The sequence below is a fragment of the Aeromonas sp. OTU364 genome, assembly GCF_038440395.1.
Lineage (GTDB): Bacteria > Pseudomonadota > Gammaproteobacteria > Enterobacterales > Aeromonadaceae > Aeromonas.
The window spans coordinates 57,672-113,412 of sequence record NZ_JASATR010000004.1 but is presented as its reverse complement, the minus strand read 5'-3'; the positions used below and the strand labels follow the sequence as shown (position 1 = coordinate 113,412).

General features: G+C 63.6%; 52 protein-coding genes and 5 tRNA genes (2 of these 57 only partly in view). 23 read left to right on the top strand and 34 right to left on the bottom strand.

Translation table 11 applies throughout. The features are described from left to right. A protein-coding gene (locus AAHB08_RS06520) for an ImpA family metalloprotease (protein WP_342058460.1) crosses the window boundary here: on the top strand, positions 1-2,454 show its 3' portion. It extends 840 nt beyond the left edge of the window; only the last 2,454 of its 3,294 coding nucleotides appear in the window; the start codon falls outside the window, past its left edge; the stop codon is at positions 2,452-2,454. Between the two features lie 107 nt (positions 2,455-2,561). On the opposite strand, the gene AAHB08_RS06515 is transcribed toward AAHB08_RS06520, so the two are convergent. Then, positions 2,562-3,434 carry a LysR family transcriptional regulator gene (locus AAHB08_RS06515; protein WP_342058459.1) on the bottom strand — a complete coding sequence of 291 codons (873 nt, stop codon included), beginning with the start codon at positions 3,432-3,434 and terminating at the stop codon, positions 2,562-2,564. A 161-nt stretch (positions 3,435-3,595) separates the two neighbouring features. Between AAHB08_RS06515 and fdhD the strand changes: the two genes are divergently transcribed. From fdhD to AAHB08_RS06500, 3 genes are all read left to right on the top strand, one after another. After that, positions 3,596-4,381 (top strand): formate dehydrogenase accessory sulfurtransferase FdhD, encoded by a 786-nt coding sequence (fdhD, locus tag AAHB08_RS06510; protein ID WP_342058458.1) that lies wholly within the window; start codon positions 3,596-3,598, stop codon positions 4,379-4,381. Further along, a complete protein-coding gene (locus tag AAHB08_RS06505; RefSeq protein ID WP_342058457.1) occupies positions 4,365-6,662 on the top strand; it encodes an FdhF/YdeP family oxidoreductase in 2,298 nt (765 codons plus the stop codon). The genes fdhD and AAHB08_RS06505 overlap by 17 nt, the downstream gene beginning before the upstream one ends. Positions 6,663-6,921: 259 nt before the next feature. Further along, the gene (locus AAHB08_RS06500) at positions 6,922-8,049 is read left to right on the top strand and encodes a hypothetical protein (protein WP_342058456.1); all 1,128 of its coding nucleotides are present in this window, start codon (positions 6,922-6,924) and stop codon (positions 8,047-8,049) included. Between the two features lie 12 nt (positions 8,050-8,061). Here AAHB08_RS06500 and AAHB08_RS06495 read toward each other — a convergent pair whose 3' ends face one another. Then, a complete protein-coding gene (locus AAHB08_RS06495; RefSeq protein ID WP_342058455.1) occupies positions 8,062-9,636 on the bottom strand; it encodes a sensor domain-containing diguanylate cyclase in 1,575 nt (524 codons plus the stop codon). 135 nt (positions 9,637-9,771) lie between these two features. Continuing rightward, positions 9,772-10,674, bottom strand: a complete 903-nt coding sequence (locus AAHB08_RS06490; RefSeq protein ID WP_139438436.1) for a LysR family transcriptional regulator — start codon at positions 10,672-10,674, stop codon at positions 9,772-9,774. Positions 10,675-10,832: 158 nt separating this feature from the next. Between AAHB08_RS06490 and AAHB08_RS06485 the strand changes: the two genes are divergently transcribed. Further along, positions 10,833-12,266: a glycoside hydrolase family 1 protein gene (locus tag AAHB08_RS06485; RefSeq protein WP_342058454.1), complete on the top strand. Its 1,434-nt coding sequence runs from the start codon at positions 10,833-10,835 to the stop codon at positions 12,264-12,266. A gap of 86 nt (positions 12,267-12,352) precedes the next feature. Here the strand turns inward: AAHB08_RS06485 and AAHB08_RS06480 are convergent, their stop codons facing one another. Further along, positions 12,353-13,111 carry an SDR family NAD(P)-dependent oxidoreductase gene (locus AAHB08_RS06480; protein ID WP_319913657.1) on the bottom strand — a complete coding sequence of 253 codons (759 nt, stop codon included), beginning with the start codon at positions 13,109-13,111 and terminating at the stop codon, positions 12,353-12,355. Between the two features lie 124 nt (positions 13,112-13,235). On the opposite strand from AAHB08_RS06480, the gene AAHB08_RS06475 reads away from it, so the two are divergent. Then, complete coding sequence (locus AAHB08_RS06475; RefSeq protein WP_342058453.1) at positions 13,236-14,159, top strand: LysR family transcriptional regulator; 924 nt, start codon at positions 13,236-13,238, stop codon at positions 14,157-14,159. On the opposite strand, the gene AAHB08_RS06470 is transcribed toward AAHB08_RS06475, so the two are convergent. After that, complete coding sequence (locus AAHB08_RS06470) at positions 14,139-15,149, bottom strand: helix-turn-helix transcriptional regulator (protein ID WP_342058452.1); 1,011 nt, start codon at positions 15,147-15,149, stop codon at positions 14,139-14,141. The genes AAHB08_RS06475 and AAHB08_RS06470 overlap by 21 nt on opposite strands. Positions 15,150-15,380: 231 nt before the next feature. On the opposite strand from AAHB08_RS06470, the gene AAHB08_RS06465 reads away from it, so the two are divergent. From AAHB08_RS06465 to AAHB08_RS06450, 4 genes are all read left to right on the top strand, one after another. Further along, positions 15,381-17,417: a glycoside hydrolase family 3 protein gene (locus tag AAHB08_RS06465; protein ID WP_342058451.1), complete on the top strand. Its 2,037-nt coding sequence runs from the start codon at positions 15,381-15,383 to the stop codon at positions 17,415-17,417. A 374-nt stretch (positions 17,418-17,791) separates the two neighbouring features. After that, positions 17,792-18,841 (top strand): sensor domain-containing diguanylate cyclase, encoded by a 1,050-nt coding sequence (locus tag AAHB08_RS06460; RefSeq protein ID WP_342058450.1) that lies wholly within the window; start codon positions 17,792-17,794, stop codon positions 18,839-18,841. Between the two features lie 178 nt (positions 18,842-19,019). Continuing rightward, complete coding sequence (gene nfo, locus AAHB08_RS06455) at positions 19,020-19,865, top strand: deoxyribonuclease IV (protein ID WP_342058449.1); 846 nt, start codon at positions 19,020-19,022, stop codon at positions 19,863-19,865. An 82-nt stretch (positions 19,866-19,947) separates the two neighbouring features. Continuing rightward, positions 19,948-20,934, top strand: coding sequence for a Gfo/Idh/MocA family protein (locus AAHB08_RS06450; protein WP_342058448.1), 987 nt, complete (start codon positions 19,948-19,950; stop codon positions 20,932-20,934). A gap of 97 nt (positions 20,935-21,031) precedes the next feature. Here the strand turns inward: AAHB08_RS06450 and AAHB08_RS06445 are convergent, their stop codons facing one another. After that, entirely contained in the window at positions 21,032-21,922 is an 891-nt protein-coding gene (locus AAHB08_RS06445) for a LysR substrate-binding domain-containing protein (RefSeq protein ID WP_342058447.1), read from the bottom strand. A gap of 103 nt (positions 21,923-22,025) precedes the next feature. Here AAHB08_RS06445 and AAHB08_RS06440 point away from each other — a divergent pair, with 103 nt between their 5' ends. The 4 genes from AAHB08_RS06440 to AAHB08_RS06425 all read left to right on the top strand — a co-directional run bounded on the left by AAHB08_RS06440 (position 22,026) and on the right by AAHB08_RS06425 (position 26,413). After that, the gene (locus tag AAHB08_RS06440; protein ID WP_342058446.1) at positions 22,026-23,015 is read left to right on the top strand and encodes a TDT family transporter; all 990 of its coding nucleotides are present in this window, start codon (positions 22,026-22,028) and stop codon (positions 23,013-23,015) included. Positions 23,016-23,240: 225 nt separating this feature from the next. Continuing rightward, positions 23,241-24,230 (top strand): lauroyl-Kdo(2)-lipid IV(A) myristoyltransferase, encoded by a 990-nt coding sequence (gene lpxM / locus AAHB08_RS06435; RefSeq protein ID WP_342058445.1) that lies wholly within the window; start codon positions 23,241-23,243, stop codon positions 24,228-24,230. A gap of 152 nt (positions 24,231-24,382) precedes the next feature. Then, the gene (locus tag AAHB08_RS06430) at positions 24,383-25,378 is read left to right on the top strand and encodes an LpxL/LpxP family acyltransferase (RefSeq protein ID WP_342058555.1); all 996 of its coding nucleotides are present in this window, start codon (positions 24,383-24,385) and stop codon (positions 25,376-25,378) included. A 174-nt stretch (positions 25,379-25,552) separates the two neighbouring features. After that, the gene (locus AAHB08_RS06425) at positions 25,553-26,413 is read left to right on the top strand and encodes a PA4780 family RIO1-like protein kinase (protein WP_342058444.1); all 861 of its coding nucleotides are present in this window, start codon (positions 25,553-25,555) and stop codon (positions 26,411-26,413) included. 602 nt (positions 26,414-27,015) lie between these two features. Here AAHB08_RS06425 and AAHB08_RS06420 read toward each other — a convergent pair. From AAHB08_RS06420 to AAHB08_RS06410, 3 genes are all read right to left on the bottom strand, one after another. Then, positions 27,016-27,894 carry a pirin family protein gene (locus AAHB08_RS06420; protein ID WP_342058443.1) on the bottom strand — a complete coding sequence of 293 codons (879 nt, stop codon included), beginning with the start codon at positions 27,892-27,894 and terminating at the stop codon, positions 27,016-27,018. Positions 27,895-27,937: 43 nt separating this feature from the next. Then, positions 27,938-28,576, bottom strand: coding sequence for a hypothetical protein (locus tag AAHB08_RS06415; RefSeq protein WP_342058442.1), 639 nt, complete (start codon positions 28,574-28,576; stop codon positions 27,938-27,940). A 272-nt stretch (positions 28,577-28,848) separates the two neighbouring features. Next, complete coding sequence (locus AAHB08_RS06410) at positions 28,849-29,343, bottom strand: prolyl-tRNA synthetase associated domain-containing protein (protein WP_342058441.1); 495 nt, start codon at positions 29,341-29,343, stop codon at positions 28,849-28,851. Between the two features lie 190 nt (positions 29,344-29,533). Here AAHB08_RS06410 and AAHB08_RS06405 point away from each other — a divergent pair, with 190 nt between their 5' ends. Next, positions 29,534-31,963 (top strand): DNA polymerase II, encoded by a 2,430-nt coding sequence (locus AAHB08_RS06405; protein WP_342058440.1) that lies wholly within the window; start codon positions 29,534-29,536, stop codon positions 31,961-31,963. Between the two features lie 104 nt (positions 31,964-32,067). Here the strand turns inward: AAHB08_RS06405 and AAHB08_RS06400 are convergent. The 7 genes from AAHB08_RS06400 to AAHB08_RS06370 form a co-directional block, all read right to left on the bottom strand. Continuing rightward, positions 32,068-32,144: transfer RNA gene (locus AAHB08_RS06400), tRNA-Val, on the bottom strand. Between the two features lie 36 nt (positions 32,145-32,180). After that, a tRNA-Val gene (locus AAHB08_RS06395) sits at positions 32,181-32,257 on the bottom strand. Between the two features lie 37 nt (positions 32,258-32,294). Beyond that, positions 32,295-32,371 (bottom strand) — tRNA-Val (locus AAHB08_RS06390). Between the two features lie 15 nt (positions 32,372-32,386). Next, positions 32,387-32,463, bottom strand: a tRNA-Val gene (locus AAHB08_RS06385). Positions 32,464-32,474: 11 nt separating this feature from the next. Then, positions 32,475-32,551 (bottom strand) — tRNA-Val (locus tag AAHB08_RS06380). A gap of 170 nt (positions 32,552-32,721) precedes the next feature. Further along, on the bottom strand, positions 32,722-34,101 hold the full coding sequence (locus AAHB08_RS06375; RefSeq protein ID WP_342058439.1) for an MATE family efflux transporter: 1,380 nt from the start codon (positions 34,099-34,101) through the stop codon (positions 32,722-32,724). A 151-nt stretch (positions 34,102-34,252) separates the two neighbouring features. Next, positions 34,253-34,459 carry a YaeP family protein gene (locus AAHB08_RS06370; protein WP_005324956.1) on the bottom strand — a complete coding sequence of 69 codons (207 nt, stop codon included), beginning with the start codon at positions 34,457-34,459 and terminating at the stop codon, positions 34,253-34,255. Between the two features lie 136 nt (positions 34,460-34,595). Here AAHB08_RS06370 and AAHB08_RS06365 point away from each other — a divergent pair, with 136 nt between their 5' ends. Further along, positions 34,596-35,213, top strand: a complete 618-nt coding sequence (locus AAHB08_RS06365; protein WP_342058438.1) for a riboflavin synthase subunit alpha — start codon at positions 34,596-34,598, stop codon at positions 35,211-35,213. Positions 35,214-35,704: 491 nt separating this feature from the next. On the opposite strand, the gene AAHB08_RS06360 is transcribed toward AAHB08_RS06365, so the two are convergent. From AAHB08_RS06360 to AAHB08_RS06340, 4 genes are all read right to left on the bottom strand, one after another. Continuing rightward, entirely contained in the window at positions 35,705-35,908 is a 204-nt protein-coding gene (locus AAHB08_RS06360; RefSeq protein WP_342058437.1) for a CPXCG motif-containing cysteine-rich protein, read from the bottom strand. Between the two features lie 282 nt (positions 35,909-36,190). Continuing rightward, the gene (hxpB, locus tag AAHB08_RS06350; protein WP_342058436.1) at positions 36,191-36,850 is read right to left on the bottom strand and encodes a hexitol phosphatase HxpB; all 660 of its coding nucleotides are present in this window, start codon (positions 36,848-36,850) and stop codon (positions 36,191-36,193) included. Positions 36,851-36,978: 128 nt separating this feature from the next. Continuing rightward, complete coding sequence (gene purT / locus AAHB08_RS06345) at positions 36,979-38,157, bottom strand: formate-dependent phosphoribosylglycinamide formyltransferase (protein ID WP_342058435.1); 1,179 nt, start codon at positions 38,155-38,157, stop codon at positions 36,979-36,981. 73 nt (positions 38,158-38,230) lie between these two features. Then, positions 38,231-39,121, bottom strand: coding sequence for a DMT family transporter (locus tag AAHB08_RS06340; protein ID WP_342058434.1), 891 nt, complete (start codon positions 39,119-39,121; stop codon positions 38,231-38,233). A gap of 226 nt (positions 39,122-39,347) precedes the next feature. Here AAHB08_RS06340 and AAHB08_RS06335 point away from each other — a divergent pair, with 226 nt between their 5' ends. Continuing rightward, positions 39,348-39,935, top strand: coding sequence for an FMN-dependent NADH-azoreductase (locus AAHB08_RS06335; RefSeq protein WP_342058433.1), 588 nt, complete (start codon positions 39,348-39,350; stop codon positions 39,933-39,935). A gap of 89 nt (positions 39,936-40,024) precedes the next feature. On the opposite strand, the gene AAHB08_RS06330 is transcribed toward AAHB08_RS06335, so the two are convergent. The 4 genes from AAHB08_RS06330 to AAHB08_RS06315 form a co-directional block, all read right to left on the bottom strand. Next, the gene (locus AAHB08_RS06330) at positions 40,025-40,201 is read right to left on the bottom strand and encodes a hypothetical protein (RefSeq protein ID WP_005331648.1); all 177 of its coding nucleotides are present in this window, start codon (positions 40,199-40,201) and stop codon (positions 40,025-40,027) included. Positions 40,202-40,362: 161 nt separating this feature from the next. Next, the gene (locus AAHB08_RS06325) at positions 40,363-40,551 is read right to left on the bottom strand and encodes a DUF4250 domain-containing protein (RefSeq protein ID WP_139438371.1); all 189 of its coding nucleotides are present in this window, start codon (positions 40,549-40,551) and stop codon (positions 40,363-40,365) included. Continuing rightward, positions 40,548-41,018, bottom strand: coding sequence for a MarR family winged helix-turn-helix transcriptional regulator (locus tag AAHB08_RS06320; RefSeq protein ID WP_005331665.1), 471 nt, complete (start codon positions 41,016-41,018; stop codon positions 40,548-40,550). Before AAHB08_RS06320 ends, AAHB08_RS06325 begins: the two co-directional genes overlap by 4 nt. A 150-nt stretch (positions 41,019-41,168) precedes the next feature. After that, complete coding sequence (locus tag AAHB08_RS06315; RefSeq protein ID WP_342058432.1) at positions 41,169-42,401, bottom strand: UPF0149 family protein; 1,233 nt, start codon at positions 42,399-42,401, stop codon at positions 41,169-41,171. Between the two features lie 270 nt (positions 42,402-42,671). Between AAHB08_RS06315 and AAHB08_RS06310 the strand changes: the two genes are divergently transcribed. Together AAHB08_RS06310 and AAHB08_RS06305 are read left to right on the top strand one after the other, a co-directional pair. Continuing rightward, a complete protein-coding gene (locus tag AAHB08_RS06310) occupies positions 42,672-43,547 on the top strand; it encodes a CvfB family protein (protein WP_218409845.1) in 876 nt (291 codons plus the stop codon). Between the two features lies 1 nt (position 43,548). Beyond that, complete coding sequence (locus tag AAHB08_RS06305; protein WP_202045517.1) at positions 43,549-43,860, top strand: DUF1289 domain-containing protein; 312 nt, start codon at positions 43,549-43,551, stop codon at positions 43,858-43,860. A gap of 45 nt (positions 43,861-43,905) precedes the next feature. On the opposite strand, the gene AAHB08_RS06300 is transcribed toward AAHB08_RS06305, so the two are convergent. The 6 genes from AAHB08_RS06300 to minC form a co-directional block, all read right to left on the bottom strand. After that, positions 43,906-44,229 carry an HI1450 family dsDNA-mimic protein gene (locus tag AAHB08_RS06300; protein ID WP_342058431.1) on the bottom strand — a complete coding sequence of 108 codons (324 nt, stop codon included), beginning with the start codon at positions 44,227-44,229 and terminating at the stop codon, positions 43,906-43,908. Between the two features lie 287 nt (positions 44,230-44,516). After that, entirely contained in the window at positions 44,517-45,224 is a 708-nt protein-coding gene (gene mtgA, locus AAHB08_RS06295; protein WP_265436934.1) for a monofunctional biosynthetic peptidoglycan transglycosylase, read from the bottom strand. Between the two features lie 53 nt (positions 45,225-45,277). After that, positions 45,278-45,604, bottom strand: coding sequence for an HI1450 family dsDNA-mimic protein (locus AAHB08_RS06290; RefSeq protein ID WP_202045519.1), 327 nt, complete (start codon positions 45,602-45,604; stop codon positions 45,278-45,280). 178 nt (positions 45,605-45,782) lie between these two features. Further along, positions 45,783-46,052: a cell division topological specificity factor MinE gene (gene minE / locus AAHB08_RS06285; RefSeq protein ID WP_010674646.1), complete on the bottom strand. Its 270-nt coding sequence runs from the start codon at positions 46,050-46,052 to the stop codon at positions 45,783-45,785. Between the two features lie 2 nt (positions 46,053-46,054). Further along, positions 46,055-46,867 carry a septum site-determining protein MinD gene (minD, locus tag AAHB08_RS06280; protein ID WP_005331693.1) on the bottom strand — a complete coding sequence of 271 codons (813 nt, stop codon included), beginning with the start codon at positions 46,865-46,867 and terminating at the stop codon, positions 46,055-46,057. An 18-nt stretch (positions 46,868-46,885) separates the two neighbouring features. Further along, complete coding sequence (minC, locus tag AAHB08_RS06275) at positions 46,886-47,605, bottom strand: septum site-determining protein MinC (RefSeq protein WP_139438360.1); 720 nt, start codon at positions 47,603-47,605, stop codon at positions 46,886-46,888. Positions 47,606-47,711: 106 nt separating this feature from the next. Between minC and AAHB08_RS06270 the strand changes: the two genes are divergently transcribed. Together AAHB08_RS06270 and AAHB08_RS06265 are read left to right on the top strand one after the other, a co-directional pair. Next, on the top strand, positions 47,712-47,990 hold the full coding sequence (locus AAHB08_RS06270) for a YcgL domain-containing protein (RefSeq protein ID WP_342058430.1): 279 nt from the start codon (positions 47,712-47,714) through the stop codon (positions 47,988-47,990). After that, positions 47,990-48,949, top strand: a complete 960-nt coding sequence (locus tag AAHB08_RS06265) for a lytic murein transglycosylase (RefSeq protein ID WP_342058429.1) — start codon at positions 47,990-47,992, stop codon at positions 48,947-48,949. The genes AAHB08_RS06270 and AAHB08_RS06265 overlap by 1 nt, the downstream gene beginning before the upstream one ends. A 233-nt stretch (positions 48,950-49,182) precedes the next feature. On the opposite strand, the gene AAHB08_RS06260 is transcribed toward AAHB08_RS06265, so the two are convergent. The 3 genes from AAHB08_RS06260 to ppnP all read right to left on the bottom strand — a co-directional run bounded on the left by AAHB08_RS06260 (position 49,183) and on the right by ppnP (position 52,673). Further along, positions 49,183-50,553: an L-serine ammonia-lyase gene (locus AAHB08_RS06260; protein ID WP_025326890.1), complete on the bottom strand. Its 1,371-nt coding sequence runs from the start codon at positions 50,551-50,553 to the stop codon at positions 49,183-49,185. Positions 50,554-50,839: 286 nt separating this feature from the next. Beyond that, complete coding sequence (locus AAHB08_RS06255; RefSeq protein WP_319917539.1) at positions 50,840-52,222, bottom strand: L-serine ammonia-lyase; 1,383 nt, start codon at positions 52,220-52,222, stop codon at positions 50,840-50,842. 166 nt (positions 52,223-52,388) lie between these two features. Next, complete coding sequence (gene ppnP / locus AAHB08_RS06250) at positions 52,389-52,673, bottom strand: pyrimidine/purine nucleoside phosphorylase (RefSeq protein ID WP_162519273.1); 285 nt, start codon at positions 52,671-52,673, stop codon at positions 52,389-52,391. Between the two features lie 269 nt (positions 52,674-52,942). Here ppnP and AAHB08_RS06245 point away from each other — a divergent pair, with 269 nt between their 5' ends. Beyond that, on the top strand, positions 52,943-54,187 hold the full coding sequence (locus AAHB08_RS06245; protein ID WP_202045526.1) for a dicarboxylate/amino acid:cation symporter: 1,245 nt from the start codon (positions 52,943-52,945) through the stop codon (positions 54,185-54,187). Positions 54,188-54,281: 94 nt separating this feature from the next. On the opposite strand, the gene AAHB08_RS06240 is transcribed toward AAHB08_RS06245, so the two are convergent. Then, the gene (locus AAHB08_RS06240; protein ID WP_005325128.1) at positions 54,282-54,680 is read right to left on the bottom strand and encodes a MerR family transcriptional regulator; all 399 of its coding nucleotides are present in this window, start codon (positions 54,678-54,680) and stop codon (positions 54,282-54,284) included. Positions 54,681-54,812: 132 nt separating this feature from the next. Here AAHB08_RS06240 and AAHB08_RS06235 point away from each other — a divergent pair, with 132 nt between their 5' ends. Beyond that, positions 54,813-55,741, top strand: partial view of a thiolase family protein gene (locus AAHB08_RS06235; protein WP_342058428.1) — the 5' portion only. The gene runs 235 nt beyond the window's last position; the window shows 929 of its 1,164 coding nt (coding positions 1-929); the start codon lies at positions 54,813-54,815; its stop codon lies off the right edge, out of view.

Below are 55,741 nucleotides of genomic sequence, written 5' to 3'. Positions count from 1 at the left end.
GACAGCTGGTATTTCCCCCATAACGAGGGGATCCGGGACTGGCTCAAGGCCATGTATCCGGACGCGCACAGCATCAACCAGGCCGATGAGTGCGATTATCAGGCCCTCGGCGCCTGCATCGACCGCATGGCGCCGGATCTCATCGTGATAAGCGACCTCGATCGCCTAGGGCTGGGGTACCAGGGCATAGCCCAGGTCATCGCCAAGGCGAAGGCCGCCGGGATCCCGCTGCTGCTCTCCAACTACCGGCGAGAGGCGAGCCCCCTGCTGGCGCCCCTCTATCTGGAGATGGGGCTGGTGCCCTGGGGCAACTACTGGTCCAAGCTCAAGGTCAGCAATCTGGCGGTGAGCACCATCATGGCGCCAGATCCCCAGCTGATGGCGGTCGATACGCTGCTGAGCAACCTTAAGGAGGGGACATTCAGCACCCAATGGCTGGATGCCTGCAGCGGCAACTTCCTCAACTGCGGGGGGGTCGATGAGTTCAATGTGCAGTTCAAGAATGGCGCCGACTGGCTCAGGAATGCCGCCATCACCCTGGACAAGGCGGGGATCAGCCCCTTCGCCCGCGACGGCTTGGCACTGTTGCCAGCCAGCCTGCTGCTGGCCGACAAATACCGTGCCGCCATCGATTACCCCATCGCCTGGGACGAGCATCAGGCCTGGCAGCGGGCGATGTTTGCCGACTGGCTGGTGAGCTATGCCCGTGTTCGCAATCCGGCCCAGCCCGATCTGGGGGAGTACGTCGTCGATCGCAGCCAGGTGTTCAAGGGAGATCAGGCCCATTACGCCTATCCCGCCGTCATCAGCGACAGCCGCCGCATCTCGGTGCCCTATTCCGGGCAGTGGACCTCGACGGGCTGGTATGCCCTGCCGGGGCAACGTATCACCCTGAGTCGCACGGATACTGCGGATGTTTCCGCTACCATTCGGCTCAATTACCACAGACCCAACACCAACAGGGCCTATGAGCAGAAGGTCTATCGGGCGCCGCTGGAGTTGGCCAGCGGGCGGCTTCCTCTTAACAAGGGCGGCAGCGTCAGCTTCACCTCGCCCTATGGGGGCCCTGTCTATCTCTATCTGGAGGGGGGAGACGGGACGCTGCAAGTGGAGGTGGCCGCCACCGGCGTGACCCGCCATCCAGCCATTCTGGACTTCAGTGATGAGCAGCAGATCCGGGACTTCAACGAGCGGCTGGATCAGACCGAGCTGCCCCATGTCGATCTCAGGGCCGATGGCGCCGAGCAGCATCTGCGCCGGGATCGCTTCACCGGGGCCATCGGGGGGGCCATTGCCGACACCGATGCCCTGCTGGACAGCATCTCCCGGGATCATATCAACAGCGTCTATACCCTGGCGGGCTTCAAGATCCAGGGCAAGCGCCTGGAGGAGTCGCTGCCCGACGAGGTCAGGCGCGCCTGTGTCGCGCTGCTGGGGGATCAGTGTCTCGACGAGTCACTGCATACCCGTACCATCATCCAGCATGCCAACTACGACCAGAATGCCCATTGCGGGGTCGGCTGCAGCGGCAACCCCTGGGACTCTTCCGGCAGCATCAGCCCGACCGGTTGGCTGGACAATCACGAGCTGGGCCACAATCTGCAAACCCAGCGCCTGAATGTGCATTACGCCGCCGCCAGCGATGCTGACAACTGGCGCGGCTATGGCAGCCGGGCCGGGGAGAACTCCAACAACATCTTCCCCTATGTGGTGAAGTGGCAGGCCCACTATCTGCGCGACGGCAACACGGCGCCCATCAAAGATGGTCACATGAATCACAAGGATCTGTTCTACGCCTTCATGTCCGACGCGGCCGGGGTGAAGGATAAGAGCGGCAACCGGGTGGTGCTGGGGGCCAACTGCAAGGTGCTGGATGCGGGGGAGAGTCGCTACGAGGCGCCCTGGCAGAGCAATGCCTATGCGGTCCACAACGGCTATCGCATGGCGTTTTATATCCAGATGGCACTGCGCGCCCACGGCATGAGGCTGGCGGACGGCACCCGCCTGAACAACGGCTTCAATATCTTCACCCTGCTCTACCAGCATTCACGGATCTTCGGCGCCGTTGCCGACAACGAGAGCGACTGGAATGCCAACAGGGACAGGCTCGGCTTTGGCCTCTTCCCCTTCCAGGGGCATGGGGTCTATGGCGGCAAGCAGGTGCGAGACATACCGGGCAACGACTTCATGCTGGTCGCCCTCGGCAGGCTAACCGGCCTGGACTGGCGCAGCCACTTCGATCTGCTGGGTCTGCGCTACTCGCGCCTCGCCGCCGATCAGGTGGAGGCGAACCAGCCCTCGGGCGTCCTGCCCATGGGGATGTACGTGCTGGAGGACGATCTCCCGCCCGTCAACTTGAGCGAGGGGCTGACATTCCTGCCCCTCTCCAGGACGGATGGCAGCACCCTCTGGCCTCGCGACCATGGATCGCCGGCCAGCTGTCCTATTCCCTAATAATGAAAAAACGCCCTCAGGGGCGTTTTTTCTTGGTCAGCGCAGGCTTGCTGGAGAAGGCGGGTGGTACTCGCATTGAGACTCGTAGCCCTGCACCAAGGGAGGGCTCAGGCCTGCAGCAGGGCGAGAAACGCCTTCATGGCGGGGGTGACGCTGTGTTTGCGGGTGATGAAGGCGATGGTGCCTGCGCTCGCATCGACCAGGGGGTGGCAGGGCAGCTTGAAGAGCTGCTGGGCGGTGGCGGCGATGCCGGCGCTGACCACGGCGCAGCCGAGCCCGTGGCTCACTCCGTTGGCCAGGTGGAACAGGGAGTCTGTCTCCAGCACCACCCGCAGGCTGAGCTGCTGGCGGGCGGCGGCCTCGTCGAGGTAGCGGCGAAACTGCATGGTGGCGCTCGGCAGGATCAGGGGGAGATCCTGCAAGTCCGCCAGCCTCAGAGGCTGGCTCGGGGCGAGGTGCGGGGGCCCCAGCAGGGCCATGGGGTTGGGGTGGCGAAGCTGGACGTCGAGGGCGCGGCGCTGATGCTCGGTGAGCAGCTCGTCAAAGCCAAGGCCGATGTCGGTCTGGTGCAGATCCAGCTGCTCGAGCAGGGTGCCGTGGGTCATCACCGACAGGCGCAGGCTGACCTTGGGGAAGGCGTCGTTGAAGCGCTTGAGCAGCGGCATGATGTCGATGCTCGACTGGGGCACCATGCCGATGCGCAGGACCCCCGACAGCGCACCGCCAAACAGGCTCAGCTCCTGGCGCATGGCGTCCTGCTCCAGCAGCATGCGCTCGGCGTGGCGCAGCACCACTTCCCCCGCCTGGGTCAGGGCCACGAACTGGCTGTTGCGCACCACCAGCTCGGTGCCGAGGGATTTTTCCAGGGCGGTGATGCTGGCGGACAGGGTCGGCTGGGTGATGAAGCAGGCCTTGGCCGCCTTGGCGAAGTGGCGGTGCTGGGCCAGCTCGTAGAAATAGTGCAACTGCTTGATGTTCATCGAAGAGGAAGCGCCTGGCGTGGAGGATGACTGACAAAGTTAATCAATCGACATCGTCATGGCAATAGAGGTTGTCTATCAGTGAATAGATTTGTTTCATTGGTTTTGGGGGAGCGACTTATCTAAACTTGAGGCCCGAATACACGTTATAAGCGTCTCGCATGATCCCATTCAATTCACGGTTGCCCAGGCTGGATGAGCTGGTGGAAGAGGTGGCCGTGTCCGTCAACATCAACGGCATCAACCACGCCGTCATGATGGCCACCCCGGATGATCTCGACGACTTCGCCATCGGCTTCCTGTTTGGCGAGGGGATCATCGGGGGCAACCACGATGTGCACGACATCCAGAGCACCCCGTCGGAGCAGGGGGTGGTGCTCGAGATCACCATCGCCAACCGCTGCCTGGCCGAGCTGGGGCGACGCAAGCGCCGCCTGGCCGGAGCGAGCGGCTGCGGCATCTGTGGGGTGGAGGCCATCGAGCATGCGCTGCCCGAGCTCACCTCCCTGACCCCGGGTGCCCCCCTGGATACCGAGCGTTTGCGGGACTTGCGCGAGCGCATCGCCCCCTGGCAGAGCAAGGCCCGCCAGAGCGGCGCCCTCCATGCCGCCCTGGCGCTGGACGAGCGCGGCGAGATCCTGGCCTGCCGGGAAGACATAGGCCGCCACAATGCCCTGGACAAGCTTATCGGCATGCAACTGCGCCAGCCCGCGCAGGCCGCCACCCTGGTCATCACCAGCCGCTGCGGCAGCGAGCTCATTCACAAGGCGGTGCAATTTGGCGCCGCCCACCTCATCAGCCTTGCTTCTCCCAGCCAGCTCGCGGTGCGACTGGCCCTGAAATACAACCTGACCCTCATTCATGTGCCCAGATCCGATGCCCCGGTCTGCTATGCCAGCCCCCGCGCCCAGGATCACGTTGGAGACTCCCATGTCCAGTCATATTGAGAAACCGGCCAAGGCCGGCGGCTTTTCCTCCCTGCAGTCCACCTTCAAGCAGGTGCTGCAGAGCCAGAAGACCCGGCAGAACATCAAGAACCTGCTGCGGGTCAACCAGACCGACGGCTTCGACTGCCCCGGCTGCGCCTGGGGTGACAACAAGCAGGGGGCCTTCCAGTTCTGCGAGAACGGCGCCAAGGCGGTGGCCTGGGAGTCCACCGGCAAGACGGTGGGGGCCGCCTTCTTCGCCGAGCATTCGGTGCGCCGCCTCTCTGCCCAGAGCGACTACTGGCTCGAATACCAGGGACGACTGACCGAACCCCTGCGCTACAACCCGGCGACCGATCACTACGAGCCGGTAAGCTGGGATCAGGCCTTTGCCCTCATCGCGGACAAGCTCAAGCGCCTGGCCAGCCCGGACGAGGTGGAGTTCTACACCTCGGGCCGCGCCAGCAACGAGGCCTCCTACCTCTATCAGCTGTTCGGCCGTCTCTATGGCACCAACAACTTCCCGGACTGCTCCAACATGTGCCACGAGGCGAGCGGGGTGGGGCTGATCCAGTCCGTCGGGGTGGGCAAGGGCACAGTGGTGCTCGATGATTTCGACGCCGCCAAAGCCATCTTCGTCTTCGGCCAGAATCCGGGCACCAACCACCCGCGCATGATGAACGCCCTGCGCAAGGCGGCGCGCCAGGGGTGCCAGATCGTCACCTTCAACAACCTCAAAGAGGTGGCCCTCGAGCGCTTCGCGAGCCCCCAGAGCCCGGCGGAGCTCTTGACCCCGGCGGCCACCCGCATCAGCCACCAGTACCTCACGCCGAAGCTTGGCGGCGACATGGCGGCCATTCGCGGCATGGCGAAATACATCCTGGAAGAGCAGGGGGGGCGCATCGATCTCGCCTTTATCGAGCAGCACACGGTGCACTTTGACGACTACCTGGCCCAGGTGAAGGCCACCGGTTGGGATCAGATCGAGGCGCAATCCGGGCTGGATCGCGAGGCGATCACCCGGGCGGCGCAGATCTTCGCCCAGAGCGAGCGCGTGATCAGCTGCTGGGCCATGGGGATCACCCAGCACAAGCACTCGGTCGACACCATTCGCGAAATCGTCAACCTGCACCTGATGTGCGGCCAGATTGGCAAGCCGGGGGCCGGGCTCTGTCCGGTGCGCGGCCACAGCAACGTGCAGGGCAACCGCACCATGGGGATCAACGAGAAACCCAATGCCGCCTTTATCGATCGCCTGGAGCGCCGCTTCCCGGTGGGCCTCAAGCGCACGCCGGGGCACAACGTCTACGAGGCCCTCAAGGCCCTGCACGGCGGCAAGAGCAAGGTGCTCATCTGCCTCGGGGGCAACCTGGCGGCCGCGGCGCCGGACACCGACTTCACCTATGAGGCGATGCGAAGGAGCGAGCTCAACGTGCAGATCAGCACCAAGCTCAACCGCAGCCACCTCATGGTCTCCAAGGATGCCCTGATCCTCCCCTGCCTCGGCCGCACCGAGCTCGACACCCAGCGCGCCGGGGTGCAGAAGATCACCGTGGAGGACACCTTCAGCATGGTGCACGCCTCCACCGGCATGAACGAACCGGTCTCGCCGCTCTGTCTCTCTGAAATCGACATAGTCGCGCGCATGGCCGAGGCGACCCTGGGCCGCGATCTCGTGGACTGGCTGGCGCTGCGGGACGACTACGCCCTGCTGCGGGATCTCATCGCCGAGACCATCGCCGGCTTTGACGACTTCAACCGCCGCATCGAGGAGCCCTGCGGTTTCCATCTGGAGAACAGCGCCGCCCTGCTGCGCTGGAATACCCCAAGCGGGCGCGCCGAGTTTCGGGCGAGCCGCTTGCCGGACTCCATCCTGCCCGAGTGCACCAGCCACGCGGAGCAGATGGTGGGCGAGCCCGTGCTGCTGCTCCAGAGCCTGCGCTCCCACGATCAGTACAACACCACCATCTACGGCATGGACGATCGCTACCGCGGCATCAAGGGGCGGCGCAACGTGGTCTTCATGAACGAGGAGGATGCCCGTCGCCTGGGGCTGGCCGAGGAGCAGCAGGTGGACATGACCGCCATCTGCAATGACGGGCGCGAGCGGGTGGTGCGGGGGTTCAGCGTCATCTTCTACGAGATCCCCAGGGGCAACATCGCCGCCTACTACCCTGAGACCAACCCCCTGGTGGCCATAGAGAGCATAGGGGAGGGCTCCTTCACCCCCACCTCCAAGTCGGTGCCCGTGCTGGTGACCCCAAGCCAGCCACAGGCCGCCAGCCTCGCCGTCAATCTGTAAGCATCCGCGTACGAACCCCTGCCCAGGCAGGGGTTTTTTCATGCCAGGTATTCGCCCGGGCCTCTCGTTTGGCGAAGCTGTACGGCGATTGTATGGCGCACCATATTGCTGTGGTGGGGGCCTGGGGATGCCGTTATGCTGCGGCCCTCTTCCGGCCCCTGATGCAGGGCGGCCGGCAACCTGAACCCGGACGCGCCTGCCAGGCAGGGCGGCCAAGCGCCGCCGGTTTGCCGTGCGCTACCCTGTGCGGAACCCACACATGCGCTATGCAATCTCTCCCCTGATGGCCGGCCTGGCCCTCACCCTGGCGGCCAGCCCCGCGATGGCGGCGGATCCCGCCAAGGAAGAGGCGCAGCCGCGCCGTGACGAGCGCGAGGCAAAGGGGGATGAGCCGCCAGAGGAGCGTTCCCCCTGGCTGTTCGTGCCTCTGCTGAGCTCCAGCCCCAAGCTGGACACGGCGGCGGGCCTGATGGTGGGTTACCTGCACCGGTTCGATGAGGGCTCGCGCCCGTCCCTGTTCACCCTGTCCGGCAAGTACACCACCTCGGACTCCCTCATCACCAGCGCCTTTGCCAAGACGTCGTTCGGCGCGGATCACCACCGCCTCGTCGGTGGGGTGATCGTTGGCGACATCAACAACAGCTATCAGGACTACCTCGGCACCGGTCGTGCCCTCGAGACCGAGGATCACTTCCGCTCCGCCTTCCTGCGCTACCTCTATCGGGTGGAGGGGGACTGGTTCGTCGGCGGCATGGCGGCCTACTCCAACTACGAGATGCAGGGACAGGATCTGCAATCGGATCAGATCCTGGAGGAGCTGGGGCTGGAGGGGTTCACCTCGGGGGGGCTCGGGCTGGCGGTGCAGCACGACTCCCGGGACAGCGACTTCAGCGCGACCCGGGGCTGGTATTTGAACGTCAACAACCTGGCCTACCGGGAAGAGCTGGGGGGAGAGGGGGACTTTGACATCTACCGGGTCGACTACAGGGGCTACTGGCGCCACGGGGATGGCCATGTGCTCGCCTGGCGCAATCGCAACCAGTTCTCCCACAACGCGCCGAGTGGCTCCTATTCCCCCATCTACCTGCGTGGCTACACCCCGGGGGAGTACCTGGGCCAGCACATGTCGGCGGTGGAGGTCGAGGAGCGCTACAAGCTGGCCGAACGCTGGACCCTGACCGCCTTCGCCGGGGTGGCCTGCCTCTACGGGGACGCCGTGAACGGGGAGTCCCTCGACTGCTCCGACAGCGCCAACATCTATCCCGCCTGGGGGGCTGGCGTCCAGTACCTGCTCAAGCCGGAGGCGGGCATAGTCGCCAACCTCGAGTATGCCATGGGCAAGGACGACAACGCCGGCATCTACCTCAAGATGGGCTACAGCTTCTGACGCCGGGGGGCCTCAGGCGCCGGCCACCACCACGCAGTTGCGGCCCCTGTGCTTGGCCTGATAGAGCGCCTTGTCCGCCTGCTTGAGCACGGCACCGAGATCGCTGGCATCCCCAGGCCAGTGGGCGATCCCGAGGGAGATGGTGATGCGCCCGGCCTGATCCATCTCGTGGCCCGCCACCGTCATCCGCAGCCGCTCGGCGATCCGCTGTGCCTGCACCAGGGAGACCCCGGGCAGCAGCAGCAGGAACTCCTCGCCGCCGCTGCGGCACAGGGCGGCATCGGCGCGCAGATCCCGCTGCATCAGGGTCGCCAGGGCGACGATGACGGCGTCACCGACGTCGTGGCCGAAGTGGTCGTTGATCCCCTTGAAGTGATCGATATCGAGGGCGATGACCGCCAGGGGTCGGGACTGTGCCTGATAATCGTCCAGCATCTGCTGCATGGCCCGCCGGTTGAAGAGGCCCGTCATGGGATCGGTGTGGCTGTCGGTGTGCAACTGGTCAATCTTGGTGTTGAGCAGCCCCAGCCCCTTGAGAATGGCCTGCTTGAGCTGGGCCGCCTCGAAGTACCAGGCGCGGATGCTGGAGATGTTGGAGGCCGCCTCCTGCTGATCCATCAGCCTGGCCCGGTTGGCCAGCTGCCGCAGGGGCCGGGAGATGATGGTGGCTGAGAGCCAGATGGCGAAGAGGATGAAGAGGGTGACCGGGATCATCCCCTTCAATATGTTGAGCATCTGCTGATCCAGCCCGGCCAGGGTGGCGCTGCGGGGGCGCTGGGCCACCACTCCCCAGCCCGCACCGGCCACCGGGGCGAAGCCCGCCAGCATCTCGGTTCCCCGGGAGTTGAACACGCTTTGTGCCCCCTGCCGCCCCTGCAACACCTCGTCCACCACCGCATTCTCACCTATCTTCTGGCCGATGCGCTTGGGGTTGGGGTGGTAGATCAGGGTCTTCTGCCGGTCGACCACGTAGAGGTAGGAGCCATCCTGGTAGTAGTGCTGACCCAGCAGGCTGGAGAGCACGCTGGCGGATTCCAGGTAGATGCTGCCGGCGACATAGCCGAGGTAGCGCCTGTCTGTCGAGAACACAGGGTAGGAGAGGCTGATGAGGTAGTTGCCCGAGAGGGAGACCAGGGGATCCGAGATGGTCGGCTGCTGGTTGGCGAGGGTCTGGCGGGCGCTGCGGGAGGTGAGCTTGGCCCCCTTCACCTTCAGGGTCTCGGGGGAGACGGCGACTATGGTGGACTCGGTGTTGACTATGGCCACCGAGTTGAAGGTGTTGGTGCGCTCGCGCAACTGGGTCACCTCCTGCTCCAGCCCCTTGACGTCGTTGGCCTGCAGCAGCGGCGCCAGCAGGGTGGCGCTGTAGGCAAGCTGCTCCTGGGCCGCATTCAGCATGGCCTCGGCGGAGGCGGCCAGCTTGGTGGCATAGACACGGTTGGCCTCCAGGGTACTGTCGATCAGCAGTTGTCGCTGTGCCTGATGGATGGCGTAGAAGCTGTTGCCGAAGGTGGCCAGCACGCCGAGCACGGCCAGGGCCAGGATGAGGCGGTGGAGATCAAACCTCAGCAGCCAGTGAGATAGCATCGGAGAAACGAGTCCTTGTCGGTTGGCGCCGGGCGCCGGGGCCATGGTGCAATTTTACGGGGGCTGGCTGCTCAAAAGCTACCGTTAATGTGGTTCTCGAACGATGCCGTGTTGTGAACGGCGACCATGGCCGCGTCAGGACTCTGCCCCGCCCTGATCACCCAGGACGGTGAGGGCTGGATCACCGAGCTCGGCCACCGTCTGCCAGAAGGGGGCGATGAGGGGGTTATCTCCTCCCGGCGGGCGAATGAGCCCTATGATCCAGCTCGCCTCGGCCTCCCCTAAGGGCAGGGTGATGACGTCCGGGTGCTCTATGGTGGTGGAGGAGGGCACCAGGGTCCAGGCGATGCCCGCCGCCGCGGTGGCGATGCCGGCGGCGAAGTCGTTGACGTACTGGATATCCCCAAAACGCAGCCCGCTCTGGGCCAGGTAGTGCACGAACTGATCGTGGAAGGAGGGGGCCTTGTCCCGGCGCAGTATGGCCAGCGGCTTGTCCAGCAGATCCGAGAGCCCCGTCACCCCCTGGTAGCCGGCGGGCAGCACGGCGACGAAATGGGCGCGCACCACGGGCAGCACCGGCCAGCCCTTGGGGGCGGGCAGGCGGCAGAAGCCGAGATCCAGCCTGCCTTCACTGAGTGCCAGCAACTGGTGATGGGTGGAGAGATCGTTGAGCTCTATGCCGACCCCGGGGCGGCTGGCCCGAAAACGGGCGATGGCCGCGGGCACCAGCAGCTTGGTGGCGACCCCGAAGCCGATGCGCAGGGTGCCGCCATTGCCCGCCAGCACGTCGCGGGCGGTGCGACCGAGCTGCTCGCTCTGGGCCACCAGGGCGCAGGCATCCCCGTATAGGGCGCGCCCGAGGGGGGTGAGCCGGGTGCTGCTGGCGTTGCGCTCGAACAGCTCGCCGCCAAAATCCGTCTCCAGCCGCCGGATCTGTTTGCTCAGGGCCGACTGGGTGATGTGCTGGCGCGCCGCCGCCTGACCGAAGTGCAAGACCTCCCCCAGGGTGACGAAGGCCTTCAGATCCCGCAACTCCATCACGACTCCTTCATTCCTGCTTGGAATATTGAATGGCAAAAATTGTCATTGGACGGAATTCTAGAACTGTTCGATGCTGATGCCAATTCGTTTTGACGCCCGCCAGTGCCCCCAGGGGGAGAGGCGGCACCATCCTCAAGCAGCAGGAGACAAGCCAGATGCACCATCCCAAGTTCAACGACTTCCCCGCGGATTTCCTCTGGGGGGCCGCCTCAGCCGCCTACCAGGTGGAAGGGGCCTGGAACGAAGACGGCAAGGGCCCCTCGGTGTGGGATCTCTTCACCAAGTTGCCGGGCAAGACCTTCGAGGGCAGCAACGGGGACGTGGCGGTGGATCACTACCACCGGGTGGAAGAGGACGTGGCACTGATGGCCGAGATGGGGCTCAAGGCCTACCGCTTCTCGGTGAGCTGGCCGCGCATCTTCCCCAATGGGCGCGGTGAGGTGAACGAGGCGGGGCTCGCCTTCTACGAGCGGCTCATCGACGCCCTGCTGGCCCACGGCATAGAGCCTGTGCTGACCCTCTATCACTGGGACCTGCCTCAGGCGCTGCAGGACGAATACGGCGGCTGGGAAGACAGGCGCATCATCGACGACTTCGAGCGCTACTGCGTCACCCTCTATCAGCGCTTCGCCGGCAAGGTGAAGTATTGGGTCTCCCTCAACGAGCAGAACTACAACCTGACCAACGCCTACCAGCTCGGCACCCATCCGCCCGCGGTGCAGGACAGGAAGCGCTTCTTCGCCGCCAACCACATCGCGTTCCTGGCCAACGCCCGGGTCATCAAGGCGTTCCGCCAGCATGTGCCAAACGGCCTGATTGGCCCGAGCTTCGCGTACTCCCCCGCCTATCCGGCCTCCTGCGCCCCGAGCGACATGCTGGCGTTCGAGAATGCCGAGGAGTTCACCAACCTCTGGTGGCTGGATGCCTACTGCTTCGGCCGCTACCCCCAGGCGGCGCTCGCCTACCTGAGAGAAACCGGCGAGGCTCCCGAGATACTGCCAGGGGATCTCGAACTGCTGCGCGAAGGCACCCCCGACTACATAGGCGTCAACTACTACTACACCCTGACCTTCACCGACAATCCCCTCGGCGGTCAGACCATGCAGCGCATCAACACCACGGGGCAGAAGGGCACCACGCCGTCGAGCGGCGTTCCCGGTCTCTACAGGACCACCCCCAACCCGCACCTGGAGACCAGTAACTGGGACTGGGCCATCGATCCCACCGGGATGCGCATCGCCCTGCGCCGCCTCTCGTCCCGCTACGGCCTGCCGCTGATGATCACCGAGAACGGACTCGGCGAGTTCGACAAGCTGGAAGCTGGGGACAAGGTGAATGACGACTACCGCATCGCCTATCTGCACAGCCACCTCAAGGCGTGCCAGGAGGCGATGCAGGACGGGGTCGAACTGCTCGGCTACTGCGCCTGGTCCTTCACCGACATCCTGAGCTGGCTCAACGGCTACCAGAAGCGCTACGGCTTCGTCTATGTGGAGCGCGACGAGCAGGGGGGGTCGCTTCGCCGCATCAAGAAGGAGAGCTTCCACTGGTACAGCCAGGTGATCGCCTCCGGTGGCAAGACGCTGTAAAGCGCCCATGCGCATGTTCTGCCAAATAACAGAAGGCCCCCTCAACCGAGGGGGCCTTCTGTTTTGTGTTGTTGGCGCAAGGCGGCCTAGATAAACATGCCCCCAGAGGCCTCGATGCGCTGGGCGGTGATCCAGCGGTTGTCGTCGGAGAGCAGGGCGGCGATGACACCGCCGATGTCGTCGGGCTGGCCGACCCGGCCGAGCGCCGTCTGGCTCGCGAGGAAGGCGTTGACCCCCTTGTCGTCGCGCACCACGCCGCCGCCAAAGTCGGTCTCGATGGCGCCGGGGGCCACCACGTTGACGGCGATGCCCCGGGGGCCCAGCTCCTTGGCCAGATAGTGGGTCAGCACCTCCACCCCCCCCTTCATGGCGGCATAGGCGGCGTAACCCGGCATGGCGAAGCGGGTGAGGCCGGTGGAGAGGTTGATGATGCGCCCGCCATCACGAAGCAGCGGCAGCAGCTTCTGGGTCAGGAAGAAGGTCCCCTTGAGGTGGATGTTGAGCAGGGTGTCAAACTGCTCCTCTGTGGTCTGCTCGAAGCTGGCGTGGATGCCGATGCCGGCGTTGTTGACCAGGTAGTCGAACTGCGGCCGTTGCCACTCCCGGGCGAGCAGTTGCGTCACCTCCTCAGCGAAGGCGGCAAAGGAGGCGCTCACCCCCACATCCAGCGCCAGGGCATGGGCCTGGACCCCGAGCGCCCTGGCCTCGGCCACCACGGCGGCAGCCTCGTCGGCCTGGCTGCGGTAGGTGATGATGAGATCCACCCCCTTGGCCGCGAGGGCGAGGGCGCTGTGTTTGCCAAGGCCACGGCTGGCGCCGGTGATGAGGGCTATGGGTCTGGTCATGGTGTGACTCCTGTGGGTGGCAAGGGCTCGGTGCGAGCCGACCGGATCACTGTATTGTTCCTTTATTGCCGGATAAATAGCGTGATAATGAAATCACTGTTCCGTTTGAAGAGACAATCAGCTCATGGATCAACTGGATGCGATGAAATTGTTCGTGCGGGTCGCCGAACTCGAGAGCTTTACCCGCTGCGCCGAGCAGCTGGGCATCCCCAAGGCGACCCTCTCCGCCGCCATCCGCCGGCTGGAGGAGCGCATGGGCACCCGGCTCCTGCTGCGCACCACCCGGCGGGTGCAGCTCACCACGGATGGCCAGCTCTGCTACGCCAGGTGCCGGGATCTGCTGGCGGACATGGAGGAGTTTGACGGTCTGTTTCGCCAGGGGGGCCAGATCTCGGGGCAGTTGCGGGTAGACATGCCAAGCCGGATGGCGCGCCATCTGGTGATCCCGGCGCTGCCCGCCTTCCTGGCGCAGCACCCCGACTTGCAGCTGATGCTGAGCAGCACGGACAGGCGGGTGGATCTGGTGCGCGACGGCTTCGACTGCGTGGTGCGGGTGGGGGCGCTGGAGCCCTCCAGCCTGGTGGCGCGGCCCCTCGGCCACTATCGCCAGATCAACTGCGCCAGCGCCGCCTACCTGGCCCGTCACGGGGTACCGCAGACCCTGGCGGATCTGGCCGATCACCGGCTGGTCCATTATGGCTCCGGGCAGGGGCGCAGCGAGCCGGGGTTCGAGTACCAGCTTGAGGACGGCAGCCGCGCCCTCCTGCCGATGGCGGGGGCCCTGATGGTCAACGACAGCGAGACCTACCTGGCGGCGGCGCTGGCGGGGCTTGGCATCATTCAGATGCCGAGGGTGGGGGTGGAGGCGTTGCTCGGGCGTGGCGAGCTGATAAGCCTGCTGCCCCAATGGCAGGCGCCGCCGCTTCCCATCCACGCCCTCTATGCCCATCGCCGCCAGCTGGCGCCCAGGGTCCAGCTCTTCATCCACTGGCTGGCGGCGCTGCTCGCCCGGGCCCTGGCCGGGGAGTCAGAGCCGGCAGCGCCTTGAGCGGTATTCGCTGGGGGAGAGGGCGAACGCCTCCTTGAAGAAGCGGGTGAAGCTGCTCTGGCTGGCAAACCCGAGGCGCCCGCCCACCTCCTGCAGCTGGAGGCCGGGATCCTGCAGCAGCCGGCAGGCCTCCTCCCTTCTCACCTGCTCCAGCAGGGCCGAGAAGTGGCACCCCTCCTCGCGCAGGTGGCGGTTGAGGGTCCAGCGGGTCAGCCGGAGGGCCTCGCAGATCCCCGCCAGCAGGGTGGGGGAGTCGACGCTCTCCTGCCAGAGCCGCTGGCGGATGAGTCCGAGCACCCGCTCCCGATAGTGGCTGCTCGGGCGCAGCAGCCGCATCTGGCCGTCGAGCTCCCCCAGCAGCAGGGGTTGCAGGGGGCCGTTGCAGCCGCCGTGGGCGAGATCGAGCAAGGCCGCGGGGAAGCGCAGCTCAAAGCCCTCTCCCCGTTGCAGCCGCTCCCCCAGCCAGGCCCCCAGCTCGCGCCACAGTCTGGGCCGCACCGGGGTGGGCAGCACCAGCTGGCCCTGGCCGGGGTGGTAGAACTGCAGCAGGGCATAGAGGTGGCCGAGATTGGCCAGGCTGCTCATGGCGATCACGTCCGGGTGATCGGACTCCGAATGGTAACCGAGCCTGGCCTGCCCCTCTTCCTCCCGCAGCACTATCCGATCGCACTCGCCGATGAGGGGGCGATAGGCGAGGAAGAAGTGCAGGGCCTGGCGCAGGGTGGCGGCGTTGCAGCACAGGCTCGCCAGCGGCAGGTAGTCGGCAAAGAGCCCCGAGAGCGAAGGGGGCGACCACTTGTGGGTCATGTCCAGATGGGGGGCGACCTGGGTCAGCAGCCGGAAGTGGCGCTGGGCGTCGATCCGCCCCTGGGGGAGCAGCAGCTCTTCTCTGGCAATCCCGGCAGCTTGCAGGAGCTGGGCCGGATCCCGCCCCTCTCTCTGCCAGTGGTTGAGGCAGTGCAGGGCTATCCGGTTGGAGACTGTCTTCACGGCGAAAATCCTTGTCGGCGGTGGCCCACCATCATCCGCCAACGGCCATGAATTGCCGTGAGCCAGGTTCGGCTTCATGTTTCAGAAATGTAACCAAGGGTAACCCTGCAACCCTTTTCACACTTTTCGAACTTGCTCCCAACCGGCAATTCCCTGCACCCGCAGGGCAAGTGAGGCGGGCCGATTTTGCATACAGTGGCCACTCCTACACACACAAGGAAGATAACAATAATGAAATACCACTCGCTCTCCCGAACCCGCGTCGCCCTCGGCATAGGGGCCCTGCTGCTGGCAGGGTGCAATGACAACGACTCCACCCCCAAGCCGGAGCAGCCCACTCTGGGCCACCGCACCGTCAGCCTGATCGAGCAGGATGGCCTGCAATTCAAGGATCTCGATGGCAGCGGCACCCTGACTCCCTATGAAGACTGGCGCCTTGGCGCCGCCGAGCGGGCCCGGGATCTGGTGGGCAGGCTCTCCCTGGCCCAGAAGGCGGGCCTGATGATGCACGGCACCCTGGTGCTGGACGCAGACGGGCGGGTCAACCTCACCGCCATGGAGAAGATGCTGCGGGAAGACGGCGTCAATACCTTCATCACCCGCATGGCGGGGGATCCGGCGGCCATCGCCGACGACAACAACCGGCTGCAGGCCCTGCTGGAAGGGGTGGGGCTCGGCATCCCCATGACGGTGAGCACGGATCCCCGCAACCACTTCACCCATGATCCCAACGCCACCAGCATAGGTGCCGGGGCCTTCTCCCAGTGGCCCGAGACCCTGGGGCTCGCCGCCATCGGCGATGCCGCCCTGGTGCAGCGCTTTGGCGACATCGCCCGCCAGGAGTACAGGGCCGTCGGTATTCACGAGGCCCTCTCTCCCCAGGCGGATCTCGCGACCGAGCCGCGCTGGGGCCGCATCAACGGCACCTTCGGCGAGGACAACCTGCTCGCCAAATCCCTGGTCAAGGCCTACATAGAGGGCTTCCAGCAGGGGAGCGACGGCATAGGCAAGGAGAGCGTGGTCACCGTGGTCAAGCACTTCGCCGGAGCCGGTCCCCAGAAAAACGGCCTGGATGCCCACAACCCCTGGGGCAAGGAGCAGGTCTACCCGGGCGGCCAGTTCGCCTATCACCTGGTGCCCTTCGAGGGGGCCTTCGAGGCCAGGGTGGGGGCCGTGATGCCCTATTACGCCCTGCCCGAGGGGCTGACCTATGAAGGCCAGGCCATCGAGGAGGTGGGCTTTGGCTTCAATCGCCAGATCCTCACCGACTTGCTGCGGGGCCACTTCAAGTTCGACGGCGTGGTGCTGAGCGACTGGGGCATAGTCAACGACTGCGACAGCCGCTGCGAGCAGGGGCTGACCCAGGATGAGGTGACGGCGGGGGTCAGCCCCTGGACAGTGCCCTTTGGCATGTCCTGGGGGGTGGAGAAGCTCACCAAGGCCGAGCGCTACGCCAAGGCCATCGACGCCGGGGTGGATCAGTTCGGCGGCGTGGAAGATCCCGCCCCCTTGCTGGCGGCGGTGCAGAGCGGCCTGGTGACCGAGGCGGCCATCACCACCTCGGCCGAGCGGATCCTGGAACAGAAGTTCGCCCTGGGGCTGTTCGAGAACCCCTATGTGGATACCCAGGCTGCGGTGGCCCTGGTGGGCAAGGCCGAGTTCCAGCAGGAGGCTCAGGCCGCCCAGGCGGCGTCCCACGTGTTGCTGAAGAACGAGGGCTCGTTGCTGCCGCTCAAGGCGGACGGCAAGCGGGTCTACCTGCATAACGTCAACGCCGAGGTGGCCGCGGCCAACGGCTACACCGTAGTGACCGAGCTGGCCCAGGCCGATCTCGCCATAGTGCGGGTCAACGCCCCGGGTGAGCAGGATCCCCGCTTCCCGTTTGGCAGCATCCACTTCGGTCAGCTCGGCTTTGCCAGCGCCGATCAGGTGGTGCAGGAGACGGCCCACGAGGGGGTCTACCGCGGGGCGGACGAGTACGCCGCCATCCAGGCCATAGCGCAGGCCGGGGTGCCCATGGTGCTCTCCGTCTATCTGGACAGGCCCGCCATCCTGACCGAGGTGGCACCGGCGGCCCAGGTGCTGCTCGCCAACTTCGGTGCCCTGGATCAGGCGCTGTTCGACGTCATCAGCGGCAAGGTCAAGGCCAACGGCAAGCTGCCCTTCGAGCTGCCCTCCAGCTGGCAGGCGGTGCAAGACCAGCACCCGGACGTGGCGAAGGACTCCGCGAACCCGCTCTACCCCTATGGCGCCGGCCTGGCCTATTGAGGGCGAGCCCTGCATCCATCATCAAGGCGCCTGCGGGCGCCTTTTCCATGGCGAGGGCTCGGCGACGGCCTGCTCACCATGAGGTCGCGACCATCAAGGAAGAAGTGAAAGCGTCGCCCAGGCGCGCCTTGTCCTCGCCCCTTTGCAATGGCACGCGATAACCATTGCATCGACCTCTAGTGTTGACGTTGTCTTTATTGGGTCGTTATTTATCCGAAAAATGATGTGCCACAGAACAAGCGTTCCAGTTCCCACATGGTTGTTATACTCTTGAGCAAGAAAATATGGATACATAGAAAATGGTTATCTGGACTCTTGGCTGCTGCGGATCAGAGCAAGGCCAGGCTCTCATAATAAAATAGTGCGAGGTCGCCATGCACAATCAAAATAATGAAAGAAAATTTGATCCAAACTTTTTATCCAATATTGGCCCAGGGCAGAAGATCACCATTCCCGTCTCCTTTATTCAAGATCTGACCCAGGCGGCCTCGCTTCAAGATGTATTGAATGTGATGGCGAATTGGATTTTTTATCTTTTTTCTGCCGAGAGGGCCAGCATCACCATCAAGGAGAATGATGCCTCCTTGAAGCTCTATTCGGTGATGGGGAATAATGCGATTCCCATGGAGTCTCTGGTTCCCATTCATGGCTCCATGGTGGGTCGGGTCTTTTCGACCAGCATGCTGACGATCTGTGACGACTTGAGCCAGTCCCCCGATCTGGACTGCAAGATCTTGTCCCGGCACGGCATGGGGTGTTGCATGGATGCGCCCATGATGCAGGGCTCGGTCTGTATCGGGACCCTGAATGTTGCACACCACCAGAGAGCCTATTACAGCGCCGAACACGCCATCTTGTTGCAATGCCTGGCCAACTGGCTTGCCCTCAATATACAGCTGCACCTGCAGGTGACGGAAATGGAGCAGCAGGCATCAACAGACTATCTGACGGAAACCGCCAATCGAAGAGCATTCATGAACGAGGGTGAACGCAGATTAATAATGTCGAGATTGGCTGATACGCCCATTTTTGTCGGCATATTGGATCTGGATCACTTTAAAAATCTGAATGATAAATATGGGCATGATGCGGGTGATTATGTGCTGAAGGCGATTGCCAAGCTGGTAAAAAGAGAAATCAGGGCAGACGACATATTCGCCAGAATAGGTGGAGAGGAGTTCGCAATAATTGTGAGCGATTGTCATCCTGAAAATGATGCATCCATATTTGACAATATTCGCGCGCTCATCGAGCAGCAGATCATCGAGTACGAAGGGGAAATCATAAGGCTGACCGCCAGCATCGGGTTCTCGGCGTCCTCAGGTCAGGATACGGAGCTCAGTTCAATACTCAAGCGGGCAGACGCTGCCCTCTATGCCGCGAAGCGAAACGGCCGCAACCGGGTTGAATGCAACCATGGGTAGCACTCTTGGCTACTGATGGGGAGCAAGAGCAGGGATGAGCCTGCGGGCGCCTTTTCCATTGCCGCCATCGACAATCCCGGTTTGGCGCAAGGGGCGGGCTTGGGCATAATGGCGCCCCATCAAGGGTTGCCGCGCCTCGCAAGGCGGGCGCACCCAGCAAGCGCGCAGAGGAGATGAGATGAAATTTATCGGAGCCCACGTCAGTGCGGCCGGCGGGGTGGAGAACACCATAGCCCGTGCCCAGGCTATCGGGGCCAACGCCTTCGCCCTGTTCACCAAGAACCAGCGCCAGTGGCAGGCGGCGCCCCTGTCGGATGCCAGCATCCGCGCCTTCAAGGCGGCCTGCGACAAGGGGGGCTTTCGCCCCGAGCAGATCCTGCCCCACGACAGCTACCTCATCAACCTGGGCCATCCCGACCCCGACGCCCTGGCCAAGTCCCGGGATGCCTTCCTGGACGAGATCAGGCGCTGCGAGCAGCTCGGGCTCTGCTACCTGAACTTCCACCCCGGCAGCCACCTCAAGCAGATCCCCGAGGCGGCGAGCCTGAAACTCGTGAGCGAGTCCATCAACTGGGCGCTGGAGCGAAGCGAGGGGGTCATGGCGGTGATCGAGAACACCGCCGGCCAGGGCACCAACCTCGGCTGGTCGTTCGAGCACCTGGCCACCCTGATCGACGGGGTGGAGGACAAGCGCCGGGTCGGGGTCTGTTTCGACACCTGTCACGCCTTCGCCGCCGGTTACGATCTGCGCACTTCCGAGGGGTGCGCGGCGGTGTTTGCCGACTTTGACCGCATCGTCGGCTTCGAGTACCTCAAGGGGATGCATATCAACGGTGCCAAGTGTACCTTCGGTAGCCGGGTCGATCGCCACCACAGCCTGCGGGAGGGGAACCTCGGCGAGGCGGTATTCCACCACATCATGAACGATCACCGTTTCGACGGCATTCCGCTGATCCTCGAGACCATAGACGAGACGATCTGGGGCGACGAGATAAGCTGGCTGCGCAGCCTGGCCAGGACCTGATCCGCCGGGCAGCCTGAACAGAGGCCGGTGCCGCGCCTTCCCTCGCCATAAGGGGAGAAGGACATTCATACGAGGAGACGAGATGCAATCACAGGGAAGCGCGCCACTGCTGCGCTGGGGGATAGCCGGGGCGGGAGCCATCGCCAGGCGTTTTTGCCGCGACGTCAATCAGCACGCCAGGGGCGGGCGCGTGGTGGCGATCGCCGCCCGGGATCAGGGGCGAGCCGACGAGTTCGCCGGTGAGCTGGGGCTGGGGCTGGCCTTTGGCAGCTATCAGGCCCTGGCCGAGAGCCCCGAGGTGGATGCCGTCTATGTGGCGGTGATCCACCCCGAGCATGCCGCCCTGATCAGGCAGATGCTGCTGGCGGGCAAGCACGTGCTGGTGGAGAAACCGGCGGTGACCCGGGTGGCGGATTGGGACGCCCTGGTGGCGCTCGCCCATGAGCGCGGCCTGCTGCTGCTCGAAGCCATGAAGGTGATGTGCTTCCCCGCCATGCGGGCCCTGTTGCAGCGACTGCCCCTGCTGCCCGCGCCCCGCAGCCTGCGCGCGGCGTTCGGCTCGGCCCCGCCCCGGGTCGGCAAGCTGTTCGATCCCGCCCTCGACGGCGGCGCCGCCTGGGATGTGGGGGTCTATCCGCTGTGGCTCTATGCCGCCCTCTGCGAGCGGCTGGGGCTTGCGACCCTAGCTCCCGAGGTGGCGCTGGACAGGGCGCCGGGGGAGGTGGATCTCGCGGCCCGCTTCCGCTTCGGCGGCCCCTTCTCGGCCGAGCTTGGCGCCTCCATCATCGAGGATCTCGATCGGGACGCCTGGCTCTCGGGAGAGGCGTGGACTCTGGTCATCGAGGGCAAGTGGTGGAACCCCCAGCACATTCGCTGGCAGGGGGATACGCCCCCTGCCGCCTGGCCGGCGGACATCTACCTGCCGGTGCAGGGGGGCGGCATGCAGCACGAGGCGGATCACTTCGCCGATTGCCTGCGCCACCGGCTGCTGGACTCCCCCTGGGTGCCCCATGCCCTGACGCGGCGGGTGCTGGGCTGGGTGGAGGCGGGGATGCACCTGGGGAGCTGATGGCGTTGCATGTCATCCTGCAAGAGCTCCTTGCCACATCCTCCTTAAACAACAGAGGGCGCCACGGCGCCCTCTGTTGTTTGACCCTGATCGCCGCTCAGGGGGCGGGCAGGGTCTGGGCGCGGCAGAAGGCGAGGAAGCGGCGCAGGGCCGCGGAGTGGAACTTCTGCTTGTGCCAGACGAGGGAGAGCTGGCGGGGGAAGCTCTGGCTCGGGGTGAGCGCCACCAGGCGGCCGCTGTGCAGCCGATCGGAGACCGCGAGGCGGGAGATGAAGGAGATGCCGAGCCCCTTCTCCACCGCCAGCATCACCGCCTCCAGGGTGTTGAGCTCGAGCCCCGCCTGCCAGCGGGGCAGATGGGGCTGGATCTGCTGCTCGAACTGTTCGCGGCTCCCTGACTGGGGCTCGCGCAGCACCCAGGTCTCATCGGCGAGCAGGGAAAGTGGCAGCTCCAGCTGCCCCGCCAGGGGGTGGTGGGGAGGGGCGACGATCAGCATCTCGTCTTCGAGCCAGGGCTCGCTCACCAGATCCGGGTGATGGTTCTCCCCCTCGATGAGGGCCAGATCCAGCTCGAAGTGGGCGAGGGAGTGGCACAGCAGGTGGGTGTTGGCGATGGTCACCCTGGGGGCGGATCCCAGCGCCTGGGCGCCCCCCGCCAGCAGGGCGGGCAACAGGTAGTTGCCTATGGTCTGGCTGGCCCCCAGGCGCAGCTGGCCGCTCGGCTCGGCGTCCGGGCCAAACAGCTGCTCTATCTCCTGCATCCGGGTCAGCAGCTCCTCGGCGGCCGGTTGCAGCAGGCGCCCCTCGCTGTTGAGCTGGAGTCTCGGATGCACCCTATCGAACAGCGGGGTGGCGAGCTGGCGCTCCAGCTCCTGCAACGATTGGGAGACGGCCCCCTTGCTGAGGCAGAGCTCGCTGGCCGCCCCCCCCAGGTTGCCGTGGCGGGCTATGGTGGCAAACACCTTGAGTTGCTGCAGGGTCAGCTTCATGTCGTTTGATTTTCCTAAACGCTTAGTTCAATTCATTTAGATATCGTAAACGATAGACCCTCTTTATCCTATACACATCGTCATCAACAAGAGGGTACCACTCATGATCGTACGCACCCGTCGCTCCCTTGCCGCCGCCCCGACCCCCATGGCCGGGCTGGCTCTCGGGATCGCCAGCCTCGGCTGGTGTTGGGAAAATGCCGGTCAGTTCGATGGCCGCCTGCAACTGCTGGGGGCCGCCATCGCCGCCGTGCTGCTCCTCGTCCTCACCTTCAAGTTCCTGCTGCACCCGCGTCTGCTGTGGCAGGATCTCGCCCACCCCGTGGTGGGCAGCGTGGTGCCCACCTATGCCATGGGGACCATGGTGGTCTCCAAGGCGGTGGGGCTGCTGGCCCCGACCCTGGGGCAGGGGCTCTGGCTGTTTGCGGTGGCCATTCACCTGGTGTTCCTCGCCACCTTCGTCTGGCACAGGGCCAAGGCGTTTGAGATTCACCACATGGTGCCGAGCTGGTTCGTGCCGCCGGTGGGGATCATAGTGGCCGACGTCGCCTATCCGGGCGGCCCCTTCGCGGCCCTGGCCAACGGCCTGCTCTGGTTCGGCATGGCCTGCTACGGCCTGATGCTGCCGCTGATGCTCTATCGCCTCATCTTCAGTCACGAGGTGCCGGATGCCGCCAAGCCCACCATCGCCATCCTGGCGGCGCCTGCCAGCCTGTCGCTGGCCGGCTACCTGACCGTGAGCCAGGATCCCTCCCTGCTGCTGGTGGCCGTGCTGCTGGGGATAGCCGTGCTGATGACAGGCATCATCTACCTGGCCTTCATCAAGCTGCTGCGCCTGCCATTCTCGCCGGGTTATGCCGCCTTCACCTTCCCCCTGGTGATCGGCGCCACCGCCCTGTTCAAGGTGGGTCAGCTGCTGTCGCAGTGGCCAGAGGCGGCCCACTATGCGGCGCAGATCAATCAGCTGGCCTATCTGGAACTCGGTGCGGCGACCCTGATCGTCGGTTATGTGGCGCTGCGCTACCTGATGTTCTTCCTGCCGCTGGGCCAGATCGGCATGCGGGAGCAGCCTCAGCAGCCCCTGCGCCGCTAAGATCGCAACCCGTCTAGACCAAGAGCAGACCCCGCCTGGCGGGGTCTGTTGCATCCGGGATGGGGACAAGGGATGAGCAGGGGTCACAGCCCGGGTGTCAGGGGGCGCTGTCAATCCGTGAAAAGGCTCAAATTGTCACTGATTCAGGTGACATTAAGTTAGCTTTAACTGGTAATACCTGTCAGGATTGCCGCAATTGCCCACTTCTACCTTTTGATAGTACCCATGTCCTCCCAAGATCCCGTGTTTGACTCCGCGTTCCAGACCCGTTTGCTGCACCCGCGTTACTGGGTTAGCTGGCTTGCCCTCGCCGTGCTCGGCGTGCTCGCCTATGTGCCGCCCCGTTGGCGCGACAAGCTGGCGGACGCCCTGGCGCCCCTGGTGCTCAAGATCTCGAAAAAGCAGGTCTATATCGCCAGAACCAACCTCGCCATCTGCTTCAAGGCGCTGAGCGAGGCAGAGCGGGACGCCATACTGATGACCTCGATCCGGGTCGGCCTCAAGAGCCTGCTGGGGTTTGGCGAGTTCACGGTGCGCAGCCCCGAGTACCTGATGAAGCGCATCCAGGTGAGCGGATGGCAGCACATCGAGGCCGAGCAAGCCGCCGGCCGTCCGGTGATCCTGGTGGTGCCCCACAGCTGGCCCATCGATGCGGCGGGCTACTACTTCTCCCAGCGGGGCCTGCCCATGTGCACCATGATGAAGAGCGCCCGCAACCCTGTGTTCGACTGGCACATCAACCGCGAGCGGGCAAAGAATGGCTGCCGCGTCTATGAGCGCAGCGCCGGTATCAAGCCGGTGATCAAGGCGGTGAAATCCGGCCTGAGCTTCTTCTACCTGCCGGATCAGGATCATGGTCGCGAGGCGAGCCTGTTCGTGCCCTTCTTCAAGCATCCCAAGGCGACCCTGCCGGCCCTGCCACGGCTGGTCAAGCTGACCGGTGCCCGCGCCGTGCCGGTGCTGGCCTGCTATGACGAGGCGGCGCACTGCTACCGGCTGGAGATAGAGGCACCCTTCGCCGACTACCCGAGCGATGATCTGGTGGCCGACACCTGCCGCATGAACGATTGCGTGGAGCGGCAGCTGACCCGTCACCCGGGCCAGTACATGTGGTTCCTCAAGATCTTCGATACCCGCGAGGATCAGGAGGGGGAAGACGGCCTCTACGAAGAGGGGATACGTCGCATCCGCAAGGGACTCAGCCCCCATTCCTGAACCGCAGCTTGATGCGCATTCATAAGTGGCCCCATGTGGGCCACTTTTTATTTCTAACTAGTCGGATCAGTGACTTGGAAACTCCGCTTGAGGGATACCGGGTAGAAAAAATTGTCAGGATCACTAAAATGACGGTCTGTTTTGATGATTCGATGGCGACCATGTCCGCACAAGATCCGGTGTTTGACACCTCCTTTCATCTGCGTCTGCTGCACCCCCGTCTGTGGGGCAGCTGGCTGGCGCTTGCCCTGCTCTCCCTGCTGGCCTGGATCCCGGCCAGGTACAGAGACAAGCTGGCCGATGCCCTGGCCCCCCTGTTGCTGCGCTTCTCCAGGAAGCAGGCCTACATCGCCGAGACCAACCTCAAGATCTGCTTCCCCGCCCTGGACGCGGCCGGGCGCGAGCGGCTGTTGCTCAAATCCATCCGGGTCGGCCTCAAGACCTTCATGGGCTTTGGCGAGCTCACCTGGCGCAGTCCCGCCTTCCTGAAAGGGCGCATCAAGGTGCGTGGCTGGGAGCATATCGAAGCCGAGCTGGCCGCCGGGCGCCCCATGATCTTCGTGGTGCCCCACACCTGGGCGGTGGACATGATAGGCCGCTACCTGACCGATGAGGGGGTGCCCCTGTGCACCATGATGAAGAGCCCTAAGGATCAGGTGTTCGACTGGTACATCAACCGCGAGCGCAGCAAGGGCGGGCGTGTCTATGAGCGCAGCGTCGGCATCAAGCCGGCCATCAAGGCCCTGCGCAGCGGCGACAGCTTCTTCTATCTGCCGGATCAGGATCACGGCCGGGAGGCGAGCATCTTCGTGCCCTTCTTCGGCCACCCCAAGGCGACCCTGCCGGCCCTGCCCAAGCTGGTCAAGCTGACCGGCGCCCGGGCCGTGCCCATCCTGGCCTGCTATGACGAGGATCTGGGCTGCTACCGGCTCGAGGTGGAGCCGCCGTTCGACCCTTATCCCACCGCGGATCTGGAGGCAGACGTCAACGCCATGAACCGCACAGTGGAGCAGCAGCTCGGCCGCTTCCCCGAGCAGTACATGTGGTTTCTCAAGATTTTCGAGACCCAGGCGGATGACGAAGGGGAGGATGGCCTCTACGAGGAGGGGATCCGGCGCATCCGCCAGGGGCTGCCCCCCGAACCTTGATGGACAGGGCCTGCTTGCGGGCCGTTTTGAGAGCCAGGGAGAGGCGGCTGGCGCGGGGCACACCAGGCCACCCCCGGCAAGGGGCCGGTGGGGGAGCAAAGCGGGGCCCTGTCTGGCCTCCCGCCACGCGCAAACAAGGTGCAAACAAGGTGCAAATAAGGTAAAAGGGCGGTCATGAAAATTCCAAATCGAATCCAACCTCTGGTTGATGACGGCCTGGTCGACGATGTCATCAGCCGGCTGATGAGCGGCAAAGAAGCCGACGTCTATGTGGTGCGCTGCGGCGACGAGATCCGCTGCGCCAAAGTCTATAAGGAAGCCTCCAAGCGCAGCTTCAAGCAGGCCGTGGTCTATCAGGAAGGGCGCAAGGTGCGGGGCAGTCGCGATGCCCGCGCCATGGAGAAGGGCTCCAAGTACGGTCGCAAGCAGCACGAAGAGGTGTGGCAGAACACCGAGGTGGATGCCCTGTTCAAGCTGGCTGCCGCCGGCGTGCGGGTGCCCACCCCCTATGTCTGCCTGGACGGCGTGCTCCTGATGGAGCTCATCACTGACGCCGACGGCAACGTGGCGCCCCGCCTCAACGACGTGGCGCTCTCGCCCGAGCAGGCGCTCATCGATCACGGCAAGGTGATCCGCTACGTGGTGCGCATGCTCTGCGCCGGCCTCATCCACGGGGATCTCTCCGAGTTCAACGTGCTGGTGGACGAGCAGGGGCCCGTCATCATCGATCTGCCCCAGGTGGTGAATGCCGCCGCCAACAACCAGGCCAGGGCCATGCTGGAGCGGGACGTCAACAACATGCGCAACTACTACGGCATCTATGCCCCCGAGCTGCTCAAGACCCGTTATGCCAGGGAGATGTGGGCCCTGTTCGAAGATGGCAAGCTCGGCCCGGAAACCGAGCTGACCGGCCTGTTCAAGGAGAGTGCCGAGGCCATCGATCTGGACGGGGTGCTGCACGAGATCGAGAGTGCCCAGGAAGAGGCCATGGCCCGTCGCGCCCGCATGAAGGCGGAGCAGGAAGAGGAGTTCTGATGCGCACTTGAGGCGCGCCTCCTGTCTACTTTCCCTGTGTCAGGGCACCGACCTCTATCAGGCTGGTTGTGCAAAGGGGTTGCAATGACGAGAGGGGCTATGTGCCCCTCTTTGTTTAAGTGGTGGATCAGCCGGGAACATGGCTGCCACCTCACAAGCCGGATCCGCAAGTCTGCCTGCTGGTTCGGCGTGCAGCCACAAACACCAGTGTACACACGGCGATCGGCACCAGAAAATCCAGCACACTCCCCAGTTCCCAGACGCTGGGATCGAATCCTCCCCACCAAGGCATGTTGATCCTTCGCCCCTGCCCGAACAGCGCTATCCATCTATATTCTGCCTGTGTCTGCTCTCGTGCGACAAACCATATGCACCCCATGAGGCCGCCATATCCCCAGTGCCCAAAGCGGTATCCGATCAGTATCTGGACGCAGACAGCTGCGCTGGCGTGATAGAAGGGTGATAAATCCATAAACAATCCTTGCTGCTCACCAAGAACGCCCGCTACCGGCCGTGCTGAAACGATCGATTCCACCTCTGGCAGCTCTGCAGGCAGCTCTCGATTCGATATGTGCCGTTACGGTAAGTCTGTCTTGTCGGGCTCAGAGCCCGGCAAGGGGCGGAGCGACTAGGCGCGGCCCAACGTAACCCACCACCTCGCCGAAGCGGGGGGCGCCGCTCTCCCAATCCAGGGCTGCGGTGCGAATGGCCTCTCTGTCAAAGCCGACGAAATTCCACCAGATCTGCAGGGGTTGTGCCAGGGGCCCGCCGCCGATGAGCAGCAGGCGGCTGCCAGGACCGAGTGTCACCGCCAGCTCCCGGGTGCCAGGCGGCAGATAGAGGAGCTGCTCGGGGGCGAGCGCTTCCCCTGCTATGGTCGCCTCTCCCTGCAAGGGGAAGAGCCCGTGCTCGAAGGCCGGGTCCAGCGGCAGCACCATGTGCCCGCCTTGGGGCGAATGCAAGTCCAGCCCGAGGATAGGAGAGAAGTGCAGGGTGGGGGCCCGGCGCCCGGCATGCTCGCCGATGAGCAGGGTCAGGGTGATCTCGCCCTCCTGCCAGCGCGGCAGTTCAGGGTAGTGATCAAAGCGGGGCCGGGTGTCCTGATCGCGCTCGGGCAATGCAATCCAGAGCTGGGCGGCGTGCAAGTCGGGGTGGCCGGCCAGGGACTCTTCGGTGTGGGCTATGCCCCGTCCTGCCGTCATCAGGTTGACCTGGCCCGGGCGGATCACCTGCTCGCTGCCGAGACTGTCCCGGTGGAGGATTTCCCCCGCCAGCATCCAGGTGAAGGTCTGCAGGGCGATATGGGGATGTGGCCCCACGTCCAGCCCGGGGGCGCCGGGGGCGAAGCGGGTCGGCCCTATGTGATCGAGAAAGCACCAGGGCCCTATGGTGCGCCGCTCCTTGACCGGGAGGGCGCGGGCCACCGGGATCCCGCCCACGTCGGTGAGGCGGGAGGAAATGCGTTGCCACTGTTGCGTCATGTCGTGCTCCTTGCAATGGGTTGATGGCGTGCGGGCTTTCGCCCTAACGGCGGCGGATCGCCGGGAAGCTTCTCATGGGGGTGAAGCCGGGTCTTATCGCCGGTCTGACGGTGGGGGGACGCACCGGCGTGGTCATGGTGCGGGGGAGGTGGGGTCTGGCATCCACCCTGGGCTGAGTGGAGGGGCTGTCGGCCTTGGGCAGCGCCCCGGGGGCCAGCAGGCCGTTCTCGGCCCTGGGGAGAGTGTCGCCTCTGTCGTCCAGCACCGAGCGCGGGCCCTTGTCCGGGTTGCTGATGCTGGGTCGGTTCTGCCGGTTGTCACGCAGCGACTGTTGCTGTTCCGGCGTCATGGCATTCCAGCGGGTCGCCAGATCCCCTCGCAGGGCGGCCACGTCTGGCTGGCCAGGGTTCTCCTGCCAATCCTGATACTTCTCCTTGATCTCTTGCTGGCGCTCCGGATCGAGCCCGCTCCACCACTTCTTGATCAGCTCGTCGAACTCCCCCTGGTTGTCGCAGCACCAGGGGTAGTAGTCATCCCAATAGCCGTAATAGTCGTCATACCACCAGTAAGAGGCGCCATAGACGCCACCAGAGCCGGCCCCCGCATCGCCGCCTGACGAGGAAGTGTTGCTGCAGCCAGCAAGGCCCAGGGCCAGCAGGGGAATGAAGAGGGCGATGCGCATGATGCTCCCGGTGCCATGAAAGGACGCAATGGACGGATGATAACCTGACTATGCACCAATCCGGCCCTGGATGGCAGACTCGACCCCCATAAGGCGCCGGGCCGCAAGGGGCACATCGCCACGACCGACATCGCGATGTGGCTCTGGAGCGCCCTGGGGCCGGATAGAGCGACTATCTCGCCTCGGCACACTCGACCAGATGACGGCGCCAGGTGGCATTCGAAACGGGTCGGCTCTGGTGGGTGCTGCATCCTGAGGGTGGTGTCGGCCATCTAATCGGCTGCCACGCTCGGCAATGCCATGACGCAGGCCTCTCGGCCCAGATGGGTCAGCAGACGGCGCACGTCGTCGAGGCGGATGATCAGGGTGGCGGTATTGACCAGCGGGTGGCACTGCACCTGCTCGGCCTGCCAGATACGCTCGTCCACCACCAGCTCCACGGCATGTTCGCTATCGCGCACCATGGCGAGCAGGGTGACCGAACCCGGGGTGAGGCCGAGCACGGCCTCGAGCCGTTCGGGGGAGCCAAAGCTTAGCCGCTTGACCCCGAGCCGTGCCGCCAGCGCCTTGAGATCGACCCGGCTCTCCTCCGAACTCACCACCAGAAACAGCCGCTCGCTTTTCGGATCGCGCAAAAAGAGGTTCTTGGTCTTGGCGGCGGGCAGGTCGGGCAGCAGCCTGCTTGCCTCCTCGCAGGTGAAAACGGGGGGATGATCGATACGCTGGTAGGGGATGGCGAGCCGATCCAGCAGGGAATAGATTGCCACAGTGACTCCTTTCGTCTTTCGTCGGCGACGCGCAGTAATAAAGAAGCGCGGTAATAAAAGGGTTGATGGGGATGACGACGGGATCGAGCTTACCAGTTAGACTCCCGCCCCGCAGCCTGGCGTGACGATTGCGAGCAGGCACTGTATGAACGTACAATAGTCCTATCCCAAGGCCGACCCCTACTTCTTCATGACTGCGACCCAGCCCCCCGTTCCCGCCACTTTGCCCCTCGACGGCTTTATCCTGACCCGCCACGGTCGGGACGTGCAGGGCCGCAACGGGCACGCCGCCACGACCGAAATCGTGATGTGGCTCTGGAGCGCCCAGGGACCGGTGCGGCTGGTGGTGCCGGGGCAGGAGCCGGTCTTCTTCCTGCCACAGAGCCACATGGCCGAAGCCGCCGAGTTGTTCAAGGGCGCCGGGGTGAGGGGGAGGTTTCGCCGCCTGCCCATGCACACCTTCGATGGTCGCCCTGTGGTGGGCTGCTATTTTGCTACCCTGAGCGCCTTTCACCGGGCCATAGAGCTGCTGCTCATTCGTGGGCTGGAGCATTTCGAGGCGGATATCCGGCTGCCGGAGCGCTTCCTGATGGAGCGCTTCATCACCGCCGGCGTGCGCTTCGATGGCCGGGCGGTGAAGAAGGGGGGCAGGCAGGGCTACTGGGAGGTGAATGAGGCGCGCTGCGCCCCCCAGGCGGTGACGCCGACCCTCTCCTGGGTATCGCTCGACGTGGAGTGCGCCATGGACGGGGCCCTCTTCTCGGTGGGGCTCTACAGCCTTGAGGATGCGCGGGTCATCATGATAGGCACCCCGGAGGCGGATGCCGACAGCTGGGGTACCCGGGTCGAGTGGGTGGCGGACGAGAACGCCCTGCTCGGCGCGCTGGAGCTCTGGTTCCAACGGCACGACCCGGATCTGGTGATCGGCTGGAACGTGGTGAACTTCGACTTTCGCCTGCTGCTGCGCCGCGCCGAGTTGGGCAAGCGCCGCCTGCGGCTGGGGCGCGGGCGCGAGCTCTGCTTCTGGCGCTCGTCGCGGGGGGATCCCCAGACCGGCAACGTCATCATCCCCGGGCGCATGGTGCTCGATGGCATCGATACCCTCAAGAGCGCCACCTGGCAGTTTGCCAGCTACAGCCTGGATGCGGTGGCGAGCGAGTTGCTCGGCCGCGGCAAGGATATCGAGGACGTGGCAAACCGGGGGGAGAAGATCACCGAGTTGTTCCACTCCGACAAGGAGGCGCTCGCCCGTTACAACCTGGAAGATTGCAAGCTGGTGTGGGAGATCTTCGACTACTGCCATCTCATCCCCTTCGCCATCGAGCGGGCCTCCCTCACCGGGCTGGAACTCGACAGGGTGGGGGGATCTGTGGCCGCCTTTACCAACCTCTACCTGCCGCGGCTGCATCGCGGCGGCTACGTGGCCCCCAATCTGCCTGCCGATGGTGGGCTGGCGAGCCCCGGCGGCTATGTGATGGACTCCAAGCCCGGCCTCTATCGCCACGTGCTGGTGCTCGACTTCAAGAGTCTGTATCCCAGCATCATCCGTACCTTCTGCATCGATCCCATGGGACTGGTGGAGGGGTTGCAGCACCCGGATCAGGCCATTCCCGGCTTTCGCGGCGCCCTCTTCTCCCGCAGCCGGCACTTCCTGCCGGATCTCATCGCGACCCTGTGGGCGGCGCGGGATAGGGCCAAGGCGGCCGGCAACAAGGCGCTCTCCCAGGCCATCAAGATCATCATGAACTCCTTCTACGGGGTGCTGGGCTCGGGGGGCTGCCGCTTCTACGATCCCAGGCTGGCGTCATCCATCACCCTGCGTGGTCACAGCATCATGCAGCAAACCCGGGAGTGGATAGAGGCCAAAGGGTTCGAGGTGATCTATGGCGACACCGACTCCACCTTCGTTCACCTGAACAGGGAGACCAGCCCGCAGCAGGCCGAACAGACAGGCCGCGAGCTGGCCACCATGATCAACGACAACTGGACGGCGCTGATCAGGCGCGAATTCGATCTGCCCTGTTATCTCGAGATCGAATACGAGACCCACTACCGCCGCTTCCTGATGCCCACCATCCGCGGGCTGGAGAAGGGGAGCAAGAAACGGTATGCCGGCCTGGTCGGCGGCGAGGGGCAGGAGGGGAGTGAGCAGCTGGTGTTCAAGGGGCTCGAATCTGTGCGCACCGACTGGACCATGCTGGCCAAGCAGTTTCAGACCCGCCTCTATGAGCTGGTGTTTCACGATGAAGATCCCAGCGGCTATCTGCGCACCATGGTGGACGAGACCCGGGCCGGCTTGCACGACGATCTGCTCATCTACCGCAAGCGGCTGCGCCAAAAACTCGAGGAGTACCAGAAGAACGTGCCCCCCCATGTGCGGGCGGCGCGCCTGGCGGACGAGGAGAACCTGCGCCGCGGCCTGCCCCAGCGCTATCAGCACAGGGGCACCATCGCCTATCTGATGACCCTGAACGGCCCCGAGCCGCTGGAGTACAGGCGCAGCGCCATCGACTACGAGCACTACATCGACAAGCAGCTCAGACCCATCGCCGACGCCATCCTCCCCTTCATCGGCGAGTCGTTCGACCGGATCTGCGGCCAGCAGCTGGATCTCTTCTAGCGAGCCAGTCCCCGCAGCCGGGGCTGATCCGGATCAGGATGACCGGGAGGGCAGGGCAACGTCAGAATGCAAAAAGCCCGCTCAAGGAGCGGGCTTTTCCGATTTGGTGCGTCCTAGTGGATTCGAACCACCGACCCCCACCATGTCAAGGTGATGCTCTAACCAGCTGAGCTAAGGACGCAGGGTGCGCAATGCGGCTTTTTCATTTGCAGGGGAGTGGTGGGTTTAATTGGATTCGAACCAACGACCCCTACCATGTCAAGGTAGTGCTCTAACCAACTGAGCTATAAACCCACATCAAATTCACATCTGCAATTTATTCAAACTGTTATGGTGCGTCCTAGTGGATTCGAACCACCGACCCCCACCATGTCAAGGTGATGCTCTAACCAGCTGAGCTAAGGACGCATAACAGTGTCGTGATGGTGCGTCCTAGTGGATTCGAACCACCGACCCCCACCATGTCAAGGTGGTGCTCTAACCAGCTGAGCTAAGGACGCATCGCGAAAAGTGGTGGGTTTAATTGGATTCGAACCAACGACCCCTACCATGTCAAGGTAGTGCTCTAACCAACTGAGCTATAAACCCGCTTTTCATCACGCAAGCGAACACGACGTCGCTTGCGTGGTCGGCATACTACCCATGCCTCCAAAGGCTGTCAACAAGGGACATGCACAAAGGAGACTGTTTGCCCAGTTCTTGCGCAGCCTGTTGATTTTGCAGGCGAGCCGCGCCATTGAGCGGCGTCGTGGCGCCCTTTATTGGGCCCGGGAAAGCGCGGTGCAGGCCTCCGGGCTCGCGAAGCGGCCATAGATGAGACGCAGCCGCGTCCCCAGCATCAGGGCGGCGCCGGTCAACCCGACGATGAAGCCGACCCAGAAGCCCTGGGGCCCCATGCGCGGCACCACCCAGTCGGTCAGTCCCAGGATCATGCCGGTGGGCAGCCCCATGCCCCAGTAGGCGACTATGGTGATGTAGAAGATCGCCTGGGTGTCCTTGTAGCCACGCAGGGCGGCGGCGGCCACCACCTGCACCGAGTCGGAGATCTGGTAGATGGCGGCGAAGAACAACAAGGTCGCTGCTAGGGTGATCACCTGGAGATCATCGGTGTAGATCCCCGCGATGGGCTCGCGCAGCAACACCGTCAGGGCGGCGGTACCTGCGGCCACCCCCATGCCCAGCATCAGGCCGGTGCGGGCGGCGACCCGGGCCTGATCCGGCTGACCTTCCCCTATGCTGTGGCCGACCCTGATGGTCACGCCGACGCCAATGGAGAGGGGCAGCATAAACACCAGGCTGGAGAAGTTGAGCGCTATCTGGTGGCTCGCCACCGTCTCGGCGCCGAAGGGTGCCAGCATCAGGGCCACCACGGTGAACAGGGTCACCTCGCAGAAGATGGCCATGGCGATGGGGAAGCCCAGGCGGAACAGGCGCCAGATCCGGCTGCCGTTGGGGCGCGCCAGCTGGGCGAACAGGTTGATCTTCTTGAAGTGGGGGGAGAGCTTCACGTAGGCGATCATCGCCAGCAGCATGGCCCAGAGCACGATGGCGGTGGCCACGCCGCAGCCGACGCCGCCGAGTTTGGGCATGCCGAAGTGGCCGTGGATGAAGATGTAGTTGGCGGGGATGTTGACAGCCAGTCCCACGAAGCCGATCACCATGGTAGGCATGGTGTGGGAGAGTCCCTCGCTGAAGTTGCGCAGCACCTGGAACAGCACGAAGGCGGGCAGGCCCCACAGGATGGCGTGCAGGTAACCGGCGGTCTTCTCCGCCATCACGGGGTCCACGTCCATGAACTGCAGCGCCAGCGGGCTGAAGTAGAGCGCCAGCATGGCGATGGGGGTCACCATCAGCGCCAGCCAGAAGCCCTGGTGCACGGCCGGGCGGATCTCGTCCCGTTTGCGGGCCCCGTTGAGCTGGGAAACGATGGGGGTGAGCGCCATGATGATGCCCTGCACCAGCAAGATGATCGGCAGCCAGAAGCTGGAGGCCACCGACACGGCGGCGAGATCCACGGCGCTGACCTGACCCGCCATCACGGTATCGACGAAGTTCATGGCGATCTGGGCCACCTGGGCCACCAGTATGGGGCTGGCTAGACGAACGAGCTGCTTCGCCTCGGTCCAATAACGTTGCACTGACACCTCCGAGTGGATCAGATAAAAGAGAAAAGAACGGGTAAATGAGAGGGGCTTTTATCTCCTGCCGGGAGGAGACAAAACGCGGGGGTGTCATTCTAGCCTGAAAATCCGCCAACGGGGAAGGTTGGCGGTGCATTTCTACCCGGGATCAGGCGTCCTCGTGATCGCTGATCAGCAGGTTGGCGGCGGCGTAGGCGGCCTGCTCGCGCAGATCCGCGGGCACCCTGTCGTCGCTCGCCACGGCGTTGAGCGCCCGTATGCTGGCGGCGATGGCCTGGGGCACATAGCCCTGCTCGCCGGAGCCTATCTGGTTGTAGGCGATGCGAATGGCTTCACAGCATTGATATACCTGCATTTTTGTTTCCTCGTTAAGCCTGGATTGAATGGGATCACTATAACGATCGGGGCCCGCCTTGTCAGCCGGCACCCTTGTCTTGCACTGTTGCCGGGGGTAACCTGCCGACAATTTTATTACAGCGTGGAGACGAGACATGTTCACCGGCATAGTACAGGGAACCGCCGCACTGGTGGCCATCGAAGAGCTGCCCAACTTTCGCACCCATGTGATCCGCATGCCGAGCCCGGCCTGGGGCGAGGGGCTGGCGCTCGGCGCCTCCGTGGCCCACAACGGTTGCTGCCTGACTGTCACCCGTATCGAGGGGGAGCTGGTCAGCTTCGATCTGATGCAGGAGACCCTGCGCCTGACCAACCTCGGTGCGCTTGCGGTCGGGGACAAGGTCAACGTGGAGCGGGCCGCCCGCTTTGGCGACGAGATCGGCGGCCATGCCATGTCCGGCCACATCATGGGCACGGCCGAGGTGATCTCCGTTATCGACACCCCCAACAATCGCCAGGTGTGGTATCGCCTCGCCCCCGGGCTGATGAAATACGTGCTGACCAAGGGCTACATCGGCATCGACGGCATCAGCCTGACCGTGGGTGAAGTGCGTGAGAACACCTTTTGCGTCAACCTGATCCCGGAGACCCTGGCTCGCACCAACCTCGGCTGGGTCAAGGCGGGCTGGCAGACCAACATCGAGATCGATCCCCAGACCCAGGCCATCGTCGACACCGTGGAGCGGGTGCTGGCGGCGCGTCAGCCGACCTGAGCCATCCAGGCCCGCCATCTCAAGCAGGGCCCGCAGCAGTGGGCCCTGTTTTCTCCCGTGAATACAAGGCGGGACTTAGGGCAAGAGCCCATGCCGTCATGGGCCAGTGCCCCGCATCTTCCTGCGGCTGAGCCCAAAAGACGCCTGTCGAGATGACGGGCTCAACGGCATGCGAGGATAAACGCCTTCCCCAGTGTGGTAGACAACTCCTTGGCCTGCCGTGGCTGACGGAGCCTGAGCGTCAGAGGTTCGCCGAAGGATGAAACCGGGCCTACACTTCCTGTGTCTGGCACATCCATGAGCCGACAACCATCACATAAGCGACAAGGCCCCTTGGCGAACTTCAGGATGATTTGAGGTTCTCCGAGGGGCTTTTCTTTATGGGGGAATGTGCCGCGCAGTTAAGGGACTCAGGCATCAGGGAAGAGGCAAGCAGGGGGCGGCATGGCGTCGCTCCAGTCCCCCTCGCTTGCCTGGTCAGCGAAAGGCAATCAAAACATCTGCTCGTCGTCCGCATCCACAAACAGCTGCAGACAGTCGCGTGCTTCGTCCTTATGCAGCCTTAGGTGAATGGGGTTGCAACAGGCCATGCAGTCCTCGTAGAACTCCTGATCCCCCTGGCTGGCATCCAGCTCGACCCGGGTGTGGTGGCCGCAGTGGGGGCAGACGATGCGCTTGCTGGTGTACTCGATCATGGTGACCTCCTCGGGCCCTTGGGCCGCCTCTGTTCCCTGATTCTAGTCGGCAAGAGGCGGCGCAACCGCGAGCGGGCGCACGTTTATGACAGGGAGCGGGGGATGCGCCGAGCCCTGAAGGTCTGACCCTGCGTACCCCGGTCCCTGTGGAATCAAGCCACCCAGCGGGCCAGCATGTTTACATCCAGCTCGGCGAGCGAACGCAGCTGATGATCGGCGATGGCGAGACGAGGGTCGCCGACCAGGGCCGGGCGCATGGAACGATAAGCGCCCCTTGGTAGACTACTTGACCCAGCGGGCCAGCATGTCGGCATCCAGCTCGGCGAGTGAACGCAGCTGATGATCGGCGATGGCCAGACGAGGGTCGCCGACCAGGGCCGGGTCCGGCACTATCAGCGCCTGCATGGACGCCGCCTTGGCCGCCAGCAGGCCGGTGAAGCTGTCCTCGATGGCCAGACAGTGCACAGGTTCGACGCCTAGCTTCTCGGCGGCGTGGATATAGACATCCGGGTGGGGCTTGCCAAAGCGCTCTACCTCGGCGGAGTGGACCGCCATGAAGCGATCCTGGATGCCGAGCTTGCCGAGCACCGCCTCCACCATGGTGAAGGGGGAGGAGGTAGCGAGCCCGATCTTGAGCCCTTGCGCCTCGATGAGGTCGAGGGCTTCCAGCACGCCGGCCTTGGCCTGACCCTCCTGCAGGATGAGCGCTATCACCTGATCCAGGATGCGTTGCACCACCTCTTCCTGGGTCGGGCCGCTCCAGGGGCGCAGGCGATACCAGTGGGCCACCAGCTGATCGATGCGCACCCCTATGGTGGAGTTGCAGTCCTCCTCGGTGTGGAAGTGGCCCAGCTCGGAGAAGATGGCCATCTGTGCCCGTTGCCAAAAGGGTTCCGAGTCGATCAGAACACCATCCATATCGAAGATCACGGCAGTTAACATCTTGTACTCCTGACATAGGTGAAGGGGGGATTATAAGCCCGGCGCTTCAATGGAAAAGGGGCAGTCGCCTGCCCCTTGCGCCGGATCACGCAGATAAACGTTTGTTTTGACGTGACAAAGAGAGCGCTCTAGAAGAGCACCTCGACCCGGGCAGCGACTGCCTTGGCCTTCTCCACCGCCTCTTGGCACCCTTGCCCACGGGCCAGCGCCACCCCGAGACGGCGGCGACCGGCGATCTCGGGCTTGCCAAAGAGCCGCAGCTGGGCGCCCGGCACCAGGGCCAGCGCCTCGCCAATCCCCTGATAGCGGATGTTCTGGCTGTGGCCTTCCCGCAGCACCACGGCGGAGGCGCTCGGCCCGTACTGGGTGATGGTGCCGACCGGCAGCCCCAGGATGGCGCGCACGTGCAGGGCGAACTCGGAGAGATCCTGGGAGATCAGGGTCACCATGCCGGTGTCATGGGGGCGGGGAGAGACCTCGCTGAACCACACCTCGTCACCCCTGATGAAGAGCTCCACCCCGAACAGGCCATGACCACCCAGGGCCTCGACCACCTTGGCCGCCACCTCTCTGGCGCGGGCCAGGGCCAGCTCGCTCATGGCCTGGGGCTGCCAGGATTCGCGGTAGTCACCGTCTTCCTGACGATGGCCTATGGGATCGCAGAAGTGGATGCCGTCCACGGCGCGCACAGTGAGCAGCGTTATCTCGTACTCGAAGGGGACGAAGCCTTCGACGATCACCTTGCCACGGCCGGCGCGCCCCCCCTCCTGGGCATAGCTCCAGCTCTCGTCCAGCCTGGCAAGATCGCGCAACAGGCTCTGGCCCTTGCCGGAGGAGCTCATCACCGGTTTCACCACGCAGGGCAGGCCGATGGCCTCGACGGCGGCGACGAACTCCTCCTTGCTCTGGGCGAAGCGGTAGGAGGAGGTGGGAAGGCCCAGCTCTTCGGCGGCGAGGCGGCGGATCCCCTCCCGGTTCATGGTGAGCTGGGTGGCGCGGGCGTTGGGCACGACCCTGACCCCTTTCTGCTCAAGCTCTGCCAGGGTATCGGTGGCGATGGCTTCGATCTCGGGGATGATGAGGTCGGGCTTGACCTCGGCCACCAGGGCGCGCAGGGCCGCGCCATCGAGCATGTCCAGCACGTGGGCTTGGTGCGCCACCTGCATGGCGGGGGCGTTGGGATAGCGGTCGGCGGCGATCACCTCGATGCCGAGGCGCTGCAGCTCGATGGCGACTTCCTTGCCGAGTTCGCCTGAGCCGAGCAGCAGGGCACGGGTGGCAGCGGGGCGGGTGGCGGTTCCAAACATCTGATCTCTCCTGATGTCCATGGTCAGGGTTGCTGACCCGAGTGAGTAAAAAAAGAGGCACGCATGGCGTACCTCAGGAAACGGATTTGTGGGCGCGCTGCTCCAGATGGGTCAGCAGCGTGATGGCGCCTATGATGATGGCGGCGCCGAGCCACAATCGGCCGGGAGGCGCCCAGCCAAACACCAGCCAGCCCGCGAGCACGTTCATGGGCAGCTTGGCAAAATCGAAAGGTTGCACGAAGGAGGCCTCGGCCACGCTGTAGGCGCGGGCGATGGACATCTGGGCCAGGGCCGACAGCACCCCGGAGGCCGCCACCAGCAGCCACTGGAGCTCGCTTGGCCACTGCCACTCCGGCAGGGCCAGCATGGCGTTGAAGGGGGTGCTGAAGATGAGCAGGTAGACCACTATGGTGTGGGACGATTCGCTCGCCGCCTGATAGCGCACCAGCAGGGAGTAACCGGCCCAGAACAGGGCGGCCACCACCGGCAGCAGGGAGGCCCAGCTGAAGTCATCGGTCCAGGGGGCCAGGATTAGCATGGCCCCGACAAAGCCCGCCAGGGTGGCCAGGATGCGCGCCCGGCTCACCTGCTCCTTGAGCAGCAAGGCGGAGCCGAGGGTGGCGAACAGGGGGGAGGTCATCAGCAGCGCTATGCCCTGCCAGATGGGCACGGGCACCGCCAGCGCCCAGAGCCAGAACTGGATGCCGATGACCGCCAGGGCGACGCGCAGCAGGTGCAGCCGCAGCTGGTTCGTCATCAGGGATTGGCGCAGGCCGTGGCGGATGAGCCAGGGCAGCAGGCAGATCAGGGCGACCAGGTACTGGTGAAAGGCGACCTGGGTCGAGGGGAGGCCGAGCTTGAAGCTGACAAACTGGCTCAGGCTGTTGACGGCGGCAAAGCAGAGGCCTGCCACCATCATCCAGACTGCACCGGCAAAGGGGGAGTGCCTGCGGGAGGGTGCCATGGGATCCGGGTCACTTAAAAAAAGTGCGGCGGATCATAACGGCAATCGTTTGTTCTGCCAAGGCTGGGGTGCTTGGTGAGTACCTCGCTGGCGACTAAGTGCGCAAGCATCAAAATATTTGAATAACTTGAGCATCTATTTTCGCTATCCGCCTTGAACCTCAATCTTTATAGTGACCTCCATCGACAGCACAGCTGTTCAACCGACAACCAAATGGAGTTTCACCATGGCCAATATCCTCGTTCTCAAGTCCAGCATCCTGGGCCAGTATTCCCAATCCAACGCCCTGATCGACGGCTACCTGGCCGAGCGCCAGGGTGACAGCGTCACTGTGCGTGATCTGGCAACCCTGAACCTGCCGGTGCTCGACGGCGAGCTGGCCATGGGCCTGCGCGGCGGTGAAAACCTCAACGAGCGTCAGCTGGCCGTGCTGGCCCAGTCCGACGAGCTGGTGGCCGAGCTCAAGGCGAGCGATCTGGTGATCATCGCGGCCCCCATGTACAACTTCAACATCCCGACCCAGCTGAAGAACTGGATCGATCTGGTGGCCCGTGCCGGTGTCACCTTCCGCTACACCGAGACCGGCCCGGTCGGCCTGGTGGAGAACACCCGTGCCCTGGTGGTCAGCCCCCGCGGCGGCCTGCACCTGGGTAACCCCACCGATCTGGTGACCCCCTACATGCGCACCGTGCTGGGCTTCATCGGCATCAAGGACGTGGACTTCATCTACGCCGAGGGCATGGGCATGGGTCCCGAGGCGCAGGCCAAGGGCATAGAGCAGGCTAAGGAGCAGCTGGAAACCCTGGCATACTGATGCCGTGACGCCTGCCTGCTCAGGCAGCACCAGAAACAACAACGCAGCCATCGGGCTGCGTTGTTGTTTTCAGATGGCGGGCACCACTCTTAATCCCAGATGAAGCGGCGACAGCCGCTGCCGACCAGCAGGCAGACCACCACCAGGGAGCCCAGCAGCAGGCTGCTGAGCCACTGCTCGGTACTCTGGGGCAGATGGGGGGAGAAGAGGCTGATCGTGAAGAGGGCGCTGATGATGATCAGGCTGGTCTGTCGGGTCAGGATCATGGTGTCGTCCTTGGCTGATGGTGAGCAAATTCAGGCTAACCGCCCTCTGTGACAGCCTGATGTATCCATACCTCAGGCTCATGGTCCAGCGCGGTTGCCTCTCACCTTAGCAGTTTTTGCCGCCACGGCCAGCGCCACGAGACAGCTTGTGATCCGGATCCCTATCTGAACTGCTTTTGATCAGGCTGGTAGTGGAAATCGCCGCCGGCCAGCCGCGCGATCAGGGCCTCCTTGTCGAGATCCTGCGCCCGGCAGAGATCGTCCAGATCAGCGTAATGATCACGCAGCTGCATGTTGACCAGGCTCAGCAGCATGTTGACGTCCATGGTGGCAAAGCGGGTGAGTGTCATGATTGTTGCTCGCTGTCCAGCAGGTGGAGTTGTTCGATGGCGTCGCTCACGCTTTGCAGGTGCAGCCGTATGCTCTGGCGCGCCTCGGCGGGCAGATAGTCGGTGAGGGTGTGCTGCCAGCTGCCCGCTTCGGTCTTGAGCTGCTGGAACAGGGTGAGCCCCGCCGGGGTGAAGGAGACCAGGCTGATGCGCTTGTCCTGTGCGCTGCTCTCGGTGAACAGGATGCCCTTCTCCACCAGACGGTGGATCTCGCGGGAGATCCGCACCTTGTCCATCCCGCTTGCCTCCACCAGCTCTTTCTGGCTGATGGGGTAGTGGGGGCCAAGCACCATCATCAGGCGCCATTGAGGCACCGTCAGCTGGTACCGCTGCTGGTAAAACTGTTCAAAGGTATCGCGCACCATTTCAGCGGCATGGACCAGCTGATAGGGGGGATAGTGCGCGAGCAGCTCTATGATCTTCGACATATGACATCCTGCTGTGGCGGCTGCATCGGGTGCAGTTTCTCTTGATACTTTGACCTTGATGATACGTAACACAAGGGCATTTGTCTGAACGGGCACCAGAAAAATGTGCGTTTGCGCACGTGTTGCGTCACGGATCCGGCAGCCTGGGTCTCAACTGGCCTTGTTGTTTACACTTTTACGCAGCCAGATCAAGGCATTATGAGCAAGCCAGGCCTCGCGACTCTGGAGCGCATAGAGCGCGGCCTCGTCGCGACTTCCCCCCTGCCAGTGACGGGGCTCCTGCTTGGGCAGCCTGCGCTGGCCCAGCAGGGTGGCGGGCACATGGGGGTTGGCGTCAAGGGCGGCGGCCAGATGGGGCTGCGCCGCCTGCTCGCCTTGGGTGGCAAACACCATCAGCGCCTTGTTGTAGCGCAGCCAGCAGGAGGCTTCATTGAAGCGCACCAGCAGGCCCTGCAGGGCGGCCCAATCCCCTTGCCAGGCATAGAGGCTGGAGAGGGGATGACGACAACCGGGCTCGTCGGCCTGACAAAGCTCGAGCAGGGCCAGGTATGCGTGGCGCGCCTGCTCCTGCTGCCCCAGTCGCAGCAGGCAATCGGCCCGGCCCGCCTGGGCCGCGATCAGCGGACGGGCCTCGGGCGCGTGCCAGCCGCGGCCTGCGTGCTGCTGCCAGAAGGCCTCGTCGAACAGGGCGCTGGCATCGGCAATGATGCGGTCAAACCAGGAGAGGCGGGCGAGGGGATCGCGGCACTGCGCCGCCTGCTCGAACCACTGCTGCCACTGGCGGGTCTGCTCGTTGTCGAGAAGCGGTTCTTCTTCATGCTGCGCCTCATCCTGATCCAGGGTCAGCAAGAGGTTGAGGGCCGTCTTCATCTGCTGGCGCTGCCGCTTGCAAAAATCGAGGAAGGGCAGCTCGCTGGCCGCGGCCTGATGCAGCATCTGGGCCATGGGTCTGTCACGGAACAGGCAGAGCTCGGCCACTAGGCTGAAGCGGTAGCGGGTGGCGGGATCGTTCAGATCCGTCGGCGTGGGCCAGCGGGCCACCCCCTGACTGAAGCCGTAGCTCCACTGACCGAGGGGGTGGCTCTGCTCGAAGACCTGCTCCGGGGTCTCGCTAGAGAGGCGGCACTGGCTCGGCAGGGCCAGCTGGGCGTCGTCGGCCTGGGCCTCCAGCTCGGCGATCAGGTGATGCAGCGCCTCGGCACTCTTCTCGTCCAGGGCTGTGTCATGGGGCAGCAGCCCGGCCAGCGGATCTTGCCAGTCAGGGGCGGTCGGCCCCGTCAGGCGGGCGCAGAGAAAGCCGTGCAGGGCCGGGTAACTCATGTCCTGCTGGCTGTGGTTCTGGATCCATTGATTGAGTTGACGGGTACGAGTGGCTGGGTTCATCGACGCTTCCTCTGGATTGGACGGCCGCGAAGTCTACCTAAAAGTGGGGTTATTTGCAGCCAAGGGGCGACCGAGTGCTGCTATTATCGCCAGTGCGGAGGCGCCCGGAAGTGAAAATCCTGCGCGGGAACGGGCAAGGGACTAGGTCCTGTCACGGCTCTGGGGTAACATGCGCGCCTGCATGAAAAACCTGAGCCCTTGTCCTCCCTCAGCCGGCGACAGGGGCGGTGCGCATTATTACGGGCCATGAACTGCAGGCCCATCCGGATATTGAAAGAAGAGATCACCATGTTACAGATTGGCAAGATGAACACCCTCACCGTCGTTGAGCTCGAAGACAGAGGCGCCTGGCTGGCCGCGGGGGAATATGGCGAGCTGCTGTTGCCCAGGCGTCAGCTGCCGGAAGGCGTTGCCGAAGATGGCGAGGTGTCCGTCTTTCTCTATCTGGACGCGGATTGCGAGCCGGTGATCACCACCGACAAGCCCTTTGCCATGGTGGGTGACATCGTCGGCCTCAAGGTGGTCAACGCCAACAAGATCGGTGCCTTCCTCGACTGGGGCATGAAAAAGGATCTGTTCGTGCCAAGCCGCGAGCAGAACAAGCCGATGCAGGTGGGCCATGTCTATCTGGTGCACCTGATGCTGGACAACGAGGGGCGCATGGTGGGCACCAGCCGCCTGGAGCGCTTCCTGCGCGTCGATCCCCCCTTCAAGGCCGGTGACGAGGTGACTGCGCTGCCGGGGGAACATACCCCCCTCGGCATCAAGGCCGTGGTCAATGGCCAGTACTCCGGCATGCTGTTCAAGAACGAGGTGTTCGGCCGCCTGATGACGGGCCGACCGCTGACCGCCTGGGTCAAGCAGGTCCGTGAGGATGGCAAGCTGGATCTGACCCTGCAAAAACCGGGGCAGGATCGGATGGATGATGCCGGCGGCCGTATTCTCACCCGCCTGCAGAAGCAGGGCGGCAGCCTGGCGGTGGGGGACAAGAGCGAACCCGAGCTCATCTACAAGATGTTCAACATGAGCAAGGGCACCTTCAAGAAGGCCATCGGCGGGCTCTACAAGCAGGGCAAGATCGTCATCGAAGACAACTGCATCACGCTGGTCGCCGCACAGACCGGCTCGGCGCAGGACGGCGAATAAGGTGCCGAGTCCCTGCATCGGCGACTGCCGGGCCAAGGACGGGCTCTGTCTCGGTTGCGGCCGCACCCTGACCGAGATAGGCCAGTGGTCCGCCATGGACAGCGAGGCCCAGCTGGCCCGCATGGCCGAGCTGGATGGCACGCGCCGCACCCACCAGTGCCCGGGATGCGGCGAGCCGGCGTTTTGCGCCGTCTCCGCCGGTGAACCCATCGAGCGTTGCTGGTGCAGCCAGCTGCCCGCGCTGCCCATGAGCGAGGCGAGCGCCTGCTGGTGCCGCCGCTGTCTGGCCAAGGCCATCGCGGCTCGCCCCTGAAGGGATAAAACGCAGAGACGAAAAAGGCGCCAGGGGCGCCTTTTCTTATGCCTGTTGCTGGCGGTGCCAGCGAACATGGACCTCGTGTTCGCTCTGATCCCGCGGCAGCAGGAAGGTGGCGTAGATCACCTCGAACTCCTCCTGATGATCCAGCAAGCCGACCCACACCTCGGCCCAACGCTCCATGTCGACCGGCACGCCGAGCTCGGTCGACCAGTCGGCGTTGGGCAGGGTTGCCTCGACGGCGCCACGCTGCTCGAATTCGAGGGTGATGTCGACGATTTGTTCGGGGGCCAGCATGTCGGAGGCCTGCTCCAGAAACTGATCATAGGCCCACTCGACCAGCTGATCCGGGCTACGTTGTTCCATGAAATCACTCCAGATACGTCCAGGTTCGCCACTTTACCAAGTATTGGGGATGGCGGCCAGCGCGTGAGGCCGGCAATCCCGTGCTGTCAAATGGCCGAAACAGGGGATAAGGTTAACAGAGCCGCCGCCATCGGGCGGCATCAAGAGGCATGTGGGCAGCATGAAGCGACGACAGCACAGGCGGCAGATCAAGCGGCGACGGGAGACCTGGTGGTGGCACTATCTGCCGCTGCACCGGGAGGTCGTTGGCGGCCATCTGGGGCCGGCCTCCGATCCCGTCGACGAACCTAATCGGCCTCGTGTACCCGGTTCAGGGTGATCTGACCGAGTTGTCCCATCTGACGGCGGATCCAGGCCGAGCGCTGCTGCACATAGGGCGAGGGGGGCTTGACCCGGTAGCGCCAGGGATTGGGCAGGGCGGCGGCCAGCAAGGAGGCCTCGTAGCGGGTCAGACGCGCCGCCGGCTTGCCGAAGTAGTGCCTGGCGGCGGCCTCGGCGCCATAGATGCCGGGCCCGAACTCCACTATGTTCAGATACACCTCGAGGATGCGGGACTTGTCCCAGCCCAGCTCCATCAGCAGGGTGAACCAGGCCTCTATCCCCTTGCGCAGGAAGCTGCGATCGCTCCACATGAAGAGGTTCTTCGCCGTCTGCTGGCTCAGGGTGCTGGCGCCGCGCACCCGCCGGCTCTGCTGGTTGTGCTTGAGGGCCGAGCTGATGGCGTCCATGTCGAAGCCGTTGTGATCGGCGAAGCGCTGATCCTCGGCGGCGATCACCGCCAGTTGCAACTCCCGCGAAATGCGCTCGAGCGGCACCCAGTCGTGCTTGACCTCGGCCACCTTGGCGGGCGGAAACAGCGCCCGCTCGAGGCGCCAGGTCCACATGGGAGGATCGATGAAGCGCAGCAGCGCCACCGAGACGATGGAGCTGACCAGCGCCGCCAGCAGCAGCTTGCCGAGCCAGCCCAGCAGGCGGCGCCAGCGCGTCGGTCTCACGGGCTCAGGCTCTGAGTCCCACTCATAGTGACCGGGATCGTCGGGATCCGGAATTATTGGGGCAGCCATTCGATGTGGCAGAACTTCTCGTCGACACGGCGGGAGAGCAGCATGCGGGCGAACAGGTGCTCATACTCCTGCTCGGCATTGCCAAGGCCAACCCAGATCTCGGCGTACTCGGCATCGCTCACGGCAAACCCCACGTCCGCTTCCCAGTCATCGGCGGGGTCGGTCTCCGCCAGCAGACCGCGGTCGTTGAACGCCTGGTTGAACAGGGCTATTTCCTGCTCGGGCAGGTTGTCCGAGGCCAGCTCCATGAAGAGTTCGAGGGCGGTATCGAGCAGTTCCTCGACGCTGTGCATTTCGTCATTCAAAGGCATAAGAGCTGTGTTCCAGATGAGAGGGAGAGGTCCCGTCGGCAGGGCCGAGGGGGCGGGCAGTATTCTAGCTGGCCCCGCACGCCTTGGCGAGATGCCTCTGCGCCAGGCAATAAAAAACCGGATCCTGACAAAGGATCCGGTCTTCACTGGGGAAAAGGGTCACGCATGGGGCGTCAGCTCATCCCTTCTTCTGGTCGTCGGCGAAGGTGATGTTGAGCTCCAGCACCGACAGCTCGTCACTCTTCTGATCGAGCTGGACGGTGATCTTGTCCGGATCGATCTGCACATATTTACGGATCACGTCGAGGATATCCTGCTTGAGCTGGGGCAGGTAATCCGGCCCCCCTCTGGATGAACGCTCGTGAGCAACGATGATCTGCAACCGCTCTTTGGCCAGTTGTGCGGTGTTCTGTTTCTTGTTGGAACGAAAATAATCCAATAATGACATGTTTAACTCCCGAACAGTCGGCTAAAGAAGCCCTTCTTCTCTTCTTCCAGAAAACGAAAATCCTTGGTATCGCCCAGCAGGCGTGCGACGGCGTCCTCATAGGCCTGACCGGCATCGGACTCCTTGTCCAGAATGACCGGCTCCCCCGAGTTGGAGGCACGCAGCACCGCCTGGGACTCCGGGATCACCCCGAGCAGTTTGATGGCCAGGATCTCCTGCACATCCTGCACGCTCAGCATGTCGCCACGGCTGACGCGGGTCGGGCAGTAGCGGGTCAGCAACAGGTGCTCCTTGATGGGGTCTTCCCCGCGCTCGGCGCGACGGGACTTGGAGGCCAGGATGCCGAGGATGCGGTCCGAGTCACGCACGGAAGAGACTTCCGGGTTGGTGGTGACGATGGCCTCGTCGGCGAAGTAGAGCGCCATCAGGGCGCCAGACTCGATGCCGGCGGGGGAGTCGCAGACGATGTAGTCAAACTTCATCTCCGCCAGCTGATCCAGGATCTTCTCGACCCCTTCACGGGTCAGGGCGTCCTTGTCCCGGGTCTGGGAGGCGGGCAGGATGAAGAGGTTTTCCGAGCGCTTGTCCTTGATGAGGGCCTGGTTGAGGTTGGCCTCACCGTTGATCACGTTGACGAAGTCATACACCACGCGCCGCTCGCAGCCCATGATGAGATCCAGGTTTCGCAGGCCAATGTCAAAATCGATGACCACTGTCTTGTGGCCACGCTGGGCCAAGCCGGTGCTCAGGGCCGCGCTGGTTGTGGTCTTGCCAACGCCACCTTTGCCCGATGTAACGACTATGATTCGCGCCATTCTCGCTTCCTTGTAACTCTATTTGATGCGGTCTATTCGGAGTTGTTCGTTGTCCAGCCGGATATGGACTGGCTCTTGTATCAGGCCTGCCGGCAGTGCATCGCTGAGCTGGAAGGTGCCCGCGATGGAGAGCAGCTCGGCCTGCAATTGCTGGCAGTAAATGCGGGCAAGGGGATTGCCCTTGGCCCCCGCGATGGCACGGCCACGCAGGGCGCCATAAATATGGATGCTGTCGTCGGCGATGACTTCGGCGCCAGGACTGACCGAGCCCAGCACCACCAGGGAGGTGCCGGCAGCATAGATCTGCTGGCCGGAGCGCACCGGCCCGACGTGAACCTTGCTCGGCTCCAGGGGAGCCTGAACCGGGGCGACCGGTGCCACCTCAACGGGTTCAGGCGCTGGCGCCACAGGTTCGGGGTCGGCCTTGCGGCTCTTGCCCGACACCATGACGGCCAGCCCGGCCGCCTTGGCCGCCGTCTTCATCACCTCATCCCGCGCCCCCGTGATGCCGACCAGCACGAAATCTTCCGACTCGACCAGCTCCCTGAGCTGCTCGAAATCGGGGATCTCGCTGAGGCGCTCCACATTGAGGACGAGGGGGGCACAATTAAAAAACTGGGGCGCCTGCGCGACCTTGGCCTCCAGCAGTTGTCGGATCCGGTCCGGATTGCCATCGCTGAGATGCAACACAGAAATAGTGAAGGTGGTCCCTTTCAATTCGTTATCGCGTTCAACCATGAATCTTCCCCGAACCGAGACGGTAATACGTTATTGTTATTCAATTCCTGATGTTATAGTTTGCCACCACCAGAGGCAATGAACCCGTCGGATTATATCAATTTCCATGTTGTGTGCAGTCTATAAAAGTCGCAAAAAAGCCGAGACCTATCTCTTTATTGAAAGAAGAGAGGACTTTTCCCGTGTGCCAGAGGCACTGATGAGTACCTTCGGACGCCCCGAGCTGGTCTTGATGACCAAGCTGGACCTGGCCAAGCCCCTGGGGATCGCCTCCACCGAGCGGGTGATGGCGGCCTTGCAGAGCCAGGGCTTCTACCTGCAGGTGCCCCCGCCGCCGGAAAATCTGCTGGAGCAGCACAAGGCACAAATAAAGGGCACCCGCTGATGCAGGGTCGGCTGGCACTGTTATTGTTGAGCGCACTATTAAGTGCGCCCCTGCAGGCTGGCGTCGATTTTGACCATTATGTGACGAGTCTCAAACAGCAGGCTTTGGCGGCCGGCATCCAGCCTGCGACGGTAACGGCCGCCTTTGCCGATATTCGCCTCATAGAGGCGGCCATCAAGCACGACAAAAATCAGCCGGAATTCAAACTGACCCTGGATTCCTATATTCCCCGCGCCGTGCCCCAATGGAAAGTCAAGCAAGCCCGGGCCTTATATCGCCAGCATCTGCCGTTGCTCACGAAAATAGGTGATGAATATGGGGTGCAGCCCCGTTTTATTGTCGCCTTGTGGGGCATAGAAACCAATTTCGGCAAGCTCACCGGTAATTTCCCGCTGATCTCCTCACTGGCGACCCTGGCCTGGGAAGGACGACGGGAAGCCTTCTTCAAGGAGCAGCTGTTCGATGCCCTGCGCATCATAGAGCAGGGGCACGTGAGCCCCGCCGCCTTCAAGGGCTCCTGGGCGGGTGCCATGGGGCAGGTGCAGTTCATGCCCTCGTCCTTCCTCAAATACGCGGTCGATCAGGACGGGGATGGCAGGAAGGATCTGTGGGGCAATCTCGCGGATGTGTTTGGATCGGCAGCCAATTATCTGCACCAGAACGGTTGGCGCGAGGATCAGACCTGGGGACGGCGGGTGAAGGTGCCTGAGGCCCTCAATCCTGCCCTGTTCGGGCTGGAGCAGCGCAAGCCGCTGTCGGCCTGGCAAGCCCTCGGGGTGCGGCAACTGGACGGCTCGCCGCTGCCGAAGGTCGATATGCAGGCCTCCCTCATTCGGCCCGATGACGTCCATGGCCGCAGTTACCTTGCCTATGACAATTATCGGGTGCTGCGCCACTGGAACCGCTCCCCCTATTTCGTGGTGGCGGTCGGCACCCTGGCGGATCGGATAGTGGAATAAAAGCGGAGTCAGAGCGGGAAAGGAGCGAAACAGGATGGCGGGGCAGGTCGCCGAACAAGATAGCAAAATTATCCCTTCAAGCTATGACATCCTGACGGATGAGCCGATCCCATCCGAGTGAATTGCCCGCTTCTTTTTTTATTCTTCATGCCAGTGAGTTTGCCCTTGAGAAAATTCACAGACAAAAAAAGGCGGGAATCTCTCCCGCCTTGTTTGTCTCTGCTGTCTGCCGCTTATTCGCAGGCAACCTGCATCACCTTGATGGCCAGGCCACCGCGGGAGGTCTCACGGTACTTGGAGTCCATGTCCTTACCGGTGATGTACATGGTCTCGATGACCTTGTCCAGGGAGACACGGGGCTTGGAGGTGCGACGCAGGGCCATGCGCGAGGAGTTGACCGCCTTCATGGCGGCGATGGCGTTGCGCTCGATGCAGGGCACCTGTACCTGGCCGGCGACCGGATCGCAGGTCAGACCCAGGTTGTGCTCCATGCCGATCTCGGCCGCTTCACACACCTGCTCCGGGCTGCCGCCCATGAGTTCGGTCAGGCCGGCGGCGGCCATGGAGCAGGAGACACCCACTTCACCCTGGCAACCCACTTCGGCACCGGAGATGGAGGCGTTCATCTTGTAGAGCATGCCGACGGCGGCGGCGGCCAGGTAGAAGCGGGTGTATTCGTCGCGGCCGACCGGCTGGATGAACTTGTCGTAGTAGGCAAGCACGGCCGGGATGATGCCCGCGGCACCATTGGTCGGAGCCGTGACGACGCGGCCACCGGCGGCGTTCTCTTCACTCACCGCCAGGGCGAACATGTTGACCCAGTCGACGATGCTCATGGGGTCGTTGGAGAGATGCTCGTTGGTGGTCAGCTGACGGTAGAGGGGAGCGGCACGGCGCGGCACCCGCAGCGGGCCGGCCAGGACACCCTCGGTGCGGCAGCCGCGCTCTATCCCTTCACGCATGGTGGTCCAGATCTTGCCGAGCTTCTTGTAGATCTCTTCCGGAGTGTTGAAGCACTTCTCGTTCTCCAGCATCAGGGCGGAGATGGAGAGACCGGTCTGGCCGCAGTGGGCGAGCAACTCGGCGGCGCTCTTGAAGGGGTAGTTGACGGTCATGTCGCCGCTGTCGGCCTTGCCGAAGCTCTCTTCGTCGACGATGAAGCCACCGCCGATGGAGTAATAGGTCTTGCTGTAGATGGCCTCGTCTTCGATGAAGGCGGTCAGCTTCATGCCGTTTTCGTGCAGGGGCAGGGCCTCGTCATGGAACACCATGGCGCCTTTCGGGAAGCTGACGGTGTGGCAGTGCAGGCCGATGGGCAGGCGGCCGGTCTGCTCGACCCGGGAGATGAATTCAGGAATGCCGTCGATGTCGACATTTTCCGGCAGGTTACCCGCCAGCCCCATGATGATGGCGGTGTCGGTGTGGTGGCCTTTGCCGGTCCAGGAGAGGGAGCCATAGACGTCAACCTGGATCCGGGTGATGTCACGGATCTTGCCGCTAGCACGCAGATCATCCACGAACTGTTTGGCAGCTTTCATCGGGCCGACAGTGTGGGAAGAGGAGGGGCCAACACCGATTTTGAAGATATCAAAAACGCTGATCATGTAACAATTACCTCAGGGTAGAAGGGGGCGCCATGCCCGCTCGCAGAAAGGGTGATCCATGGGACGGGTCTGTCGTCACAAAGGCCGGGAAACCAGATAACCGCAGTGTAACGGCTTCCTGCCTAAAAAAAGTTGAAATAGATCTATTTTTGTTGAATTGACGGCGCGAGTATAAAATTTATTTTGATGGTTATCCATTTTGTTAAGTGCGAGGCAAACGTTTTGCGAAAAAATACCCGGCCAGGCCGGGTATCTGAGGGTCATCTGAGATCGTTTTTACCCAGGCTTAACATTCGGTGATGTTGACGGCGAGGCCGCCGCGGGCTGTCTCCTTGTACTTGGTCTTCATGTCGTTGCCGGTTTCCCACATGGTCCTGATCACCTTGTCCAGCGACACCTTGTGCTCGCCGGTGCCACGCAGGGCGAGGCGGGCGGCATTGATCGCCTTGACCGCTCCCATGGCGTTGCGCTCGATGCAGGGCACCTGCACCAGGCCGCCGATGGGATCGCAGGTCAAACCTAAGTTGTGCTCCATGCCGATCTCGGCGGCGTTCTCGACCACGGCCGGGCTGCCGCCCAGCAGTTCGGCCAGGGCACCGGCGGCCATGGAGCAGGCGACCCCCACTTCTCCCTGACAACCCACTTCGGCCCCCGACAGTGAGGCGTTCTTCTTGTACAAGATGCCGATGGCGGCGGCGGTGAGGAAGTACTGCATCAGCAGCTCGTCATCCACCTTGCGCACGAAGCGATCGTAATAGTGCAGCACGGCGGGGATGATGCCGGCGGCGCCGTTGGTAGGGGCGGTCACCACCCGGCCACCGGCGGCATTCTCCTCGTTGACGGCCAGGGCAAACAGGTCCACCCACTCCATCACCATCAGGGGATCCTTGTTGAAGTTGGTCTCGCCGCAGAGCTGGCGATAGAGGGCCGGGGCGCGGCGCTTCACCTTGAGCCCCCCCGGCAGCACCCCCTCGCTCCTGCAACCGCGCTCGACGCAGCCCTGCATCGCCTGCCAGATCTTGCGCAGGCCCGCCTTTATCTCGGCTTCGCTGCGAAACACCTTCTCATTGGCCAGCATCAGCCCCGAGATGGAGAGGCCGCTCTCCTGGCAGTGGGCCAGCAGCTGGGCCCCGCTCTCGAAGGGGTAGGGGACGGGGTGGGCGGCATCGAAGCGGGCGGCCTCTTCCCGGGCGTTGGCGAAGTGGCTCTCCTCTATGATGAAGCCGCCCCCGATGGAGTAGTAGGTCTGCTCGAACAGCAGGGTGTCGCCCTCATAGGCGCGCAGCGTCATGCCGTTGGAGTGGGCGGGCAGGGTCTTGCGCCGATTGAAGAGGATGGCGCCGACGCGGGGGAACTGGCTCGGTTGCTCCCCCCCCAGACGCAGGGTCTGGCTGTGCTCCACCTGAGCGAGGAAGGCAGGGATGGCCTCGATGTCCACGGATTCGGGTTCGAAGCCCGCCAGCCCCAGGATGATGGCCTTGCCGGTGCCATGACCCTTGCCGGTCTGGCCGAGGGAGCCGTAGCACTCGACCACGACGCGCCCGGTGCGGGAGAGGAGTGCGCTCTGCTTGAGGGTGTGCACGAAGGCGCAGGCTGCCCGCATCGGCCCCACTGTGTGGGAGGAGGAGGGACCAATCCCGATGGAAAACAGGTCGAAGACACTGATCATGACGTACTCCGATTATGGATTTCGTCTAAACATTGTAAATTTTTTGTAGTCGATGAAAAGGGGGGAAGCGACAGCCTGTGATGGCGGTGTGGAAATGGGGCAAAACAGGGGGATCAGGGGCGCCAGGAGGAGCGGATAGGCAGCTCATGGCACCCCTGCGGGGTTATCAGTCGAGGAACTCGCACAGGTAGGCGGTGGCTGTCTTCACTTCCAGCTTGAAGGAGGAGTGACCGGCCACGTCGAAGGACTCGCCCTGATGGTAGCTGTGCCATTCGTCTTCATCGGCCAGCTGGATGCGAAGGACACCCTTGACCACCGTCATCCGCTCCGGGGCGGCGGTGTTGAACTGGTACTCGCCCGCTTCCATCACGCCGACCGTGGCTTTCTCGCCTTTTTGCTCGAAACCGATAGATTTAACATTTCCGTCAAAATATTCGTTAACTTTCAGCATCTTTTCTTCCCTGTATGCACGTTTGAAGAGCCAAAGTAGCACATTATTTTGGCCATTGTCATGGTGAAACAGGGAAAAAACAGTGAGTTTCTTGTGGGTCTCAACTTTGTGAAAAACCATAAAAATTCGTTTCGTTCAGGGATCCCGATGTTAAACGGGTAATAAATATGAGATAAAGCGCGCCGCCAGAGCAATGGAGAGGATTTGACGCTCTGGGTGGTCATTTACGCTGCAAAAGTGTGAGTAATTGCTTAATAAAGGAACATTCTGTGTTGACAAAAGGATTAATTAAAAATATCGGCTTCCAGGTCGTGGTCGCCATGATCCTGGGGGCGCTGGTGGGTGCCCTCATGGGTGAGCAGGCGACCGTCTTCGCACCCCTGGGTACGCTCTTCATCCAGCTGATCAAGATGCTGGTGATCCCGCTGGTGGCGGTCGCCATCCTGTCCGGGGCCGCCAATCTGGGGGCCAGCCCGGCCGCGGGCAAGATAGGGGTGACCACGCTCGCCTTCTTCCTCGGTACCTCCGCCCTGGCGGTGCTGCTGGCGCTGGTGATGGGTCAAGTCTTCAAGCCCGGTGTCGGGGTCGATTTCGGCTCCACTGCCGCCATGTTCTCCGGTGACTACGCCGACAAGGGCGCCCTGCCGGATGCCGTGGCTACCCTGCTTGGGATGATCCCGACCAATGTGTTCAGCGCCCTGAACGAGGCGAACATACTGCAGATCCTGGTGTTCTGTATGTTCCTCGGCATCGCCCTGGCCAAGCAGCCCCGCGAGCGCGCCAAGCCGCTGGTGGATGGCCTCAACACCCTGGTGGATGCCTTCGTCTGGATGATCAACAAGGTGATGCTGATAGCCCCCATCGGGGTCTTCGGCCTGATGGCCGATGCCATCGGCACCTATGGCTTCGACGTGCTGACCCTGGTGCTCAAGCTGTTCGTGGTCTATGTCGCCGCCATCCTCATCTTCGGCTTCGTGGTCTACCCGATGCTGATCGCCTTCTTCTCCAACACGCCGGTACGCAAGTACTTCTCGGCGATGAAGAAGCCGCAGATCGTGGCCTTCTCTACCGCCTCGTCCATGGCGACCCTGCCGGTCAACATGGAGACCTGCGAGCACGATCTGAAGGTGACCAACGCCACCGCCTCCTTCGTGCTGCCGCTGGGTGCCACCATCAACATGAGCGGCAACGCCATCTATTACGGTCTGGTGGCCATCTTCTTCGCCCAGGTCTACAACATCGATCTCACCATGGGCGCCTGGGCGGCCATCATAGTCACCTCGACCCTGGGTGCCATCGGTCAGGCTGGCGTGCCGGGCCCGAGCTTCCTGGTGGTGGCCGTGCTGCTGGCGGCCGGCATTCCCATCGAGGGGCTGCCGCTGTTGTTCGCGCTGGATCGCCTGTTCGACATGATCCGTACCGCGCTCAACATCACCGGCGATGCGGCTTGCGCCATCATAGTCGATCGCTACAGCCCGGATTACGATCCGAACCGCTGGAGCAAGGAAGCCTGAGACCAGGCCCACTGCCATGAATGACAAGAGGGAGGCGCAAGCCTCCCTCTTTTTATTTGCCTCGGACCGGAATGGTCGTCCCTTCCTTGTCGACTCAGGGAGTCAGCTGGCCCAGCGCCTGCCGGCAGCGCTGCTCGGCCGCCTCCAGCTCCAGCAAGACCATCTGGATGTCTTCCAGCTGCTGCTGCAGCGTCTCCCGCTTGTCGGCCACCAGCCCCAGCATGGTCTGCAACTGGGAGCGACTGCTCTTGTCCGCGTCATAGAGATCGAACAGCTCCCGGATGTCCGCGAGGCTGAAGCCCAGCCGTTTGCCACGCAAGGTCAGCTTGAGGCGCACCCTGTCCTGGCGGCTGTAGATCCGGGTCTGTCCCTGGCGCGTCGGGTTCAGCAGGCCCTGATCCTCGTAGAAGCGGATACTGCGGGTGGTCACATCGAATTCACGGGCCAGCTCGCTGATGCTGAAGGTCCGGGCGTCATCCTTGGATTTGGTCATAGGGCTGTCTTGGCTGTCATCTGGTTGTCAATGCAGGCTGGCACCTTACCCAAACGTCAACTTCCCCGCAAGTCTTGTTCCGGGGACGGCGGCGGCATATGTTATCCCAATGTAACAAGGAGAGTGCGATTGATGGATATAGTGATTGTGGCGGCCAAACGTACCCCCATGGGGGCCTTTCAGGGGGCCCTGAGCGCCTTGAGTGCACCCGAGCTCGGCGCCTGCGCCATCCGCGCCGCCCTGGCGGCGGCCGGAATAGACCCAGCCCGGGTCGATGAGGTCTATCTGGGCAATGTGCTGAGCGCCGGGGTCGGGCAGGCACCGGCCCGCCAGGCGGCACTCAAGGCCGGGCTGCCGGACAGGGTGCCCTGCACCACCGTCAACAAGGTGTGCGGCTCCGGCATGAAGGCGGTGATGCTGGCGGCAGACGGACTGCGGCTGGGGGAGGTGGATGTGGTGGTGGCGGGCGGCATGGAGAGCATGAGCCGGGCCCCCTATCTGCTGGACAAGGCGCGCAGCGGTTTTCGCATGGGCCACCAGAGCGTGCTGGATCACATGTTCCTCGACGGCTTGCAGGATGCCTACGAGGGGCACCTTATGGGCCACTACGCCCAGCTGAGCGCGGACAGGGCCGGGCTGACCCGGGCCGACATGGATGCCTTCGCCATCGCCTCCCTGGAGCGGGCCCTGGCGGCGCAGCGAAGCGGCGCCTTCGGGGCCGAGCTGGCGCCCGTGATGGCCGGGGACACCCTGCTGCTGGCCGACGACGAGCAACCGGGCAAGGCCAGACCCGACAAGATACCGACCCTGAAACCAGCCTTCAGCAAGACGGGCACCATCACGGCGGCCAATGCCAGCTCCATCTCGGACGGGGCGGCGGCACTGGTGCTGATGCGGGCCGAAACCGCCGAGCACCTGGGCTTGCCCGTGCTGGCCAGGGTGGTGGGCTACCAGAGCCATGCCGCCCTGCCGGCGGAGTTTACCAGCGCCCCCGTGGGGGCCATCGACAAGCTGCTGGCCCGGGTGGGCTGGTCGGTGGAGGAGGTGGACCTGTTCGAGGT

Excerpts from the sequence above, each read along its gene's own strand:
- AAHB08_RS06360 (WP_342058437.1), bottom strand. The coding sequence starts at position 35,908 with ATGATCGAGTACACCAGCAAGCGCATCGTCTGCCCCCACTGCGGCCAC.
- AAHB08_RS06430 (WP_342058555.1), top strand. The coding sequence starts at position 24,383 with ATGGCGACCATGTCCGCACAAGATCCGGTGTTTGACACCTCCTTTCAT.
- AAHB08_RS06515 (WP_342058459.1), bottom strand. The coding sequence starts at position 3,434 with ATGAACATCAAGCAGTTGCACTATTTCTACGAGCTGGCCCAGCACCGC.
- AAHB08_RS06465 (WP_342058451.1), top strand. The coding sequence starts at position 15,381 with ATGAAATACCACTCGCTCTCCCGAACCCGCGTCGCCCTCGGCATAGGG.
- fdhD (WP_342058458.1), top strand. The coding sequence starts at position 3,596 with ATGATCCCATTCAATTCACGGTTGCCCAGGCTGGATGAGCTGGTGGAA.
- hxpB (WP_342058436.1), bottom strand. The coding sequence starts at position 36,850 with ATGTTAACTGCCGTGATCTTCGATATGGATGGTGTTCTGATCGACTCG.
- AAHB08_RS06270 (WP_342058430.1), top strand. The coding sequence starts at position 47,712 with ATGTTGTGTGCAGTCTATAAAAGTCGCAAAAAAGCCGAGACCTATCTC.
- AAHB08_RS06480 (WP_319913657.1), bottom strand. The coding sequence starts at position 13,111 with ATGACCAGACCCATAGCCCTCATCACCGGCGCCAGCCGTGGCCTTGGC.
- AAHB08_RS06495 (WP_342058455.1), bottom strand. The coding sequence starts at position 9,636 with ATGCTATCTCACTGGCTGCTGAGGTTTGATCTCCACCGCCTCATCCTG.
- AAHB08_RS06425 (WP_342058444.1), top strand. The coding sequence starts at position 25,553 with ATGAAAATTCCAAATCGAATCCAACCTCTGGTTGATGACGGCCTGGTC.
- AAHB08_RS06335 (WP_342058433.1), top strand. The coding sequence starts at position 39,348 with ATGGCCAATATCCTCGTTCTCAAGTCCAGCATCCTGGGCCAGTATTCC.
- AAHB08_RS06420 (WP_342058443.1), bottom strand. The coding sequence starts at position 27,894 with ATGACGCAACAGTGGCAACGCATTTCCTCCCGCCTCACCGACGTGGGC.
- AAHB08_RS06340 (WP_342058434.1), bottom strand. The coding sequence starts at position 39,121 with ATGGCACCCTCCCGCAGGCACTCCCCCTTTGCCGGTGCAGTCTGGATG.
- AAHB08_RS06255 (WP_319917539.1), bottom strand. The coding sequence starts at position 52,222 with ATGATCAGTGTCTTCGACCTGTTTTCCATCGGGATTGGTCCCTCCTCC.
- minE (WP_010674646.1), bottom strand. The coding sequence starts at position 46,052 with ATGTCATTATTGGATTATTTTCGTTCCAACAAGAAACAGAACACCGCA.
- lpxM (WP_342058445.1), top strand. The coding sequence starts at position 23,241 with ATGTCCTCCCAAGATCCCGTGTTTGACTCCGCGTTCCAGACCCGTTTG.
- AAHB08_RS06365 (WP_342058438.1), top strand. The coding sequence starts at position 34,596 with ATGTTCACCGGCATAGTACAGGGAACCGCCGCACTGGTGGCCATCGAA.
- AAHB08_RS06415 (WP_342058442.1), bottom strand. The coding sequence starts at position 28,576 with ATGCGCATCGCCCTCTTCATTCCCCTGCTGGCCCTGGGCCTTGCTGGC.
- minC (WP_139438360.1), bottom strand. The coding sequence starts at position 47,605 with ATGGTTGAACGCGATAACGAATTGAAAGGGACCACCTTCACTATTTCT.
- AAHB08_RS06450 (WP_342058448.1), top strand. The coding sequence starts at position 19,948 with ATGCAATCACAGGGAAGCGCGCCACTGCTGCGCTGGGGGATAGCCGGG.
- AAHB08_RS06460 (WP_342058450.1), top strand. The coding sequence starts at position 17,792 with ATGCACAATCAAAATAATGAAAGAAAATTTGATCCAAACTTTTTATCC.
- AAHB08_RS06370 (WP_005324956.1), bottom strand. The coding sequence starts at position 34,459 with ATGCAGGTATATCAATGCTGTGAAGCCATTCGCATCGCCTACAACCAG.
- AAHB08_RS06260 (WP_025326890.1), bottom strand. The coding sequence starts at position 50,553 with ATGATCAGCGTTTTTGATATCTTCAAAATCGGTGTTGGCCCCTCCTCT.
- AAHB08_RS06490 (WP_139438436.1), bottom strand. The coding sequence starts at position 10,674 with ATGGAGTTGCGGGATCTGAAGGCCTTCGTCACCCTGGGGGAGGTCTTG.
- AAHB08_RS06265 (WP_342058429.1), top strand. The coding sequence starts at position 47,990 with ATGCAGGGTCGGCTGGCACTGTTATTGTTGAGCGCACTATTAAGTGCG.
- AAHB08_RS06440 (WP_342058446.1), top strand. The coding sequence starts at position 22,026 with ATGATCGTACGCACCCGTCGCTCCCTTGCCGCCGCCCCGACCCCCATG.
- AAHB08_RS06315 (WP_342058432.1), bottom strand. The coding sequence starts at position 42,401 with ATGAACCCAGCCACTCGTACCCGTCAACTCAATCAATGGATCCAGAAC.
- AAHB08_RS06505 (WP_342058457.1), top strand. The coding sequence starts at position 4,365 with ATGTCCAGTCATATTGAGAAACCGGCCAAGGCCGGCGGCTTTTCCTCC.
- nfo (WP_342058449.1), top strand. The coding sequence starts at position 19,020 with ATGAAATTTATCGGAGCCCACGTCAGTGCGGCCGGCGGGGTGGAGAAC.
- minD (WP_005331693.1), bottom strand. The coding sequence starts at position 46,867 with ATGGCGCGAATCATAGTCGTTACATCGGGCAAAGGTGGCGTTGGCAAG.
- AAHB08_RS06300 (WP_342058431.1), bottom strand. The coding sequence starts at position 44,229 with ATGGAACAACGTAGCCCGGATCAGCTGGTCGAGTGGGCCTATGATCAG.
- AAHB08_RS06500 (WP_342058456.1), top strand. The coding sequence starts at position 6,922 with ATGCGCTATGCAATCTCTCCCCTGATGGCCGGCCTGGCCCTCACCCTG.
- AAHB08_RS06240 (WP_005325128.1), bottom strand. The coding sequence starts at position 54,680 with ATGACCAAATCCAAGGATGACGCCCGGACCTTCAGCATCAGCGAGCTG.
- ppnP (WP_162519273.1), bottom strand. The coding sequence starts at position 52,673 with ATGCTGAAAGTTAACGAATATTTTGACGGAAATGTTAAATCTATCGGT.
- AAHB08_RS06325 (WP_139438371.1), bottom strand. The coding sequence starts at position 40,551 with ATGACACTCACCCGCTTTGCCACCATGGACGTCAACATGCTGCTGAGC.
- AAHB08_RS06320 (WP_005331665.1), bottom strand. The coding sequence starts at position 41,018 with ATGTCGAAGATCATAGAGCTGCTCGCGCACTATCCCCCCTATCAGCTG.
- AAHB08_RS06445 (WP_342058447.1), bottom strand. The coding sequence starts at position 21,922 with ATGAAGCTGACCCTGCAGCAACTCAAGGTGTTTGCCACCATAGCCCGC.
- AAHB08_RS06475 (WP_342058453.1), top strand. The coding sequence starts at position 13,236 with ATGGATCAACTGGATGCGATGAAATTGTTCGTGCGGGTCGCCGAACTC.
- AAHB08_RS06405 (WP_342058440.1), top strand. The coding sequence starts at position 29,534 with ATGACTGCGACCCAGCCCCCCGTTCCCGCCACTTTGCCCCTCGACGGC.
- AAHB08_RS06485 (WP_342058454.1), top strand. The coding sequence starts at position 10,833 with ATGCACCATCCCAAGTTCAACGACTTCCCCGCGGATTTCCTCTGGGGG.
- AAHB08_RS06330 (WP_005331648.1), bottom strand. The coding sequence starts at position 40,201 with ATGATCCTGACCCGACAGACCAGCCTGATCATCATCAGCGCCCTCTTC.
- purT (WP_342058435.1), bottom strand. The coding sequence starts at position 38,157 with ATGTTTGGAACCGCCACCCGCCCCGCTGCCACCCGTGCCCTGCTGCTC.
- AAHB08_RS06290 (WP_202045519.1), bottom strand. The coding sequence starts at position 45,604 with ATGCCTTTGAATGACGAAATGCACAGCGTCGAGGAACTGCTCGATACC.